The organism is Carnobacterium inhibens subsp. inhibens DSM 13024, from assembly GCF_000746825.1.
Taxonomy (GTDB): Bacteria; Bacillota; Bacilli; order Lactobacillales; family Carnobacteriaceae; genus Carnobacterium_B; species Carnobacterium_B inhibens.
The window spans coordinates 1-57,420 of the sequence record NZ_JQIV01000005.1 but is presented as its reverse complement, the minus strand read 5'-3'; the positions used below and the strand labels follow the sequence as shown (position 1 = coordinate 57,420).

The 57,420-nt window shown below is 32.0% G+C and carries 65 protein-coding genes and 1 pseudogene; 24 read left to right on the top strand and 42 right to left on the bottom strand.

All coding sequences use genetic code 11. From position 1 onward, the window contains the following. Positions 1–34: 34 nt before the first annotated feature. Both BR65_RS01120 and BR65_RS01115 read left to right on the top strand, forming a co-directional pair. A pseudogene (locus BR65_RS01120) lies at positions 35–1,062 on the top strand (IS256 family transposase); the annotation flags it as partial. Positions 1,063–1,774: 712 nt separating this feature from the next. Next, on the top strand, positions 1,775–2,053 hold the full coding sequence (locus BR65_RS01115) for a hypothetical protein (protein WP_034536349.1): 279 nt from the start codon (positions 1,775–1,777) through the stop codon (positions 2,051–2,053). Between the two features lie 105 nt (positions 2,054–2,158). Here BR65_RS01115 and BR65_RS13770 read toward each other — a convergent pair whose 3' ends face one another. From BR65_RS13770 to BR65_RS13765, 17 genes are all read right to left on the bottom strand, one after another. Further along, the gene (locus tag BR65_RS13770) at positions 2,159–2,302 is read right to left on the bottom strand and encodes a hypothetical protein (protein ID WP_156098830.1); all 144 of its coding nucleotides are present in this window, start codon (positions 2,300–2,302) and stop codon (positions 2,159–2,161) included. A 7-nt stretch (positions 2,303–2,309) separates the two neighbouring features. Beyond that, entirely contained in the window at positions 2,310–3,584 is a 1,275-nt protein-coding gene (locus tag BR65_RS01110; RefSeq protein ID WP_081901339.1) for a Y-family DNA polymerase, read from the bottom strand. A gap of 21 nt (positions 3,585–3,605) precedes the next feature. Then, positions 3,606–4,019 (bottom strand): hypothetical protein, encoded by a 414-nt coding sequence (locus BR65_RS01105; protein ID WP_156098829.1) that lies wholly within the window; start codon positions 4,017–4,019, stop codon positions 3,606–3,608. 117 nt (positions 4,020–4,136) lie between these two features. Further along, positions 4,137–4,607 (bottom strand): JAB domain-containing protein, encoded by a 471-nt coding sequence (locus BR65_RS01100; protein WP_034536346.1) that lies wholly within the window; start codon positions 4,605–4,607, stop codon positions 4,137–4,139. A gap of 255 nt (positions 4,608–4,862) precedes the next feature. Then, positions 4,863–5,720, bottom strand: coding sequence for a conjugal transfer protein TrbL family protein (locus tag BR65_RS01095; protein ID WP_034536345.1), 858 nt, complete (start codon positions 5,718–5,720; stop codon positions 4,863–4,865). Between the two features lie 2 nt (positions 5,721–5,722). Beyond that, the gene (locus tag BR65_RS01090) at positions 5,723–6,223 is read right to left on the bottom strand and encodes a hypothetical protein (protein WP_034536342.1); all 501 of its coding nucleotides are present in this window, start codon (positions 6,221–6,223) and stop codon (positions 5,723–5,725) included. A gap of 16 nt (positions 6,224–6,239) precedes the next feature. Then, positions 6,240–7,757, bottom strand: a complete 1,518-nt coding sequence (locus tag BR65_RS01085) for a VirD4-like conjugal transfer protein, CD1115 family (protein WP_034536340.1) — start codon at positions 7,755–7,757, stop codon at positions 6,240–6,242. Beyond that, positions 7,754–8,215 carry a hypothetical protein gene (locus tag BR65_RS01080; RefSeq protein ID WP_034536339.1) on the bottom strand — a complete coding sequence of 154 codons (462 nt, stop codon included), beginning with the start codon at positions 8,213–8,215 and terminating at the stop codon, positions 7,754–7,756. The genes BR65_RS01085 and BR65_RS01080 overlap by 4 nt, the downstream gene beginning before the upstream one ends. Before the next feature lie 21 nt (positions 8,216–8,236). Then, a complete protein-coding gene (locus tag BR65_RS01075; protein ID WP_034536337.1) occupies positions 8,237–8,782 on the bottom strand; it encodes a hypothetical protein in 546 nt (181 codons plus the stop codon). 31 nt (positions 8,783–8,813) lie between these two features. Further along, entirely contained in the window at positions 8,814–9,869 is a 1,056-nt protein-coding gene (locus tag BR65_RS14055) for a lysozyme family protein (RefSeq protein ID WP_051932597.1), read from the bottom strand. Positions 9,870–9,886: 17 nt separating this feature from the next. After that, positions 9,887–11,251, bottom strand: coding sequence for a hypothetical protein (locus BR65_RS01065; protein WP_034536336.1), 1,365 nt, complete (start codon positions 11,249–11,251; stop codon positions 9,887–9,889). 14 nt (positions 11,252–11,265) lie between these two features. Then, positions 11,266–13,236 carry a VirB4 family type IV secretion system protein gene (locus BR65_RS01060; RefSeq protein WP_034536335.1) on the bottom strand — a complete coding sequence of 657 codons (1,971 nt, stop codon included), beginning with the start codon at positions 13,234–13,236 and terminating at the stop codon, positions 11,266–11,268. Then, on the bottom strand, positions 13,176–13,928 hold the full coding sequence (gene trsD, locus BR65_RS01055; protein ID WP_211251473.1) for a TrsD/TraD family conjugative transfer protein: 753 nt from the start codon (positions 13,926–13,928) through the stop codon (positions 13,176–13,178). Before trsD ends, BR65_RS01060 begins: the two co-directional genes overlap by 61 nt. An 11-nt stretch (positions 13,929–13,939) precedes the next feature. Beyond that, positions 13,940–14,275: a hypothetical protein gene (locus tag BR65_RS01050; protein WP_034536334.1), complete on the bottom strand. Its 336-nt coding sequence runs from the start codon at positions 14,273–14,275 to the stop codon at positions 13,940–13,942. Positions 14,276–14,291: 16 nt separating this feature from the next. Continuing rightward, complete coding sequence (locus BR65_RS01045) at positions 14,292–14,627, bottom strand: CagC family type IV secretion system protein (protein WP_034536333.1); 336 nt, start codon at positions 14,625–14,627, stop codon at positions 14,292–14,294. 18 nt (positions 14,628–14,645) lie between these two features. Then, complete coding sequence (locus tag BR65_RS01040; RefSeq protein ID WP_034536331.1) at positions 14,646–15,239, bottom strand: hypothetical protein; 594 nt, start codon at positions 15,237–15,239, stop codon at positions 14,646–14,648. A 136-nt stretch (positions 15,240–15,375) separates the two neighbouring features. After that, complete coding sequence (locus BR65_RS13765) at positions 15,376–16,014, bottom strand: hypothetical protein (protein ID WP_156098828.1); 639 nt, start codon at positions 16,012–16,014, stop codon at positions 15,376–15,378. A 132-nt stretch (positions 16,015–16,146) separates the two neighbouring features. Between BR65_RS13765 and BR65_RS01030 the strand changes: the two genes are divergently transcribed. Together BR65_RS01030 and BR65_RS01025 are read left to right on the top strand one after the other, a co-directional pair. After that, entirely contained in the window at positions 16,147–16,767 is a 621-nt protein-coding gene (locus tag BR65_RS01030) for a type IV toxin-antitoxin system AbiEi family antitoxin domain-containing protein (RefSeq protein WP_034536322.1), read from the top strand. Positions 16,768–16,781: 14 nt separating this feature from the next. Next, on the top strand, positions 16,782–17,630 hold the full coding sequence (locus BR65_RS01025) for a nucleotidyl transferase AbiEii/AbiGii toxin family protein (protein WP_051932595.1): 849 nt from the start codon (positions 16,782–16,784) through the stop codon (positions 17,628–17,630). A gap of 66 nt (positions 17,631–17,696) precedes the next feature. On the opposite strand, the gene mobQ is transcribed toward BR65_RS01025, so the two are convergent. Next, entirely contained in the window at positions 17,697–19,718 is a 2,022-nt protein-coding gene (gene mobQ / locus BR65_RS01020) for a MobQ family relaxase (protein ID WP_051932594.1), read from the bottom strand. Between the two features lie 265 nt (positions 19,719–19,983). Here mobQ and BR65_RS01015 point away from each other — a divergent pair, with 265 nt between their 5' ends. Continuing rightward, on the top strand, positions 19,984–20,229 hold the full coding sequence (locus BR65_RS01015) for a hypothetical protein (protein ID WP_034536320.1): 246 nt from the start codon (positions 19,984–19,986) through the stop codon (positions 20,227–20,229). A gap of 4 nt (positions 20,230–20,233) precedes the next feature. Further along, positions 20,234–20,473: a hypothetical protein gene (locus BR65_RS01010; RefSeq protein WP_034536313.1), complete on the top strand. Its 240-nt coding sequence runs from the start codon at positions 20,234–20,236 to the stop codon at positions 20,471–20,473. A 91-nt stretch (positions 20,474–20,564) separates the two neighbouring features. On the opposite strand, the gene BR65_RS13420 is transcribed toward BR65_RS01010, so the two are convergent. The 4 genes from BR65_RS13420 to BR65_RS00990 all read right to left on the bottom strand — a co-directional run bounded on the left by BR65_RS13420 (position 20,565) and on the right by BR65_RS00990 (position 23,790). Then, the gene (locus BR65_RS13420; protein WP_051932591.1) at positions 20,565–22,421 is read right to left on the bottom strand and encodes an ArdC-like ssDNA-binding domain-containing protein; all 1,857 of its coding nucleotides are present in this window, start codon (positions 22,419–22,421) and stop codon (positions 20,565–20,567) included. Beyond that, positions 22,405–22,611, bottom strand: a complete 207-nt coding sequence (locus tag BR65_RS01000; protein ID WP_034536311.1) for a hypothetical protein — start codon at positions 22,609–22,611, stop codon at positions 22,405–22,407. The genes BR65_RS13420 and BR65_RS01000 overlap by 17 nt, the downstream gene beginning before the upstream one ends. A gap of 169 nt (positions 22,612–22,780) precedes the next feature. Continuing rightward, positions 22,781–23,275 (bottom strand): NUDIX hydrolase, encoded by a 495-nt coding sequence (locus tag BR65_RS00995; RefSeq protein ID WP_034536308.1) that lies wholly within the window; start codon positions 23,273–23,275, stop codon positions 22,781–22,783. Between the two features lie 62 nt (positions 23,276–23,337). Beyond that, entirely contained in the window at positions 23,338–23,790 is a 453-nt protein-coding gene (locus tag BR65_RS00990; RefSeq protein WP_034536307.1) for an HIT family protein, read from the bottom strand. 176 nt (positions 23,791–23,966) lie between these two features. Between BR65_RS00990 and BR65_RS00985 the strand changes: the two genes are divergently transcribed. Continuing rightward, positions 23,967–24,680 carry an alpha/beta hydrolase family protein gene (locus BR65_RS00985; protein ID WP_211251472.1) on the top strand — a complete coding sequence of 238 codons (714 nt, stop codon included), beginning with the start codon at positions 23,967–23,969 and terminating at the stop codon, positions 24,678–24,680. Between the two features lie 19 nt (positions 24,681–24,699). On the opposite strand, the gene BR65_RS00980 is transcribed toward BR65_RS00985, so the two are convergent. From BR65_RS00980 to BR65_RS00965, 3 genes are all read right to left on the bottom strand, one after another. Then, positions 24,700–25,251: a tyrosine-type recombinase/integrase gene (locus tag BR65_RS00980; RefSeq protein ID WP_034536305.1), complete on the bottom strand. Its 552-nt coding sequence runs from the start codon at positions 25,249–25,251 to the stop codon at positions 24,700–24,702. A 466-nt stretch (positions 25,252–25,717) separates the two neighbouring features. Further along, positions 25,718–26,293 carry a GNAT family N-acetyltransferase gene (locus BR65_RS00970; RefSeq protein WP_211251471.1) on the bottom strand — a complete coding sequence of 192 codons (576 nt, stop codon included), beginning with the start codon at positions 26,291–26,293 and terminating at the stop codon, positions 25,718–25,720. A gap of 189 nt (positions 26,294–26,482) precedes the next feature. After that, positions 26,483–27,142, bottom strand: coding sequence for a Type 1 glutamine amidotransferase-like domain-containing protein (locus BR65_RS00965; RefSeq protein WP_034536300.1), 660 nt, complete (start codon positions 27,140–27,142; stop codon positions 26,483–26,485). 455 nt (positions 27,143–27,597) lie between these two features. On the opposite strand from BR65_RS00965, the gene BR65_RS00960 reads away from it, so the two are divergent. The 6 genes from BR65_RS00960 to BR65_RS00930 all read left to right on the top strand — a co-directional run bounded on the left by BR65_RS00960 (position 27,598) and on the right by BR65_RS00930 (position 31,568). Next, positions 27,598–27,795, top strand: coding sequence for a helix-turn-helix transcriptional regulator (locus BR65_RS00960; protein ID WP_013709681.1), 198 nt, complete (start codon positions 27,598–27,600; stop codon positions 27,793–27,795). Between the two features lie 6 nt (positions 27,796–27,801). Then, positions 27,802–28,218, top strand: coding sequence for a hypothetical protein (locus BR65_RS00955; RefSeq protein WP_034536298.1), 417 nt, complete (start codon positions 27,802–27,804; stop codon positions 28,216–28,218). 188 nt (positions 28,219–28,406) lie between these two features. Further along, on the top strand, positions 28,407–28,826 hold the full coding sequence (locus BR65_RS00950; RefSeq protein ID WP_034536295.1) for a hypothetical protein: 420 nt from the start codon (positions 28,407–28,409) through the stop codon (positions 28,824–28,826). A gap of 133 nt (positions 28,827–28,959) precedes the next feature. Continuing rightward, positions 28,960–29,268, top strand: coding sequence for a hypothetical protein (locus BR65_RS00945; protein WP_034536284.1), 309 nt, complete (start codon positions 28,960–28,962; stop codon positions 29,266–29,268). A 279-nt stretch (positions 29,269–29,547) separates the two neighbouring features. Beyond that, positions 29,548–29,823 carry a hypothetical protein gene (locus tag BR65_RS14005; protein WP_034536282.1) on the top strand — a complete coding sequence of 92 codons (276 nt, stop codon included), beginning with the start codon at positions 29,548–29,550 and terminating at the stop codon, positions 29,821–29,823. A 1,391-nt stretch (positions 29,824–31,214) separates the two neighbouring features. Beyond that, positions 31,215–31,568, top strand: a complete 354-nt coding sequence (locus tag BR65_RS00930; protein WP_034536279.1) for a hypothetical protein — start codon at positions 31,215–31,217, stop codon at positions 31,566–31,568. A gap of 65 nt (positions 31,569–31,633) precedes the next feature. Here the strand turns inward: BR65_RS00930 and BR65_RS00925 are convergent, their stop codons facing one another. The 6 genes from BR65_RS00925 to BR65_RS00900 all read right to left on the bottom strand — a co-directional run bounded on the left by BR65_RS00925 (position 31,634) and on the right by BR65_RS00900 (position 33,849). Next, entirely contained in the window at positions 31,634–31,915 is a 282-nt protein-coding gene (locus tag BR65_RS00925) for a helix-turn-helix transcriptional regulator (RefSeq protein WP_034536278.1), read from the bottom strand. A 3-nt stretch (positions 31,916–31,918) separates the two neighbouring features. Beyond that, positions 31,919–32,179: a type II toxin-antitoxin system RelE/ParE family toxin gene (locus BR65_RS00920; RefSeq protein WP_411155666.1), complete on the bottom strand. Its 261-nt coding sequence runs from the start codon at positions 32,177–32,179 to the stop codon at positions 31,919–31,921. Positions 32,180–32,323: 144 nt separating this feature from the next. Then, entirely contained in the window at positions 32,324–32,767 is a 444-nt protein-coding gene (locus BR65_RS00915) for a hypothetical protein (protein ID WP_034536277.1), read from the bottom strand. A gap of 2 nt (positions 32,768–32,769) precedes the next feature. After that, on the bottom strand, positions 32,770–32,967 hold the full coding sequence (locus BR65_RS00910; protein ID WP_013709769.1) for a helix-turn-helix transcriptional regulator: 198 nt from the start codon (positions 32,965–32,967) through the stop codon (positions 32,770–32,772). Between the two features lie 253 nt (positions 32,968–33,220). Beyond that, entirely contained in the window at positions 33,221–33,643 is a 423-nt protein-coding gene (locus tag BR65_RS00905) for a hypothetical protein (RefSeq protein WP_034536276.1), read from the bottom strand. Further along, positions 33,640–33,849, bottom strand: a complete 210-nt coding sequence (locus BR65_RS00900) for a helix-turn-helix transcriptional regulator (protein WP_034536275.1) — start codon at positions 33,847–33,849, stop codon at positions 33,640–33,642. Before BR65_RS00900 ends, BR65_RS00905 begins: the two co-directional genes overlap by 4 nt. A gap of 237 nt (positions 33,850–34,086) precedes the next feature. On the opposite strand from BR65_RS00900, the gene BR65_RS00895 reads away from it, so the two are divergent. Continuing rightward, positions 34,087–34,395: a DUF6442 family protein gene (locus BR65_RS00895; protein ID WP_010728593.1), complete on the top strand. Its 309-nt coding sequence runs from the start codon at positions 34,087–34,089 to the stop codon at positions 34,393–34,395. Beyond that, positions 34,392–34,628 carry a helix-turn-helix transcriptional regulator gene (locus tag BR65_RS00890; RefSeq protein ID WP_002329962.1) on the top strand — a complete coding sequence of 79 codons (237 nt, stop codon included), beginning with the start codon at positions 34,392–34,394 and terminating at the stop codon, positions 34,626–34,628. Before BR65_RS00895 ends, BR65_RS00890 begins: the two co-directional genes overlap by 4 nt. Before the next feature lie 170 nt (positions 34,629–34,798). Here BR65_RS00890 and BR65_RS13755 read toward each other — a convergent pair whose 3' ends face one another. Next, on the bottom strand, positions 34,799–34,969 hold the full coding sequence (locus BR65_RS13755; protein ID WP_156098827.1) for a hypothetical protein: 171 nt from the start codon (positions 34,967–34,969) through the stop codon (positions 34,799–34,801). A 191-nt stretch (positions 34,970–35,160) separates the two neighbouring features. Next, positions 35,161–35,856 carry a hypothetical protein gene (locus BR65_RS00885; RefSeq protein WP_034536274.1) on the bottom strand — a complete coding sequence of 232 codons (696 nt, stop codon included), beginning with the start codon at positions 35,854–35,856 and terminating at the stop codon, positions 35,161–35,163. Positions 35,857–36,068: 212 nt separating this feature from the next. On the opposite strand from BR65_RS00885, the gene BR65_RS00880 reads away from it, so the two are divergent. Continuing rightward, positions 36,069–36,323 carry a type II toxin-antitoxin system Phd/YefM family antitoxin gene (locus BR65_RS00880; RefSeq protein WP_034536272.1) on the top strand — a complete coding sequence of 85 codons (255 nt, stop codon included), beginning with the start codon at positions 36,069–36,071 and terminating at the stop codon, positions 36,321–36,323. Then, complete coding sequence (locus BR65_RS00875) at positions 36,308–36,574, top strand: Txe/YoeB family addiction module toxin (protein WP_034536269.1); 267 nt, start codon at positions 36,308–36,310, stop codon at positions 36,572–36,574. Before BR65_RS00880 ends, BR65_RS00875 begins: the two co-directional genes overlap by 16 nt. Positions 36,575–36,830: 256 nt before the next feature. Here the strand turns inward: BR65_RS00875 and BR65_RS00870 are convergent, their stop codons facing one another. Next, positions 36,831–37,127 (bottom strand): bacteriocin immunity protein, encoded by a 297-nt coding sequence (locus BR65_RS00870; RefSeq protein WP_029278285.1) that lies wholly within the window; start codon positions 37,125–37,127, stop codon positions 36,831–36,833. A gap of 239 nt (positions 37,128–37,366) precedes the next feature. Further along, positions 37,367–38,104, bottom strand: coding sequence for a DUF975 family protein (locus BR65_RS00865; RefSeq protein ID WP_034536266.1), 738 nt, complete (start codon positions 38,102–38,104; stop codon positions 37,367–37,369). Between the two features lie 430 nt (positions 38,105–38,534). Between BR65_RS00865 and BR65_RS00860 the strand changes: the two genes are divergently transcribed. Next, on the top strand, positions 38,535–39,008 hold the full coding sequence (locus tag BR65_RS00860; protein WP_034536264.1) for a hypothetical protein: 474 nt from the start codon (positions 38,535–38,537) through the stop codon (positions 39,006–39,008). 383 nt (positions 39,009–39,391) lie between these two features. Further along, positions 39,392–39,559 carry a hypothetical protein gene (locus BR65_RS13915; protein ID WP_169741886.1) on the top strand — a complete coding sequence of 56 codons (168 nt, stop codon included), beginning with the start codon at positions 39,392–39,394 and terminating at the stop codon, positions 39,557–39,559. Positions 39,560–39,735: 176 nt separating this feature from the next. Here the strand turns inward: BR65_RS13915 and BR65_RS00855 are convergent, their stop codons facing one another. Next, on the bottom strand, positions 39,736–43,593 hold the full coding sequence (locus tag BR65_RS00855) for a YobI family P-loop NTPase (RefSeq protein WP_034536263.1): 3,858 nt from the start codon (positions 43,591–43,593) through the stop codon (positions 39,736–39,738). Between the two features lie 1,065 nt (positions 43,594–44,658). Here BR65_RS00855 and BR65_RS00850 point away from each other — a divergent pair. The 5 genes from BR65_RS00850 to BR65_RS00830 all read left to right on the top strand — a co-directional run bounded on the left by BR65_RS00850 (position 44,659) and on the right by BR65_RS00830 (position 48,464). Then, positions 44,659–45,483, top strand: a complete 825-nt coding sequence (locus BR65_RS00850; protein ID WP_034536262.1) for a ParA family protein — start codon at positions 44,659–44,661, stop codon at positions 45,481–45,483. Between the two features lie 69 nt (positions 45,484–45,552). Further along, the gene (locus tag BR65_RS00845) at positions 45,553–45,921 is read left to right on the top strand and encodes a hypothetical protein (protein WP_051932590.1); all 369 of its coding nucleotides are present in this window, start codon (positions 45,553–45,555) and stop codon (positions 45,919–45,921) included. Positions 45,922–46,021: 100 nt separating this feature from the next. Further along, the gene (locus tag BR65_RS00840; protein ID WP_034536261.1) at positions 46,022–46,747 is read left to right on the top strand and encodes a Fic family protein; all 726 of its coding nucleotides are present in this window, start codon (positions 46,022–46,024) and stop codon (positions 46,745–46,747) included. 355 nt (positions 46,748–47,102) lie between these two features. After that, a complete protein-coding gene (locus BR65_RS00835) occupies positions 47,103–47,699 on the top strand; it encodes a recombinase family protein (RefSeq protein WP_034536259.1) in 597 nt (198 codons plus the stop codon). A 42-nt stretch (positions 47,700–47,741) separates the two neighbouring features. Continuing rightward, positions 47,742–48,464, top strand: coding sequence for a M48 family metallopeptidase (locus tag BR65_RS00830; RefSeq protein ID WP_034536258.1), 723 nt, complete (start codon positions 47,742–47,744; stop codon positions 48,462–48,464). A gap of 129 nt (positions 48,465–48,593) precedes the next feature. Here BR65_RS00830 and BR65_RS00825 read toward each other — a convergent pair whose 3' ends face one another. From BR65_RS00825 to BR65_RS00800, 6 genes are all read right to left on the bottom strand, one after another. Next, positions 48,594–49,619: a DNA/RNA non-specific endonuclease gene (locus BR65_RS00825; RefSeq protein ID WP_034536256.1), complete on the bottom strand. Its 1,026-nt coding sequence runs from the start codon at positions 49,617–49,619 to the stop codon at positions 48,594–48,596. A 64-nt stretch (positions 49,620–49,683) separates the two neighbouring features. Further along, positions 49,684–52,611 (bottom strand): type I restriction endonuclease subunit R, encoded by a 2,928-nt coding sequence (locus BR65_RS00820; protein WP_034536254.1) that lies wholly within the window; start codon positions 52,609–52,611, stop codon positions 49,684–49,686. A gap of 19 nt (positions 52,612–52,630) precedes the next feature. Then, entirely contained in the window at positions 52,631–53,842 is a 1,212-nt protein-coding gene (locus BR65_RS13415) for a restriction endonuclease subunit S (RefSeq protein WP_156098826.1), read from the bottom strand. Position 53,843: 1 nt separating this feature from the next. Continuing rightward, a complete protein-coding gene (locus BR65_RS00810) occupies positions 53,844–55,331 on the bottom strand; it encodes a type I restriction-modification system subunit M (RefSeq protein ID WP_034536252.1) in 1,488 nt (495 codons plus the stop codon). A gap of 80 nt (positions 55,332–55,411) precedes the next feature. Further along, on the bottom strand, positions 55,412–56,077 hold the full coding sequence (locus BR65_RS00805) for a hypothetical protein (protein WP_034536250.1): 666 nt from the start codon (positions 56,075–56,077) through the stop codon (positions 55,412–55,414). Positions 56,078–56,191: 114 nt separating this feature from the next. Further along, positions 56,192–57,232, bottom strand: a complete 1,041-nt coding sequence (locus tag BR65_RS00800; RefSeq protein ID WP_034536245.1) for an SRA domain-containing endonuclease — start codon at positions 57,230–57,232, stop codon at positions 56,192–56,194. Positions 57,233–57,420 lie beyond the last annotated feature (188 nt).

Genomic DNA, 57,420 nt, shown 5'->3' with positions numbered 1-57,420 from the left:
AGTATATTTTTATTAAACTTTCAATTTATAAACTATAATCACTAAAGGCGTTTAACTGAATTATTCCGTTCCCAATTAGAAAGAGTGATAAACACCCTGCTACGGACAGAATTAACGGCTTTCTTGGATTATGAAAAATATGACCGCACTGGTTTTAATTCAGGTAATTCGAGGAACGGATCTTATTTTCGATCAATCAAAACCGAATATGGTGAATTAACATTGGAGATACCTAGAGATCGAAATGGTGAGTTTAAACAATAAACTTTACCAGCTTACAAAAGAACAAACGACATATTGGAAACCACCATTATCCATTTGTTCAAAAAAGGCGTTACGCTGTCTGAAATCGCTGATTTAATCGAAAAAATGTATGGACATCACTATACTCCACAAACCATGTCAAACATGACTAAAGTGTCGACTGAAGAAGTAAACGCATTTAAAGCAAGAGCCTTAAATGATAAGTATGTCTCTATTTTTATGGACGCTACTTATATTCCATTAAAACGTCAAACCGTGTCCAAAGAAGCCATTTACATTGCCATTGGAATACGAGAAGATGGTACTAAAGAAATACTAAGATATGCAATTGCTCCGACAGAGTCAACACACGTTTGGAATGAGCTGCTACAAGATATTAACTCCAGAGGGGTTCAAGATGTCTTGCTCTTTATTACGGATAGCTTAAAAGGTATGAAAGACACCATTCATAAAATTTATCCAAAAGCAAAATACCAACATTGTTGTATCCATGTGTCTCGTAATATTGCTCATAAATTACGTGTCAAAGAACAAAAAGAAATCTGTGATGACTTTAAGACTGTTTATCAAGCCAATTCAAAGGAAGAAACGAATACCTTCTTGTCCTGTATGGTTGAGAAGTGGCAGAAAACTTATCCTAAAGTGACGCAGTCACTCATAGAGAACCAAGATTTGTTGACTTTTTATGAGTTTCCGCCCAGTATTCTCAGAACCATTTACTCAACCAATCTGATCGAGTCTTTCAATAATCAAATCAAGATATACAGCCGCAGAAAAGAGCAGTTTCAAAATGAAGAATAATTAGGACGATTTATTTACACAAAACTATTGACGCTCTCAAAGAATCTTAACTAAAGGTACAATTTTACAATTGGTGAATACATTAATTAGATAAAGTCATATATATAGTGGTAAGAAACTTTGATTTTATTAGAAACATTATTGTAACTAACTATATCTTCTGATAACATTTGTTAGCTAAAGATAATTGTATGATTTTATTACTAAACGAAGAAAAAGAGATCAGCATATTACTATCTATAACACACCTGACTAACTGTATTCATTACTTTAACCTAGTAACTTTGTTAAATTATATCCCTAGAAAACAAGATGGAACTTTGAAATTCCACAATATTTCTAGTTGTATTACAGCTTAATAGTATTTAAAAAATAGGAGGAATATATTATGTCAAAAAAAGTAACTACCTTCCGGAAGATAAAGAATATTTCATTTTAGTGACCTTTCTTATAGTTGTATCTGTATCAATTGGAGCAAGTTTAATCCACTTTTTTATCCATATAGAAGATAACATTGACATCATTAAATCTATCTATCATGGAGAAAAAATTGTAGTTAATTTAATATCTTTTTTTTAACTAAAGACTGATTAAACTCTTCACTACTTGCTTTTAAAATTATATTGGCAGACCCTATGTTATTATGTAACAAAGTACCTCTAAAGTATCATTTAAGAAGATTATATAAAATCGCGAAAGGATGAATCGAATGGAACTTAATACACAGGAAATAATTAAACAATCTTATAAGAACACAAATTCGATCGCTAAAAGCAATCAATGTGGTTGTTATAACTGCACAAAAATATTTACTCCGGATATGATAGTAGAGTATATAGATAATGGACAAACAGTTGTTTGTCCATTTTGCGGTATTGATTCCGTTCTCGGATCAAACATGGGTTATGATTTCAATTTAAAATTTTTAACAAAGTTAAAAAAAGAAATTTTTGAAGATGACAACACAATTTATATCAATAAAAACTAACTTTTTGAAGTACGTATACACCTTAAGTATAACTATTGTTATGATTAAGGTGTGTACATTTCTATCAAACCATAATTCTAAGCAAAAAGGCGTATTTAAAAATTTCTATAACAATAAATAACGCAGTAGCTCTTTTTGAGAAATACTTTCTAATGAGTTTTCAGACATTCCCCAAATGATTTCTTGTAATTCTTCTAAAGAGATTGTTTTATTTTCATATTCTCTGATAACTTCATATATTTCCATCATATAGAATTTACCCTTTATGACCCCCAACCATTCCACTTCTTGAAATAGCTGTGCCACCTCTCGTTAAACTACTTGCATGAACTAGCGAGCTGAAACCATATTTCTTTCTTATTTTATCTACTACTGTTTCCAATTCTTCTTTATGGATAGTTTTTTCGGGTTCTTCAAATAAATTTAACTGTAGTTCTTTTTTGTAATCAATTTTTCCGCAACGAATAGATATTTGTCTAACTGGCTGATTAGTATAATTATGTCTAAATAGTTGCAGACAAGTTTCAATGATTTTAGTGTTTGAGGACGTTGGAAAAACTTTCATCTGTTGATTAAAACCCTTATCTAATATATCTCTGGAATATCCAATGGATAAATGGATTACTCCTGTTTCTGCTTTATGTTTTCGTAACCTGGCGGATATTTCATCTGCCATTTCTCTAATAACCACTTCAATTTCATATTGATTAACATAGTCTCTTTTTAATATCTGACTTTTTCCATATCCTCTAGATTTTGGAATATACTTTTCTGATAATATAGTCTGATCGATTCCATGAGCATGATAAAAGAGTTGTTCTCCAATGACTCCATGAATTCGTTTTAGTGCTTTAACATCATATTGCGAAAGACTATAAACAGAATCTATTCCTAAGTTGTATAAATTTCTTGCTGTATTTCCTCCAATACCCCACATATCAGTAATAGGGTAGATTTTCCATAACTTCTCTGGCACATCTTCATAATGCCAAACAGCAATTTGAGATTTGTTCTTTTTTGCTTCGTTATCTAGTGCTAATTTTGCAAGTAAAGGATTATCTCCAATCCCAATTGCTGTTACCAATCTCAATTTATGAAAAATTCTTAGTTGTATTTTTCTAGCAATTTCTTCTGTTGAACCATAAAGAGCGTGTGAATGCGTAACGTCTAAAAAACTTTCGTCAATACTGTAAATATGTATGTCTTCCTCAGAAACAAATTCTTTAAATATCTCATTTATCATCATATTAACTTTTATATACAATGACATTCTAGGTTCGACTATTTGTATTTTTGAATTTTTAGGTATTTCAAACCGCCTTGAACCTGTTCTTATGCCATATTCTTTTTTTACTCTAGGCGAGCTTGCTAAAACTAACCCACCCTCTAATTCTGGATTGCTCATTACGACAATATAGGATTCTAAAGGATGTAAATGTCTTTTAACAGATTCTACCGAAGCAAAAAAAGATTTAACGTCAATACAAAGAATATCACGTCTTGATTGGTAGCTATAATCCATTCTTATCATATTTCTACACCTCTTTATATTTTAAACTGTAAACCATTTCTTTACTTTCGATACTTCAACATTGCGTATCAAATCTATCTCACAAACAACAATTTCAGTGTCTACAGTTTGAACATAAATATTATTTTCATAATACCCAAAAACTACCCCTATAATATCGTCTTGATAATTACCATTAAATAAACAATCTAATTGAATAGTTACCATTACTTTTTGACTGAAAGAATGATCAATTAAACCATAAATAGATTCTACAGACTGTTTTTCTTTTTCTATATTTACTTTTCTATTATTTATTTTTTCTTCTTTTAAGATTTCAGTATGCTCTGACAGTATCAATCCTTGCCATTTCGCCATTTTTCTATCTACATAGTCCGATGTATTAGGGTTTATGATCATATTTTTTTCTTCCAGCTCATTGTCCAAGTTAGTCACCTTCTTGTACTCTTTTAACACCATTATACGAACGTTTGTTCTTTTTGTAAAGAATTATAGTCATATACTTGCATTAAATTAACGTTAAAAATAAGGCACAATGTTAGCATTTTCCTTTTACAAAAGGCAAAATTCTTTAAAAGAATACCAACTGCTATCACTCACTATGATATGGTCTAAGAGTTCTACCCCTAATAAGTCTCCTACTTTAGCTATTCTGTTAGTGAATATCCTATCTTCTTCAGAAGGTTCTACATTCCCACTAGGATGGTTATGGTAAATCAATATTTTTGCGCCATTATTCAATAAAGCACTTCTAAATATCTCACTAGGATGTGCAATACTTGATTTTAAACTACCTTGGAAAACGCGATGTATAGCGTTTATTTCATTTTGTGAATTTAAGATAAGTAAAAGCAAGACTTCTTGTGCTTCGTCACCAATTTCTGCTACTCCAATTTGGGCAGCTACTTCAGTTGAACTAATATGTAGTTGATATTCAACAGGTCTTTCTAGTATCACTTGTTTAACTTTAACAATCTCAATAATCATATTTTTTTCTACAATTTTTTTTGTTTTTTCTAACATATTATCGCTCCTTTTTTTATCAAAACGTAAAATTAAACTCTTACTCATTATTTAAATATACGTCAAGAATTTCTATTTCTTTTTTTTACTCACTTTATTTTTTTATTTATCTTTTAGTTTTTTTGTGTCATAACCATTCAGATCTAAGATCTAGATTTTTTTCATTTTGTTGGCTAGTCAATAATCGTAAAATTAAAAACAACTGAAAAAAAATAAGCTACTAATTGCTCCAGCAATTAGTAGCTTTTTACTTTTTTATTTTGTTGCTGAAGCTGCACTTGTTATACTTTTAGCTTTCATCATATACATTCGAGTAGCCATTTTACCACCTTGCATAGTTGCTTTACCAGATCCTGTTCCATACCACATGCTTCTTAAAACACTTGGCCCACGAATAATTAATACACCAAAACCAATTAGCAACATAAAACTGTACCATTCAAAGGTTGTACTAGATAATACTTCTACAATCCCAACCATTAAACCCATTTGGACAATAATACTCACAATTTGGCTCAGAAATTCGCGCCACCATACGGACATATAATTGTACTCTTCATTGATAATAGATATTGCTGCCCAAACACTCAGCAACTCCAACAAGACGAGATCCGCATGATAAATACATATTTTGATTAAGAAGGTCGCAAATACAATAAGTAAGAATAAAAGTAAGATAAGTGTACTGATAACATTAGGTGCTACTTGCGAAACGTCCTCTATTTCAATAAAGGAATTAATTTTATTTGCTGTCATTCCACCAATTGAACTAAACATCCATTCTCCTAATGGATAGACAATCATATCGAGTGAAAAAATTAAAATTAACGGTAATATTAGTACCATTGCACTAGCCTTAAAAGAATCGACAATCAATACCCATACAGAAGCGTCTCGACTACCTTCCGCTTCAGATAATAAAAAAATCAATACTTTAGATAAAGCAATTGTAACCAACATTACACCACCAAAAGCTATAAAAATTCCATACAGTTGAGAAAAAAATCCGCTTAGTGCATTGTGATCAAAAATAAGTTTGCCTAATAAATTGAAAGTCGTTTCTAATAGGTCAGTAATCCATTCTTTAAACATTTCAGCTACTTTAGCACCCATTCTTACCACTCCCAATCAGATGTAGCATTTACTTTCCAATCTCCATTTTCCTTAGTCATCTCTACATTTAATACATCGGAAGATGATACAGAAGTATAATCTGTTGATATAAGGTATGTTACAGTTTCATCTTCAGTATTAACCTCACTTTCGTCAATATCAAATGCTCTCCAAAGTACACCATTATCATATTCTTCACCACTCTCTCTCAAAAAAAACGTATTTCGACTAAATGCAGCATCTGTATTGACCTCATAATTTTCAACCTCTTCAGTAATTGTTTCTTGGTAACTTTCTGTTAAGTAAGGAAAAACATCCTCTTCTAAACGAGCTTGTAAATCATCATTACTTAAATCCGAAAAACGTTCTCGCTCTTCGTGTAGAGTCAAAAAACTTTCTAACTGATCTGTACTCTGTACTAGTGCCTCTTCTTCGTTAAAGCCACATCCGGATAAAAAGAATGAGACACTCAATAGCATTAACCCTTTCGTTCCTTTAATCATTACGTCACTACCTTCCTTAGTTCATTGACTTAAAAAATCCGGCCGCTTCAGTTATTATTCCTTGTTCTTTTTGCTCTTTTGCTTTTTCTCGTTCTTCAGACTGTTCCTTTTCTCGTTCGGTTCGATTCTCAGCGTCTGCTTTCATGTAGGATTGATAGTTTTCTTTATCTTGTTCGAATTTTTCTAGTTGTGCAGATGTAGAATGTGGTGTGTAGTCACTTTGATTCAATAAGAATTTAGGTTGCGGAAATAACTCAAATTGGAAAGCTTTTTTCGCTTGAATGGGGCGTTTATTTTGAAAGATAATCAAACTCGTATCATCTGCCATCTGCATAATTTCACCAGCCGTCATTAAATCTCTTCCCGTGTAACTTTGATTTTCGCTAGAACTACTAGAATTGTTTTCTTTCCCATGTTGTGTGCTCTCAGACTCAGTTTCAACCTTTACAGTAGCCTTATCCAACAACCGTTTAAAGTACTCAGCAGTAGTCGAATTTGCAGCGTTTAAGCACGTTTTCACTGCACAGTTCCCTAAAATACTTTCCGCTTTTTTATCGCCATATTTATCCTGCAATTGCGTCAAGGTTTGAATAATGGTGGCCACTCCAATTCCATACCCTCGACAAGTAGCTAAAAATTCTTCATATCCAGGAAATTTACCTAAGTTCACAAATTCATCTAAAATAAAGTTCACTGATTTTGGCAATTTTGAGTGGTTCTCAGATGCAAAATCATAGAGTTCGTTAAATAACTGGCTAAAAAAGATATTGATTAGCCCTTCCCACGATTGATCCATCACCGGAATAATCACGTAAAGCACCATTTTTTTGCGTCCAATATCGCGTAAATTAAAATCGCTAAATCGTGTGAATTCGGCGACTTCATCATCCACAAAGTCGGAAATCGTTGTTAGAAGGGACATAATGATACTGCCTTGCATGTCTCCTTTGGCTTTTTTATAGCCTAATTCATAGGCTCGTCTAGCTGGGTGTTTGCGTTCAAGTTTTAAAAACTCTTCATCTAAGCCACTTTCGCCATCTTCATCTGATTCTGGGTCAAACTCTTGTAAAAAGTCTAAGATGCCCTCCATATTTCGTCTCTCAGGAGGCAATTCATACTTCACGAACAAAATAAGAGCCTTTAACAGTGCTCTTTGTGAGTAATACCAAACGTCTCTTTTACTGTCTTTGTTAGCACTGTCCACAATTTTAGTTGCCACTGTTGTGGCATGAATGTCTTTTTTGACGTAATCAATAGGATTGTGTCGGTCAGAAGCCATCATATTTGCAAAATTCAAGACCCGGACGTCATATCCTTGCTGCTGTTTAACGGCAGCTGTTTGCTCATAAACTTCTCCTTTTGGATCCGTCACAACGATGCTATTTTCCGTTTCATTGTAGACATTTGTAATCACAAAACTTTGTGTTTTAAAAGACCCTGGTCCTCCCATCACCATTATGTTTCGATTGGGTTTCGATTCAGTGGGTTGAATAATGACTTTACTATTTAAAATACCTAAAATGGTTCCTGTCATCTGGTTTCCTCCCCTTCAGTTGGTTGATCAAGCGAAGCGGTAAAGTTTTTCAGTATCTCTTGTTTAGATTGAGCCAGGTAATTTTTACCGTCAAAAATTTCTTTTTCACGTGCCCAGCGTGCTGAACCATGATATTGGTTTCGTTCATCGGCTTCCCATCCCTCTTTCTTTTCTTTAGACGCTAATTTAATTTGGACAGAAGCACAATAAAGTAAAAGACCGATGGTTCCCATTATAAATAATGGATTTTTTGTTTCAATCAACGTTTGGATCGTTTGAAAAGGATGAAGAAGTGTTTCTTTTACTGTTTCGAGTAAGATAGTAGTCGTTAAAGACAATTTAAATTTGGAAAAGGTCATGATTAATTGAGTCACCACTACCAAGCACCACTCTGAAAGGACAAAACTAACGAGAAACCAAACGAGTTTCTTTTTTATTTTGTTGAAAAATTTTTCCACCGAATACCTCCCTTAACGGCTTTAGTTGGTTACTGTCAAACCTAGATTTATTAATTGGTTAATCTTATACTCCCCATTAGTTTCAATGAGGGTAACTTGATACAGTTGTGGCAAAGTAGAAACCACTTCATGATCCAACGAGTATTCAGTAGTTAATTGAACCAAAAAAGTCAATTCATCCGTCGGATGAAGATAAATAGTCAGTTCCGTTAACTGATTCTTTATATCTAAAAGTGGCGGTTCTTCAGAAGAAAGTTCTTTCAGATATTGGATTGTTTCACGTGTAGCCTTGTTTTGTAAGTGTTCAAAACGAGTAAGATAGGTATCGTTATCGTAGTCTAAATAAGTACGTAAGCCTTCTTCAATCACTGTCAGTTTCTTTTGATTCGCAACAGTGTCATTAAATTGAGTGTCTTGCTTGATTAGTTTTTCCATCGTTTTTAAGTCATTTTCTGTTTTTGAGAGCTTATTTTCTAACGTTTGATTTGTCTGGTTTAAACTAAAGAGCGATACGAACAAAATCAATACCGTTACACTTCCAGTAACGGTTAGCAGCAATTTTTTCATCTTTATACCCTCACTCTTTTTAAATCATTCTTTACAATCCCAACAATGATGCCGGATCGATTCGATTATTGTTTTGATAGACCTCAAAATGCAAATGTACACCCGTGGAAGATCCAGAAGTACCCATATAGCCAATGGGTTCGCCTGTTTCAACTTGTTGACCAGGTAAAACGGTGACTTCTTTTAAATGAGCGTAGAGCGTCTCTATTCCATTCTCATTCGTTAGTTTCACGTAATTCCCCCAACTGCTGGAATAAGCTGCTTGAGTAACTTTCCCCTTCAATGCCGCAAAAACAGGTGGATTTCCACCGTTCGCAGGCGCAAAGTCAATACCTCCATGCAGTTTGTTTTCTCCCGTTATAGGGTGGACGCGAAAACCAAAAGCAGACGTAATGGTTTGATCCTCAACTGGAAAGGCTAGTACCCCATTGCCCGTTACTCCATCGGTTAAAGCCTGTTGTACTAAATCGGCATAATAAAAATTACCGCCATTCGTGTATAAGTAATTGCCCTTTTCATCAGCCACTGAAGCTGAATAAGGATACGTTTGATCGGATGTATTGCCTAAGGAAGGCGCGACGACTTCTTTAGAATACGTTTCTGCCAATTCAATTGTGTGAACACCACCGTTATCTGCAATATACGTTAAATAGCCACTACCAAAGTTGTAGCTTTGAATCGCTGTGTTTAAGTCCACTCCTGTTTGATTCATTTGATCAATCACATTTTTAAAGTGCTTTATCCCTATCTGAATACTATAAACGGGATCTTGAATGGCATTAGGTGCTAAACCAATGGCTTCACTCGACTGCATGACATCTAACTGAGATCCATCTGTTTCAGTAGCTGTAATGGCCAATACAATCTCTATATAGTCTTCCATCCCATATTTGGCTAGTTCCTCTTCCATGATGGGTTTCCATTTTAGAACTGATTCAGGTATAGAAGCCAATTCGTTCTCATCAGTTCCAGTAAAATAACTGGAAAAGGCGGTAACTAATAGGGTAATTAAGAGGACGAGGCCCAATGCAGACCAAGCAAGAACTTTTCCAATTTTACTCTTAACATAAAACGTTAGTGGCTTCATTTACATTCTCACCAACTTTACTCGTTGTTTTGTAGTATCTCAATCTCTTTAGTCAAAGCCGCAATTTTATCATTCTGAATTTTTTGTTTTTCTTCCTTCTTCTCATCATCTTCTTTAATGGCTTTTAAATCTTCTTCTGCTTTTGCCAATTCATTTTCTGCTTGTTTAAGTTTAATTTTGTTTTCTAAAGGAGCTGACGGAAATTTTTCTAGTACTTTTTGTGCACTGGTCACATCATCATTGGTTAGATAAGCCAATCCCATTCTGACTGCTGTTTCTTCATCTTCTAGAAATGGTAGAGCAGAAGACATTGCAGCCGTATCATAAGCCACAATAGCCTTTTCAGTTTCTAATTTAGTGGAGTGCTCTTCTGCAACTTCTGTCAGCGCTAAATCAAGAACCGCTTCACTTTGATCGTTGTCATAGTAATGGGCAATAACCGGCTCCAGAAATGAAACATCTGTATCTATGGCTTGTTGGTATTGGTTATTTTCAAAGTACATAGTGGCAATTGCCTCTTTAGATTCTCCAGCTTTTTTCATAGCGGTAGCTGCTTTTTCATAGTCTTTATTAACAATCTGTTGATTGGCTTCTAGTGAATAGTTTTTTTGTTCCAAGTCTTGTTCCATTGCTTGAACAATTTGTTCTTGCTGAGCATTAGCGTGTTGCTTGGTGAACCCTACTGCCGTCAAAGAAAAGAAAACACTCGCAGCCAAAGCATAAAAGGTTCGTTTCTTTAGTTTTTCTTTATTGGTTGAGTTATGTTGAATGTAATCATAGGTCACAAAATCATAAGCTTCTTCAATAATCAGCAACATTTCTTGTCTAGTACTAGCCTGAATAACGGCATTGACCAATTCATTCCCACGCTTTAAGACTTCTTCTTTTTCTTCTAAGCACGTTTCATAACTAAAATTAGTCAAAATAGCTAAAACTAACGCTTTATACCGATCAAGATTGGAATACTTATGTTCTTGTGGTAACACATCCGTAGCCAAGTACGTATATTTTATCGTTTGCATTGGATAATAAAAAATTGTGGCCGGATGAATACTTACAAAGTCAGCCGTTTGTTGTAATATATTCTCTCTTAATAGCGTTTGGGCAATCGATAACTTAACGGAGTATTCTTCTTTTTTTATCATGGTGAGAGATTTCATGCTTTCCAAGCGTTCATAGTGAAGGTATAGTGTATGGTCATCTTCCTCTACTTGAATTAAGTTAAAAAAATGAACGTCATTTTGTTTTTTTAGACTCTCTATATCTTCGATTTGATTGTATGAACACCGATTTTTTGAAATTTCATACACGATTTTTTCTTTAAACAATTTGATACTTCCAAATTCAAAGTTCATCACCTTAAAATCTTGCCATCCTAGCATCTTATCCCTCCTTGCTAGTCATATAGAAAGTTTTTAGCTTCTACCAACTCACTAGGTGTCATCTGTATGCGTTCTTCATAGTTAGGAACTTCTATTGCGGATTCTCCATAATGTTCTTCATACCGTTCTGAATCCTTTAACCGTAGTTCTTCTTCTGTGAGCTCGACCTTCATAAACGCTCGTTGAGATCCATGTATGATTAACGCTTCTCCTTGTTTTCTACGCGACAACAGCTTTTTTTCTTTCTCACTGAAATTCATATGCAGTTTATCCGTCAAATCTTCCACACCTTTATCATCTAATCCAAAAAAGACCTTTGTGTAGCTGTTTCCGATAATAGCCTCTCCAACATTTTTACTGTCACTCATGGTTCCTTCAAGGACATCTTGAATCTGTTGGGTTCCGGCAATCGCTCCTGCGTTGTACTTCCTGAACCGTTTATACGCTTGATAAAAGAATTGTGCGGCTTCTGAATTTTGAGTTAAAAAATGAAATTCATCGACCACTAATTTAATATTTTCAGTCTTGTTTTTAGTGATTTCATCCCATAAAAAACTAAATGTATTGAGATAAGCAGCTGCTTGGACATCTGCTTCATTTTGTAAAGCTTTCAAATCAAACGACAACAAGTCGGCATTAATATTTATATTTGTATGGCCATTGAAAAGCGTTGTTGAACCATGAACATAACTTTCTAAAATGTAATAAAAATCTTTTAATACCTTGAACCGGTCTGGATCGTTTTGTTTTAATTTTTCAATTTCATTAAAGACATTCTCCAACGTGGGGTATTGTTCCGATTTGATTTCCGAAATACTGGAATACTTAAAAATACCTGCATTCAGATACGTATTGCGTAAAACAGAATCCAACACAGCTTGCTCTACTTGAGTAATATCCGGTTTTAATACTTGAAAAAAGCCTTTTACCCGCTGAATCTTATCTTTCACTAACAACTCTAAATCAATCGTTAAAGTTTCGATATTCTCGCTGATTTCTTCTGAGAAAATTTCTAAAGGATTGATTTTAGTTTGCGCATTTGACGATAAATGAACGACTGTCCCACCTAAGTGTTCCACTATTTGCGAGTATTCATTCTCAGGATCAATAATAAAAACTTTAATGTCTCGAGCAACATACCGTAATATTTTTTGAATCATGTAGGTCGTTTTTCCAACACCACTGGTTCCGATAACCACCATGTTTTGATTCAGCGTATTTTTTCGATCTAAGTAATCGATAGCAATGAGACTGTTTGTGTCCTTGTTAATGCCTTCAACGTCGCTCCTAGGTGATAAATGTAGAATCTCAGCGTCGTCAAAAGGAAACATACTAGACGCTACTTCTGTATTCGATTCTTTATACGTATAATCCCCTAATAAATTTTCGCCGATTGGAAGTGCGCTCCAAAAAGATTGATACATCCCTTTTACGGGTATCATAGACTTCATTTGTAATTTAATAAGTGTTTTAGTAATATTTTCAGTCAAGTCATTCAATGCTTCTAACGTTGAAGCCGTTAAGTAAATGTACGTGTATTGATAAATAAAACTGGAGTTGCTTTGTAAGTATTTATCCAATTGTCGATTTGCAGTTTCAATTTGTTGCTCTAAGCGCTTTCGTTTTAATGGATCGTAAATCTTTAATAATTCTGCTTCTTTATTCTTAATCGTTTCGTTGTAATGGTGAATCATTTTTGTTGAACTCGACGACTGTAAGAATTGAGAAATGGTGATATTCCCTTTTTTTCGTTTGAGTTCGGATAACCAGTTGCCATATTGAACTTTAGGGTAATCCACAATGGCAATGACACGAATAAAATTGTCGCCACTTTCAATATAATCAGGAAATTCCTCCCAAGAAAACGGATAGACCACGTCTAGGCTACTTTTATCCAAAAATGAATCCAATGAACTTTCCGTTTCTACTTTGTTGACCGGTGATTGGTCACGTTCTTCTTTGGTGCGTTTCTTTCCAAAATACACACGTTTCCCTCCCTTTTGGAAGCATTAATGGTTGAAAAATTTATCAGGTGTTTCAGGGTTTTCCGACATTCCATAGAGGATAATTGCCTGGCTTCCATATCGTAGTTTTCTAAACTATTCTCCAATGTTTTAATAAATTGGGTTACTTTTTCATGAAGATTAGTGGCAGCCAATTCAAGGCTCGTGTGTTTTTTATCCTTTATTTTTTGTCGGATCACGATTAAATGCTTCTTTGTGCTCATTTGGTTCGTCAATTGTAAGTTTTGATAGTAATCCACGTAGCTTGCGATTAAAGTAACCTTTGCTTGATTAATAGGTTGTTCTTCTTTTACTTTCAAATAGCGTTTCTTCCAGTACAACACGTATTCGTCAAAAGCTACTGGGGTCGTCATATCTAAATACTGTTGTACTTCTCCTGTATCTCCTTCACCAATAGTTGACATTAAAAAGGCATTGAATTCATCAAAAACGTCCTCTTGTTCAAGTTCATTTAGCAAATCCAAGTTAACCCCGGAACCTTCAATCAAAGCGACGAGATAGCCTGTTTTTGTAATTAAAAAGTCTTGATATTGTGCCTGAATTAACGACATATCTTGTAACGTTTGCTTCCCTGTGTCCAATTCTTTTGGTTCATAGCGAAAGATGTAATCGTCTAATGGTTCTTTACGTAGGTTCATTTTGAAAGGAAACACGTTTCGTCCTCCTAATCTATTGGTTTTCGTTTTTTGATATAAAATCGCTTTTGTCTAAAGCGATAACTTTTTTTATGCGTTAAATAATCCTGCATAGTAATGTTCTGGCGGTGCTTAACCGGTTTTGCACTAATCAGTGCGAATACTAAGGTTAATAGTAATAAGATAATAATCAGCTTCACACCCAATAACCATAAATTATAGGGTGGAATAGCCAGCAACACTAAACCAAAGACACTAATGGGTAAGACATAAGTCGCAAGCTCCTTTAATGACAGTCCTAGAAAAGCCCCATAAGTCGAATTGACGTTATCTGGAAAAATAAATTCCTTCCCTTTTTTAGCCATTTAAATCCCTTCTTTTCTATACAAATAAACTATAAACCCATGGCAATAACCAAATAATGGCTGCAGCTAAAGCAACTAAGCCCGCTACCCGACCAACAGCTTGATAAACTTCGTTTTTTTCATGCGGATTGTCCGCTGCAGGCATCCGTTTGATAATAATGAATAATCCAACGACTGTTCCTACAAGTACCACTAACCCTGTTAATATGCCTTGTACAATGTCCCCCGCATTTTGCAATTTAGCTTCTACTTGTCCAGCCGATGCACCATAAACAATAGCTGGGTGACTCATCACCGTTAATCCTGTTGCCACAATAGCCGAAACAATTGTTAATTTTCTTTTCTTAAACATAAAAACCCTTCTTTCACTTTAGTCTTTGTCGGTTGAATGTTGCTCTAGTTCCAATTGAGTGTAGTCCTTCTGTCGTTTTTGTTTCATAGTTAAAAAAGCGGATAATTTTTCTTGTGCTTGTTCTTCAGAATCTAAACGAGGAGAAACGACAGCAAGACTTCCTTCTGTAAATTTTCCAATATAAAATCCACTTTCATTTTGATCCAATGACTCAAGCTCAATAATATGTAGCCTCTTTTCATATTTTTCAACTACATGACTTAATTGGATACCATAAAAATCTAAAAATCCTTCTGCAAGACTCGCTCCAATAAAAGAAAGTTCACTCATGACTTGATTAGGCTTAGTAGCATACTCTTCTATCTTTACTGTTCTTGCTTCTTCAACAAGTTCTGGCTGTCCATTCTGCTGTAAAAATCGTTCAAATAGATAAGAACGCGTCTCAACATTTGGTGAAAGTTCCTTTTTCATGATTTCTTTTCTAAGTGCTTCAAGTGGCTTTCCTTGTTCTCTCAACAGTTCTTCTTTCTTTGAATGACTAAGAGTTACGGACTGTTTGTCTAGGACCACTCCCTTTTGTCGATTGTGTAAAATAGAAGAATTCTCTTTCATACCAGACCATTTTTCAATATAAATACCTTTTCCTCCCTCCATAAAAAACAAAAAAAGTTATTATATAAAAATAGATTTTTTCATCTATCTTTATATGATAACTTTCATACGTCAATTTTTCTAATCTTCTGCTCATTCATTTAACTATATTCTCTAATAATTTTATTAATTGCTGTTCAAGCACGATATTTCTAGGATAACCTGTTTCTTCTGAGAGTTCTTTAACCCTTTTAGAACTCGATTTAGTCAGTTGTATCCCTTGCTGAACACGATCACTTTCTTTACTAACCCATTCAGCAGAAGGTGCACTATAATCTAAAGTAAAAGCATAATTTAAAAGAGCGGTATTCGGGATTCCCGTTTGATCTTTAAATAAAGCTAACTGATTGACTGTTTCTTGTGACAGACAAGTTGTGGAGACTGCTTTAAAAACTGATTTTTCTTCACTTTTCCAATTAGTATGATTGACAACATAACTTAAATAAGCGGATAAATACTTTCTGACTGTCAAAAGATACATCTTTCTATTCTCATACTTTAAGAGGATAAAGTTACTTATTTCGACTTGTAATTGCTGATGACTTACCTCAATCTTGTCTAATTCATTTTCTAGTTCTTCTTTGGTCACCTCTTTAAATTGAGTTGCATAGAGGACTAAATGCAACAGTACAGTAGAGGTCTTGGATATCCCAGATAATGACCGCGTCTTTCTAACTCTTGATAAATCTCGCGGGTAAGCAACAAACCAATTTTCAATAGTACACCTCTTTTCCAAATGATAGTAGTCGCATCATTATACCATTGAACTCAGGTCTTTTTATTGATAAATTCTATTTAAAACCCTTAATTTGACGATTATACTACAAAAAGTTATAATTGTAGTATAATCGTCAAAAGAGGTGAGCTTATGACGCAAATAAAAGACAAAGAAGAACATTCAAAAACAAAATTATTGTTGCAATTGATAAAAGAGCAAAATGGGACCGTTACTTTTCAAGACGCTAAAAAGGCTGGTATTCATAAAGAATATGTACTCAAATTATTCCATGAAAATATTTTAGAAAAAGTTGGTCCAGGTTCTTACGTTGCGATTGATCAATTTCCTGATGAATACTATATTTTGCAAAAAAGATTTAAAAAAGGCATTTATTCTCATGAAACAGCTCTCTATCTTCATGATTTAACGGATGTGACCCCTTTCGATTACCATATGACCTTTCCAAGGGGATACAATAATCCTTCTTTAAAGGAAAATAATATCTTAGCTAAACATAGTAGAAGAGACAACTATTTAATTGGATTAATGACTATGAAAAGTCCACATGGAAACTCAATTCGTGTCTATGATAGGGAAAGAACCATTTGTGACATCTTTTCAAAAAACAATCGGACGGATAAAGATGTTCAAATTAATGCCCTTAAACGGTATTTAACAACAGCAGAGAAAGATCTTATCAAATTAATGCAATACGCACAACTATTTAAAGTAGATCGTGACTTAAGAAGATATATGGAGGTGTTAGTATAAAAACACCTATTCAATTGAAAACTAAGATTAAAAATAAAGCTCAAAAAGAACAAATAGACGCACAAATGCTTATGAGAAATTATATGTTGGAACGAATGTTAGTCAGAATCAGTAAATCAAAATATAGGCATTCCTTTATTTTAAAAGGTGGATTTTTGATTGGTTCTCTTATTGGCGTAGACAAACGGACCACTATGGACATTGATACGACTATTACCGGTACAACTGTTTCATCCGATGTGCTAAAAACGATATTCTTAGAGCTATGTGAGTTAGATATAGGAGATCACATTCAATTCGAGTTCCAAAATATTCAAGAAATTCGTGAAGAAGATGACTATCCGGGTTATAGAGTAGCTATAGTTGCCAGTTTGCAAACAATGGCTATTCCGATAAAAGTAGACATTACAACCGGTGACATCATTATTCCAAAAGAAATTCACTATAAACATAAATTAATGTTTGAGGAAGAAGAAATTTCTATCCTTTCTTACCCTATAGAAACACTTTTAGCAGAAAAAATTCAAACGATTTACTATCGTGGTGTGTTCAATACCCGAGCTAGGGATTTCTATGATGTCTATATGTTAAGTCAATTAGAACCTAGTCGAATTGACTATGATTTATTAAGAAAAGCCCTAACCGCCACTTGTAACAAGAGAAATACACCTAATATTATGCGAGATTATATAAAAACGTTGGAGTTTATACGAACCAATGATGAAATGAGACAAATCTGGTCTAATTATCAAAATAAGACGGATTATACGAATAACTTAAGTTTTGACGAGGCATGTGACGCCTTACATCATTTGTTAACCCTTGTGTACACTAATCCTCCAATAAATAATTCTATTGAATAGTTCATTTTATATTAAATAGAGTATCTACCTTGTGTAGGTACTCTATTTTCACCTTATTCTTTTATTTCACCGCTTTGGTCCTTTAAAAGAACGTTTAGGTTTCTTTTTCTTCAGTTCTTTTTCTAGCGCTCGTAATTTTTCTCTTTCTTCGTAATCTAATGAAGCCAGAATTTGATCTAACTGTTGAGGTCTAAATAAATAGTTCAACAATTGGCTGGAGGGCATAGATTTTTGTTGAGAAAAAGAAAATTCACTCGTTTTTTGTTCTTTTAATGTATCAGCTTGCTCTACATTCAGTACTCCCGTTTCGATACACTCATTGAGCAACAAATCGTGCAAATCTGGTCTATCTATTAGGATAGTCTTCAATTCCTCACTCATAGTTAAAGAAGAAACGTCTATAGATTCATCGTTGTTGAGATTTCCAGCTTTTCCATAGTCGGTAAAGTACGCGACTGCGATGTGTTGTTCTTCTAGTGTAAACTTAATCAGCGGTCTTTCTTTTAAGTGAATTAAATTGTCAACTGTCAATTGATCTCCATAGTAATCAATGGCTTTAGAAAAGAGCTCCTTAGTCGGAATATCTTGATCATCCAGTTCTAAAGAAGGAAATATTCGAGAAATTTTGTCATCATAATAGTTTTGAATCACTTTCATAGCAATCTTATTTCTTTCTTGCTCTTTGATACTATTTTTTAATGTCGTGTAAACCGTATCCGGAAGACTTTCTACTGTTTTTACATCTTTGAAATCCACCTGGTATTTTTCTACAATGGACACTACCGTTTGATTCAACAGCTTGTTTTTTTCTTCATAGACTGAATAGGAATCATACGGACGTTTAACAACCTTTGATACCTCATGATACAGTTCTTGTTGGTTAGAGTGTTCCAGTATCTTTTCTACTTCTTCTGGTTGGATCACGCGGTCCTCTTTTACCGTTCGATTCGCTAAAGTTTTCACCTGATAATCAGATAAATTCTTTTGATCTATGGTTGGATAATAGTGTTCAAGTAATCGCTCAGATTCTTTTAAAATGAGGCTATCTGCTTTCTCTACTAATTCCATTTGAGACTCAATCAAATTCAACGTCTTCGTGTCTTCTTTAAAGAGATTGTTTACTCTCGCAGAATTTGACCAATTGTTCAGCATTCGCTTCTTATCTTCAATCTGATCAAATGAAATGTATGTCTTCAGTTCTTTTGATAAACGAGTAATTTCCTTCTTTTCTGTTGGACTAAGAGAACGAACAATCGTCTCCGTCTCTTTTATTTCTTCAGCGTCTTTTTTTAACGTATAAACAATGGCTGCTTTTGCATTAGACTCTTTAATTTCTTTATTGATTTGAATACGGTCGCTATTTTTTCCTTTGGCTTCCATCTCTCTCGCAACAAATCCTTCATGAATGGTAGGCTGCTTTTTTTCTCCTAAATCTGCGTAAGATTTTTCTGAGATTGTTTGATTAATCCCATTTTCTTTTAAAGAATGATTAGCCATGGTGGCCCAATTTTCTCTCCATTTTTGCATCCGTTCCTTCGAATCCCAGTCCGTTACATTTGCTTTTCTATTTTGACGGTAGCCACTTTTTGTATAGATCGGATTACCTTCTTCATCATTAATATAAATTTTACGCGATTTTACGTCCCAATTGCCATTTTCATCGAAAGGGCGAGTCGTCAACATTACGTGAAAATGAGGGTTCATTTCATCGTCTCTATGAATAGAAATATCCGCCACCATTCCAAGGTCGACAAAATTTTTCTGACAATAGTCTAACGTTAATTTTTCTTGTTCGAAAACCGATAATTCCACAGGCAATGCAACATTAAATTCTCTAGAAAGTTGCGCATTCTTTGATTTTTCATAATTTTCAACTTCGTTCCATAATCGTTCTCGATTTAAGCACCAGTCAGGAGCATGAGTAGGCTTCAATATAAACGTAACAGGCTGTATATCTCGACGGTAGAGTTTTGTTTCGTTATACCGCTCGCTATACAATTTATCACCTGAACGATAAGCTGCACTTGAAATGGCCGATTGACCTTTACTTCTAGAAATAATTTTTGCAGACAAATGATAAATAGCCATGGTCTCATCTCCTTTCTGGTTTTATTTACTTAACATGAGCGAGAGCGAATTTTATCACACGGAATTTTTTTAAGGGAACGATAAGCGGAAAAAATAAAAATTTATTTCTATGAGCACAACTCCATTATTTACGTAGTAAATAATGGAGTATAAGTGCGCCCTTTACAGGGACTATTTTACCATTTTGCTTTTTCTTTTACAATTATTTATCTTTCTGTCATACTAGTTTGTATAGTAATTTAAACATTAAGGGAGGAAAAATATCATGTCAAACATTTCAAAAAAATTAGAACAAATAGAAAAGTTAAAAAAAGAGCTCTTAGAGGAAAAAGAAAAAATTGAAAATACTTTAGGAAAAGAATTGATTAGCCAATTTGATTTAAACTACGAATCCTTAACAAAAAATGAAATAAAAGAATTTGTAAATAATTTAAAAGATAGCTATGATTTAATGAATGAAGATCAATCTTTAAACTCTAGTAATTCAGTTGATTCACCTACAGTAGGTTAAACCTATGAGTAATCACTTTAAACAACTGCAACAAGAAATCAATCGAGTCGAACGATCCATTCAATTAGACTCTCAAAAGGAACGAAAAGAACGAACGAGAAGACTCATTCAAAAAGGCGCATTACTAGAAAATTATTTTGAATGTGAACATTTATCAGTTGAAGAAACAGAAGAATTATTAAGGGCTTTTTCTCAATACGTAAATGAAAAAAAACAAGAAAAGTTTAAAAAAAAGAATAGCTGACAGCTATTCTTTTTTTTGAGATAAATAGATTGAACGAAAATTAAATTTTTACTTTTCTAATCAAAACAATCAATAGATTCTTATACTCTTTTTATAAAGATGGAGAAGCTAACATGTTTTTATCAATCTTATTCTGATTTGAAAAATCACCCATTGATACTTTCTCATTTTCGGTTAGGTTGACTATATCCATTATTTTTTCTGTATTTAGTTCTTGATTAAGATCCTTATGCAACACGTGATATTTAACGTCTTCTTTTAGCCAATCGTTAGCAGTCTTTTCTCCTAACCAATCGGTTGCAATCTCTTTTTTATTTTTACCCGTAGCCATAACATAATCAAATGTCTGTTCCTTAGAGACAAGTTCAATCGAATAAAGAGTTAACTTATCGCTAGGGTTATTTTTTAATAGTTGAATGGTGTTTATTTTAAGACTTGTATCTTTTAATTGCTTGTATTGATTTTGATTGTTTTTATCTGTCAAAAATCCTAACTTTGTAGCAATTACTTCGACCTTATCGGGGCTCAGTCCTTGTTTTCTTTCGGTTGTTTGTTCAATAATCAAATCCAGTTGATCAATCAATTTCTCAGAAACTTTTTTCACTTCTGATAAAGAGTTTATTTTGTCCTCAACTTTTTCTAAATTATTCGTCCATTTAGATATGTACCGTAAGGAATGATTTTCTGTATCTAATCCGTAATACTTCCCTACTACATACGCTGTCATTTCTGCTTGGTATTCAAGAACAGGTGCTGCCTGCATAGTTAACTCTTTATTTTTTAGTTTGCTACTGTTATGCATCTCAGCATGTGCTAATTCATGAATTAACGTGTGTACATTCTCGGTTTCTGTATTTTTAGTATTGAGGGTAATAGAATGTGTAGACGGCATATAATACCCCTTAGCAGCCGAATCACGAAACGGCTCTTTAATTATTGGAATATTAGTGCTATTTGAATACTCCAGTAGTGATTGATTCAATAAATCTAAGTCTTTCCCTCCAAAATCAAACTGATTCTTTTTATTTGGGAAAATAGCTGGATAATCTTCTGGTTTCGCGTGTGTTTGTGTCACGTCAAAAACCGTCCCTAACTTAAAACGCGTAAATGTTTTGACGTTATCTGTAGACTGATTTTTCTTTATCCATTCCTTTTCTTCTATCGTTGCTTTCGTTTGATTTTTCCATTCACCATCTTTAGTTTTAAACTGGGTAACAGTCATTGGAACCCAAATTTTAATCCCTTTTTCTCCTTTTTGAACTGGAAAGCCTAATTCTTTAAATCGTTGATAGGATGCTACTCCATTTGCTCCTTTATGCTGCGAGCGAATCATGAATTGATTCCGGATAGAGTAATCTCTGAACTGGCTCATAAAATCAAGTAATTCCGTCATCTGTTCAGTTGTTTCTGTATAAGTTTGAACTTGTGTAGTCATTTTTTCGGTTAGTTGATCAATTTCTTTCTTCTTTTCAGCTTCTGAAATTTTTTTATACTGGTTGGCCATTGCTATACTCCCCTCTTGGCTAAAGTAGCTTGACAGGTGTTTATCTAAAGGATAGGCATTTAATTCTTTTAAATACTTCAAACAGCCTTTTAATGAATTCTCCTGATGATCTGATAATGCTCCTGTATGATTAAACGTTGTAACTTGATACCCTTTATTCTTTGTACTTTTTGAAACCGTTAATTCAAGATTTCCTGCTATAAATAACGGAAAATCTTTCTGAAGATGATTTTCCCTTTGTTTGTCTAAATTAATTTCAACTTGATCGGCAATAGAAGTACCCTCTTCGCTACTAAACCAATCATCGACTAAGAAATCGTTCAGAGCTTGCAAACTATTCTGAAGCTCATTTTTTAGCGTTATATTCTTTAAGTCCAACACTAACTCATTCTCGTGTAGCGTTTCCAATAACCATTTATGAAATGTATTAGATGAGTTCGCCATGCTCAACAACTCCATCAGCTTCTGTTTCTAAAAGTAAATAATAGCCTTCTTCATTGTTTATATTTTCTTTGAGATCTGCAAAAATATACCCTTCTACCAGAACTTCTACTTCTTTTTTCTCTTCAGGAAGGTAAAAAAGAACTTTATTCCCTTCTAAAATTCTTAAAGCTAACGCTAAACGATTCGACATAATCATCCCACCTTTCTTGACTATTCTTCTTTAAGCATAAATAAAAGCTAGTTGTAGGGCTAAAAATATGCCTACAACTAGCTTTTATAATTTAGAATGTACTAATTTTAAATTATTCAGGGTTACGAGTACTTTTTTTGGGTTTTATGTAAACTAATGCTTTTATTAATTAATATACTGGTGAATCTAATATATTCCATTTATCAAGAATCCAGCCTTTATCTATAAAGGTTCCTTTTTGGATATATTCTTTTGCTTTTAATACTAAAAGAGAAGAATTGTCCTCAGTTAATTCTTCCAGAGGTAACCATATGGAACCTACAGAGTCTTGACCAAGAAATTGATCTACCTTTTCAAAATTTTCTCCTATAAAAGAATCAATCTCATAAAATGTAGCTATATGATTATTCATATTAGTATTTTCATATCTCCATGGATACAGAAAATTAACTACACCTAACTGTTGAAAAGCTTTCACTGTTAAATTAGTTTCTTCTTTGATTTCTCTAACTAAAGTATCTTCTAATCTTTCTCCAAATTCTTGACTACCTCCAGGTAAATCAAATCTATTAATATAGGGACCACTTGTTTTTTTGATAACTAAAAGTTTATTTTTTCTATAAAGTATTCCATAAACTCCAAATGCCCTATGGTATCTATCCATACTCATATTCCCCTTTTACTTTATGTAATTGTAGTTAGGTATGTTACCTGATTAAATAACTATTAGGAATAATGTTTGTTTAAATAATCTAGAATGCTATTGCGTATTTCATCGTGCTGTTTAGGATTATAAGCCGTTTCCTTTTTTTGCCAGTTAGAACTATCATACAACCACACAGGCATACGTCTTCGTTCTTCTTTTTCCCATTTAAAACGTGGAAAAACATGAGCATGTAAATAGTTATCAGTATTTCCTAAAATGTCATAATTCACTCTGATAGGATTGCAACTATGTATAATAGCATCTCCCAAAATACTCATGTCAGAAAGAAACTGTTCACGTTCCTCTAAAGGTAAGTCATTTAAAGAATTCACTTCTCTTTTTGGTAATAAAACACAATATCCGGGTAAAAACTGTACATCTCCAAAAACAGCATAACCACCTTTTAGTTCTTTTATCAACATTGGATTAGTTCCATTTTTTGCAGATAAAATTCGGTTCTCGTACCATTCCATACAACTACTCCTTTTCTACTTGAATAATGATTATTATAGCAAAATATCCAATAAACTTATTGATTAGATAAATAATTGTTTAGTTATTGTTTTTAAAAATCACTTTAATAACAACAAATGTTATACTTATTTAGTAGAAATCATTTATGTACTTTGCATTTTAAAGGGGGAGCATTTTGAAAGTACTTACTAATAACCAATTCAAATACGCTATTTTTAAACCCAATAATAATAAAAATACTGAAAAAACAATCCTTATTTACCATGGGTGGGGCGGTAGCATTGACCATTATTTTAATTTAGCTGAAAAGTTAGCTCAGGAAGGATACACCGTTGTTATCCCAGAAGTAATTTATCATGATAGTAGAAACCCATTAAATAAACCGTTTGAAACAAAGAATAGGCAAGAATTTTTCTGGAAAGTAATAACTAATAGTATAGACGAGTTTGACGAATTTGTGAGCTTATTACAAATTGACAAAAAAAAGCTTATCCTATTGGGAAATTCTATGGGTGGGTTTATTGTAACGGGAATATATGGTCAGCAGTCAACCTTAGGTGGGGCAGCAAGTATTAATGGATCAGGATCTTTTCTTTTATCAGAAACAATTTTTAGAAAGATGGACAATCGAGGTAATCTTTCAATTAAAGAAGAACAATCGTTAAAAGAATATGACCCAGTTGAACAAACTAACTGTGAATCTCCATTATTGATTATGCATGGAGATTCGGACAATATAATTTCAATTAACGGTCAAAATAACTATTATCACTATTTATTAACTAATAAAAAACGAAAAAATATAAATTTTAAAATTTATGAAGGTATCAACCACGAGTTTAATTTAGAAATGACTAATGATTTCATTGATTGGCTAAATGAAATCTAGGTTATTAGCAATTGTACACTTAAAATCCTAGTCTAAAGTTCAATAACGTCTCACTAATTTCATCTTCATTGATCCCAATATAGCGCTTTGTGATTTTCTCACTGCTATGACCGAATATTTCCATCAGTGTGGCCACGTCTTTGGTTTTCTTGTAATAGTGGTAACCAAACGTCTTCCGCAGCGTGTGCGTGCCGATATCGTCTCTTCCTAAGAGCTTAGCGACCTTTTGAAACATCTGATAGACTGTATTCACTTCTACATGTCCACCTTTGGTGCTAGGAAACAGATAATCCTCGGGTTCTAGTTTTTTTGTATAGTCTTGGATCAAGTCTTGTAAACTACTCAAATATAAAATACGCGTCTTTCCCGTTTTCTTTTCGACAATACGGGGATTTTTTGAGGAAATCAGGTCTTGTTTCTTCAATTTTACGATATCAGACATGCGCAACCCGCTATTAATGCCGATCAAAAACAGAAAAACATCCCGATCTGCGTTTTTATTGCGTCTTAAACAAAATAAAAAGTCGTTTATTTCTTGCTGAGTCCGTAATGGTTGGACGTTGTAACTCATTTAAAAGCCCTCTCCTCTCACAAAAGTAATACATGATTTTGTTTATTATACCACAAAATCATGTATTGGAGGGCGATATAAAAAAAGAACCCTATTGGAATAGGATTCGCGATACACGTTTTTATCCAATTTCATGTATCTAAAAAATTTAGTTAAAAAGAAAGAGGTATAATATGCACTTCTTAAAAAGAATGATTGAAATTAAGTGGCCTTTTTTGTTAATTGAACTTGTATTTTTATTTGTAGGAATTGCACTCATTATTACTGGAATTAAAATATGGAAAAAAAGCAAGTCGGCAGCTATAGTCAACATAGTTATTGGGATTACAATGACGCTAGTATTGTTGTGGGTTTTATTTTGGACTTTAATATTTGGATACAATTCCTAAGAAAAAAGAACCTTATTCGTTTAAGGTTCTAGATACACGACTTTATATCATTTCATGTATTCTAACTCTATGTAGTATTATAAAAATAAGACCATCATGTCTTCATTATAATATTGGTTATCATATTTCATGGCTTTCATTTCAGTTCCAAAAACTTCAAAGCCAAGATCAGAATATATTTTTTTAGCAAATAAATTAGATGAAACCACTGTTAAATTAATCTGTTCCACTCCATTCCATCTCCTTGCAACTTCAATAACTTTATTTAATAAGGATTTGGCTACTCCTTGCCCACGACTATCAGGAGAAACATAAAGCCCCAAAATAGAACCTTTATGCTGCATTTTAATATTACTATCTCGGACAAATAAAACCGTACCCATTAAAGCATTTTTTTTGTCAAAAGCTCCTAAAGTAAATTTTGTTTCTGTTGATAGAATTCGTTGTTTAACCGTTTCGAGAGTAAAGTTTTTTTCTCTTTCAAATGTAGAACCAAATGCTTCAGGGCTTTTTTTTAATGCTATTAGTCTTAATGCTTGATACTTTTCCGTATCATCTTCATTTAGTTTCCGAATATTCATATAAAATCTCCTTTTCTTATTCTTTAAAATATTAGTGTGTTTTCTATAATACATGATTTTATCTAATTTCATGTATTGGTATTATACCTACAATAACTAGACAGATGTAGTCATATGAAAATATGATAAAGCAAAATAATGACAAAAAAATAACCGTCTTTTAACTTTAGTAGGTTAACGGTTATTTTTTAATAAATTTCTTTACAATAACCTGAATCATCCATATTATAAACTGCTCAGACTGCACTTTATAAATTTGTATTACTGATATTTTTTGACATCACCTAACGTTATTATTTTTCCCTGATCAACAAGTACTGCACCTTTGTCTCCAATAGCATAAACAGGCTTTTGTGTTTCTTTTATACAACGATTAATTGAATCTCTCATCACTTTATCATTTTCCTCAAAATGAACTTCTATGTCAAATGAATCAATTAATCCCAAACCTTCATGATAAGTATATTCAGTATAATGTCCGTCTGGAGTTAGATGAAAATCTTTTATTTGAACCATAGCGCCTGCACTAAATCCGATAACTGTCCCCTTAAATTTTTTTATTTTGTCTGTTAAATTGAACTCTTCTATCCGCTTAAACAATTCGTCAGGAGCACCACCAGGAAAAAATAAAATATCAAATGACTGGATTTCATTTTTCAGCTTTTCAGGATTATCTTCAAAATAATTGGCAAAAAAAATATTTTCTACTGGAACACCGTAGCTCGAGAAAGATTCAATCATCGAAACATAGTATTCTCCCGATGGTGCTCCATACTTATCCGACCACTCTTGGGAATTTCTAATGAATTCTTCTGCAAAGGAAAATGCGAGTACAAGTATTTTTTTATTTTCTAAGAGTCTCTCTAGCGATTCACTCCATTTTTCTTTTGGGTAAAACATGCTTAATAAAATGTTTGTCATTTTTTCTCCTTAGTCTAATTAAAAGTTAATTTATGCAGCTCTATCCTACCATTTTTATAAATAGTATAAAAGAGGTTGTATTACTGAATGTTACAGAGAATAACGACAAAAAATATTGTAGAGGTATAATTAATAGGTTACAGAAACAGATACAAAAAAGAGACATCCTGTATAATTAAGTTACCACACGATTTGCCATCCTTTATTTCTTAACCACTAGGATGAGAAAACACCAAATTATCAGTCGGTGAATGCTATCAATGAATAATTATCAAAAAAGAATAAATTATAAACCTTTTATATTTTAGATGCATGAAACTATCTAAATTCATGTGTTAATTTATATTTTTAAATAAACAAATAGAATTGTAAGTTGTGTAATATATATATTGAATAATGTTTTTTATATGTTACACTCTCCCTATAAGGGATAATAAAGGAGGTCAATAGTATTCGTGGATAATAGAATAAAAGTTGCGCGTATTCAGGTTGATTTAACACAACAACAATTAGCTGAAAAAGTAGACGTCACTCGTCAAACGATTAGTCTAATTGAAAAAGGCAAATATAATCCCTCTTTAAAACTATGTCTTAATATCTGCCACGCAGTCAATAAAACACTAGATGAACTATTTTGGAAAGAAAGGGACTAATATAAATTGAAAAAAATTACAGATGAACGTTTAATATTAAAGAATCTAAAAAATATCAGAAACGCATATGCGATTCAAACTCTAGGTATCTTAAGTATATTAGGATATGACTGGATTACTAGAGGATCAGAAGTAATGTACAAAAGCCCATTATGGTTTGTTTTTATCGTTTCAACTACTGCATTAACATTATTCTCCATGAATATTAGTGTAGATCATGAAGTTCGTAAAAAAGCTCCTAAAAGAAGCCTTATTATCTCCATCGTTATTATTGCACTTATTTCTATGGCAATTGGAATTTTTGTCCCCTTCACGGGTAAATCTGGTCCAATAAATGGATTAATCGTAGGAGGAATAAGTTTTATTTGCATTCTTATACCCTATATTTACATTTATTACCTACGTACCAAACAGCAAGATTAGGTTATAATTACTTAAAAAAACCTTGATTTAACAAGGTTCTAAATACATATTTTTATATCATTTCATGTATTTAATATTATATTACCCAATGTATATGCTTCTGCATAGAAACACTTTTTTAAAATGTGCGTATTTAAAATAGTATGATAAAATTAATAGTGTTTTGGTAAAGAAAAGAGGCGGTATTATTGTTTTTATATCAACCATTTTACGCGGTTTTATTAGGAATTTTTTATGTTGGAAGTATTTATTTATTAGTTAGAAAAGAAAAAAAGTATATTAATTATAATCTTACTATGTTGGCATGTATTCTTCAGTTATCCTTTCTGTTTCTCTGGTTCAAAAAATCTATCTTTTTAATGACTAGCCAAAATGTAGGATTTCAGGCGTATGCAAATTTTTCTACATTTGTTACTATTTCATATTTTGTGTTATTTGTACCCTTATTACTCATTTTTGCTTGGTATGGAAGTAAAAAAATATTAGTCCAAGATCAGTTCTTTTCATTAAAAATAATATTCGTAATTTTTTATATAGGTGCGTTAATTGGAATTTTAATACTAGGACAACCTATTTTTGAAATTTCATATTATGGATTTGCTCCTTGAAATAGAGTGATAAGTAAATAGAGTAAAAACTAGATAAGTCTATCTAGTTAAGAATTATATCCAAATATATTACATTAAAAAAGGAGCAATAATAATATTTAAATATTATTTATAAAAAAAAGGGGGAATTCGAATGGAACGGAATAAAAAGATAGAAATAAGAATTGTCACTTTTAAATCCTTATTAGTTCAAATGATCCTATTTAGTCTTGGAATCAATCTGGTCAGCAGCTTTTTTTCTCCTTATGAATTTGATCTATTGTTAACTATAAGTCCTGTAATAGGAATTGTGATAGCGATGCCGATAATCTATTATTTTTTGAATAACAAAAATTTTAAACCTATGCTTCTACCAAAGGTGTCTTTAGTAGTGCTGTTATCTATTCCGTTCATAGGAATAGTTGCACTTGCTGTTTATTTTGGCATAGAATATGTTTGCTAAGCTATTATGAGGGACTCAGTGGCAAATAAAAAAGGTCGTTTTATGTTTAAAAAACTAAATTATATTTCAGCAGCACTTATTATTATATTAGGGTGTTTTGTAGTTTAGAATATTGTCTAAACTAACTTTGATTTAACTAGATTCTAGATACACTATTATGACATTTACTCAATAACGAAATTTAATCAAACATGGTCTCTTGAATAAAGTAAAAAAATTAGCGACAATATCAATATCTATAAAGTTACATAAAAATAATAATTATAAGGAGTTTAAAAAATGAATAATATAGTTATTTTTTTACTTATTGCAATAATAATATCCCTTACTTCAAGCATTAGACAGTTAAAGACAGAAGTTGATCTTATAAAAACGAAATTGACTACTATCAGTAAGCATGTTGATTTACCCGATCCAACAAATAATGAACTAAAAATAATTGTTTTAGAGCTTATCTCAAAGGGAGAAAAAATTAAGGCTATTAAAGAATATAGATTGGCTACTGGAGCTGGGTTACTTGAAGCTAAACAGTATATTGATCATTTGAGCAAATAAGAATCCCTATTTTATAAAGGTCTTAGATACACGTTTTTAAGCAATTTCATGTATTACAATTTTTTTGTTTTAAGCAAAATATAACATAAGGAGTGCACTTTATATGGCTTTAACTTTAGTATGTTTCTTGTTTATAATTATGGTTATTTCCAAGAATAAGGACAAATATCAAAAATAAACAGAAACTTGGTAAATTAAGGTTCTGTTTACATGATTTTATGTAGAATCTTGGATTTAATGTAATAAGGACTCTATTGCTTTTTAAACAATAGAGTCCTTATTTGATAAATGTAAACCAATGGTTGCTAGTTGTAAACCAAGGAGTGCGTTACTTTTCAATTAAGATAAGAGATAATACTGGAGACAAAGTAAGTTTTTCTATAGTTGAGAGGATGGTTACATATGAAGTAAAATTACTTTAATGTTATACAACTTTTTTTTGAAAAAACGTCGAGCCTTATGGCAAATTTTTTTCTTCTTTTAATTTTATATAACTATTTCTTTGTAAAAAACAACTCAATCATTAGTATTACTTACAAAGAATTATATATTATTGTATTCGTAAGTATTATATTAGGTATTTTTTCACTACTATCTAAAAGAAATAAGATCAGTAAATAAAACTATTTTTTAGAATATGTGTGTTAAATATAATGAGATAAAATTAATAGTGTTTAGCTAAAGAAAAGAGGCGGTATTATTGTTCATCTTTAAACCATTTTACGCGATTCTATTAAGTATCATTTATATTGGAATTATTTATTTATTAGTCAGAAAAGAAAAGAAGCCCATTAATTATAGTATTACTATTTTTGCTTGTCTTCTGCAGCTGTCATTTCTCTTCCTTTGGATAAGAAAATTTATTGATTTACAAACTATCCATAATAAAGGATTTGAAAGGTTTGAAAGATTTGCTACATTTGTTAATATTTCATATTTTTTGTTATTCATACCCTTATTACTCGTTTTTGCATGGTATGGACTAAAAAAAATAGGCGCACAAGATCAATTCCCCTTATTGAAAAGAATCTTCCAGTTTTTTTATGTAGGTGCAATAGTTGGAATTTTAATACTGGGACAACCTATCTTTGAAATTTTATATTATGGATTTGCTCCTTGAAGCATACTAATATAAAAAAAAATTAGTAAAACAGGTTCTAAGTACATTAATTCAAGCAAATTTATACGTGTATTAAAATTAGTGATAATATAATTAAGATTTTATCGTTCTACTAATTACTTTTTTAATTGTGATAGCCTTATTTATGGGAGGTTTTAAAATGAAAAATAGAAGGAATCTAATTATTTTTTTCCTAGGATGTGTAGTAGGAGGTATTATTTATCTACTAGTATCATTATTACCTATTTTAAATTGAAAAGGAGGCTTTATTTTGATAGATTACATAGTTTATCTTCTTGTTATACTAATGATAAGTTGGGATTTAGTTAGTATTTTCAAAGTTTTGTCAGGAAAATACACTTCAATTTTTGTACGTTATTTCACTGTGGCTTCTATCTTTCCAGATCAACTCAAAAATTTATCAGAAAATAAAGAAAAAGAGAAAAAATTTAAATCGTTAGTCATTTCAAACGAAATGTTACATATTTTAATTACTTTATTTTTGCTAGGTGGCTCTTTATCAAATCGTATTCCCAACATAGTATGGATTTGTCTTTTCTCTTATTATGCTAGCTCTATGTTCTTTCGTTATCGTACCCGTAAGTTATTGGAAAGTGATTCTTAAATAACTAGAAAAAGTTCCTCACAATCAGTCTCTTTAGTCTGATTGTGAGGAACTTTTTCTATTAGCTATACAAATTTAACTTCGATAACTTTATCAAATGCTTTAGCGATGTCATTCATCGTCTTAAACGTCACATTCATATTTCCGTTTTCAATACGTGCAATCGTAGATTGGGGTTTTTCAACTTTTTCGGCCAATTGTCGTTGCGTCAATCCTTCGGTTTCTCTCAACGTTTTTAAAGCAACAGCGACTTCTAAGCGTTCACTTTCACCCACAAAGGCTTCTTCAAAACTCTTGTCTTTTGCACGTCGACGAGAAATATAGCTACTTACTGTACTTGTCTCCATTAGTTATTCCTCCATAAATTTTTTTCGGATCTCTCGTGCACGTTTCTTCTCATTTTCGGGTGTTTTATCGGTTTTTTTCGTAAAAACATGCGTAATAACATACCGGTTATCAACCACATGAAAATAAAATACCCGTTGGATATTTGAACTTACTTTTGAGCGAAGCTCATAAAGATTCGTTTCTAGTTTTTTGACCCATTGATTTCTTGCTGCTTCGGACATGCCATATTTTTCCGACATCAACGACGAAAAAAACGCCTTGATCTTGCCCCAAGCCCTTTAAAACCATCGTGTTAGTAACCATCGAAAATCTTTTAAAGATAATTAGAACAATATAAAACTATAATTCTATAAGTTTAATGATACACGAGTATGTCTAATTTCATGTATTATTTACTTTCTGAATATTTACCCTTCTTTTCTCTCTCTTTTTTCATCTATTTTATTTTTTATAAAGTAAGTAATGGGGATAGATACAAACAGAATTCCTGAAAAAAATTGAGTAGCGCCTTCATTTATTTTTCCATTTATCATTATTTCTTCAGGTCTAACTAAAAAAGTTTGATAAGTTGTATATAGGCCTAACAATCCTACAATTAAAAGTAGCCAAGAGTAGCCTTTTTTATCATCTTTTTTACGAAAATAGGCATTATGATAGACACTTATATTCGCAAAAAAGATGGCGACTACAAACATTATAATCAACATCTCTGTCTCTTTGGTTGCTCCCCATTGAAAATTAAAAAATAAGCCAAGGATATAATTTAGTGCTAATAGACTGATTAAATAAATAAACGAATAATAGCCATATTTATATCTCATTAATTTCTGGTATTCATCGTATTGTTTCATGTTTATTCCTCCCAAAATAAATCGTTTAAAGTTAAATCCAATTTTTTACAAATCTCTCTACACAAATTGATTGTCGGATTGTAATCTCCTCTTTCAATAGCGCTGATGGTCTGTCGAGTAACATTGACAGCATCTGCCAATTGCTGTTGAGATAGATCATTCTTTGCTCGTGCTGCCTTTAATCTTAAATTCTTAGCCATATTATTCCTCCTGATATGACAAATATATATTACAACAAGTAAATTATATCATTCATTAGAGTAGATACAATAGTTTAAATGAATTAGCAGATTTTTTTATCGTTTTACTGTGGTCATAACCATTAAAAATTTTGAAATGGTAGAATTATCGTATAATTCTATAAAAAAAGAACCCTGATAGAACAAGGTTCTGAACACATAACTTTATCCAATTTCATGTATTAATAAAAATTAACTATTATCTTAAACGCGACTACTTTCTTTTAATGATAAGAGCTCCTATTCCTACAATCCAGATGTAAGAGAAGAAAAGAATCCATAAATAAAAAATTGAAATAGATTCCTTACCTAAAAGTGTAAAAACTCCTAGAGAAATAAATAAAATACTTGTAAGAATATGTGACGTATATGCAAAAAATCGAGAAATATTTTTAATAACTCGTTCGTCTGCGTCAGGGATATTATTTTTCTTTTTCTTTTGCTTTATTACTTCAATGACTGTCAAAAAGAGAGTTGCTACTAGGCCAGCAGTAAGAACTTCATATGGAAACTCACCTTGAAAGTAGTAAATAAGAAATGAACCCAAAACTGCACCTAGAAACGTACAGGTAATAAGATAATATGGTACCCATTTTGTTAATTGTTGCACACTTACTTCTCTGTCTTTTATGCTCATTTATTATCCTCCTCTAAAATAAATATTTCATCGATTGGCATATCAAAATATGCTATTAATTTTAGTGCTAACTCTAAACTAGGATTATACTTATTCTTTTCAATTGCATTTATAGTTTGCCGAGTAACTTGTAGATCCTCAGCCATTTTCATTTGAGTTATTCCTTTCTTTTGACGGATATCTCGTATATGGTTAATCACATTCATTAATTGAACCTCCTAATTTAAGTAAAGATATCTTTACATATATAATGACAAAACACCAAACGAGTGTAAAGATATCTTTACACTCGTTTGGTGTTTTTTACTATTCTCGATATATGAATCTATCTAATTTCATGTATCAAAAGATTGTTCAAATAAAGAGCAGCATTGACAAGCGTACTTGTCTGAGTTATTCTTTATTCAGACAAATAAACTTGTCATTATAAAAGGAGGATAATTATGAAAAAAGAAAAGATATTAAACAGTTACCGAAATGAAAAAAAAGATGAAGGCAACGACCATATCAATAATATGAGTGATGAGAAAGGTTTCTTTGCTATGGCTATGTTAATCATGCTTATAACTATCTATAAAATATATATGAATTTGCCGTTTGGAGATACTGGTGCAATCCCATTATCTTTTTTATCTTTTCATAGCTTTAATCGTTATAAGCAAACGAAAGAAAAAGATACCTTGGTATATGGTATTGTTACTGGTTTTATTGGAATTGCGTTCTTAGTTTGGTATGTGATCGAAACAATATGAGTAAACAAGATAAAAATTATTCAGAAGAGACAGATTTAGTACTGAAAAATCATTTAAAGGACACCCGTAGAGAATTAGGGCTTTCTCAACAACAACTCGCAGATATGATCGGTGTTTCTAGAAATACGATTGGTTCAATAGAGAGATGTGTGTTTGTTCCTACAGCAAAATTAGCATTGATATTATGTATCGCTTTAGATAAAAAATTTGAAGAGTTGTTCTACTTTGATTAAATATAAAAAAATTAAAGAACCTTGTTAATACAAATTTCTAGATACACGATTCTATACATTTCGTGTATCTAATCGTATTACTAACGTTCATTCTACTAAAAGCAATCGATATATAAGTAAAAAAACTACAAAATATTAGTTATACCTTTTTTATAACGCCGATTGTAAAATTATTTATTATTTTTTTTATTTATTTGAGCTGAATTTGAAACCAATGCTATAATTGTTAACACGTAAAAAGCTATAAATCTTATTTTTATTTTTTCAATATCGTCCCCTAATAGGGTAGGTATAAATACGGTTGTAAGTATACATCCCCATATAAAAATATTTTTTTTCACTATACTCACCTCTGCTTATAATCTGAATGATTTGTTACTTTTGATAACTTATTAAAATAATTAAAGAGTCCAAGAAACCATCCGCATCTCCTATACCTCTGCCTTAATTTTCTTGGACATAAGTATACATCGTTTTTTGTAATAGGATTTTTATTATAAAGAATATAAACTGTTCTTTTACTTTTTGGAATCTATTGTACTTCTTCAATCTCTATCCCTATTAAAGATTTTATATCCTCAGGGTTACCTGTATCCACCTCAACCTGATAAGTATCTTCAAGAAGTTGTTTCGTACCTAAACTTACACCATCCACAATTTCTGGCGTTACCGGACTATAGTCCCATCGCTGCGGAACTTTGTAAACAACAATCGTTCCATTTCCATTACTTTTATAGGTTATTGATCCATCTACTAATCTTGAACCTGTTAATTGTATGACGTTTTCGGGATATATTGCACTATATTCGTCATCTGGATTCAACTTTGAGCCTTTGGAGATTTTTTTTATGTATAGTCCATCTATATCCTGATTAGGTCCAAGTTGTAACCAAATACGAGCATACTCAATCTGTTCGTCAGTATATTCTGATAAGGGATTTATAGCTTCTTTTATAGGAGAATCCTTCTCATCACTTTCAATTGAAGAATCTTTAGATGAGGATACAACAGATTGATCTGTTTCATTTTGTGATGATGAGTCATTTGTTACCGAATCTTCTGAAATAGAAGGTTTTTCTGAATCCTTTTCTTTCTCTATCGTTGACTCTATGGTTGAAGTTTTATCTGAAGAAACAATTGTGGCTTCTTCTTCGTTTGTATTACTTGAACAACCGCCAATTGAAAGTAGAAGAACACTTAGAGAAATAAAAAAAACTTTTTTTTTCATAAATAGATATACTCCTTTTACAAATATATTTTATTATTTTTATACTATTATATCTTAGCATAAAAATATTAGTATAAAATAATTCAAGAAAAAGAATACAGTTTTGATAAGGATATTAATACACTATTATAAGCAATTTCGTGTATTCACAACAAATTGACGTACTCGTTTGAGTACGTTATAATAAAAGAAACCAAAAGGAGGAATAACTTATGTCAATCGTAAACCCTAGCCAAGCTAGAAAAGTCTTTTACCAACTACTAAAAGACGTCAACAAAACCAACGAACCCGTTTATATCTCTGGTAAAAATGAAGAAAGTGCAGCGGTTATGGTCAGTAAAAAAGACTGGGACGCGATTCAAGAAACCTTATACCTTAAATCTTCTGGCGTAGCGGATGTAATTCAACAGCGTGAAAAAGAAAATGAATTTGTTGCACTGGAGGATATCGATTGGGATACTCTATAAAGTTAGCAAAATCAACGATGAAAGACCTTAAAAATTTAAAATCGGCTCATTTAAATCAAAAGTTTAAAGATATAATGGAAATTTTAAAAGAAAACCCGTTTCAAAATCCACCGCCTTATGAGAAGTTAGTCGGAAATTTAAAAGATAAGTATTCAGGTCGATTAAATATACAGCATAGGGTGGTCTACTCGGTTGATAATGACACAAAAGAAGTCATTATTTGGTCGGCTTGGACGCACTACGAAAGATAGCAACATACTTAAAAAAAGTATGTCGCTATCTTTTTTTGTCTAAAATGATGAGACAAGAAACTCTTAGCAAAAAAGGATCCTCAATACATGATTTTATCTAATTTCATGTAGTTAATATTTATAAAAAACATTAGATAAATTAAAGGAACGACTGGCTATATAATTTAATTGATATTTAATAAGGTCACTATAACTACTGTGACCTTATACATTAATTTAATTAGGAATAATTGAATTTATCTATTTTTGTACACTGTTAATATCCATATCTAATATTGGATATGGAAGTCAATTCTTTTAGTTTTTTAGATTGATAGTCTGATAGAGTAACTCCATCATTTCTGATTGCTTTAGAAATATCTAAGTTCATACGACTTAAAATCATAGGAATAGAAGCGCCCTTTTGTTCTAATTCTTCAAAATAATTCTCTAATACATTTTGTAGCGACTCGTTTTCTAAGTTTGTTTTTAAATCATCTAATAGATCAGTAATAATATTTGCTGCTTGTTTTGCTCGTTCATTTCCTCCGGAATACCATTTTGTTTTGCCCATAAAATATCGCTCCTTAATTATAGTCACACGTGAGTTTAGTTGCTATTGTACTTTCTTTATAGTCTATTGAAGTTAAACTATTTTTGCTAATATAGCGCAATTGTCGACACCTTAAATGGTAAGCATACTCTATTATAGTTCTGTATTAATTGTCCCTTCAATAAACTTATTTATTGATAATAAACAATTTAGAACTACTCTTTTTTTTAGTCTAGCTATTTATACATAACTTAAGTAGATTAAAAGTCATCTAATGACTCGTCAAAATGACTATTTTCAGTCAGATTGTTATAAAATGCTGCATATATACAATATACATATGGTTTTAACCATAGAAATCCGATTCCTAGAGATAGAATGCTTAAAATGCCCCAGCCAATAAAGCTTAACTGTAATACAAAGTATTCCCACTTATGGCCATCCATCATTTTTCTACTTTCTGTTATGCAATCGAGAGCAGATACTTTTCCATTTTCAGTTAGTATTTTTTGATCTTTATAAATGAAATAGGCTTGAGAATAAGATATTGTTTTTATAATTCCTGGTACGATAAAAAGAAATGCCCATAATAAGGTAAAAAATCCGGTGAAAATATAAATTAAAAACGTACCTAAAAAGTATTTTTTAGTGAATATTTGAAAAGCTTGTTTAACTGGTTCAATACGCATAGTTGGGTTTCTTAACCAATCTAAAAAAGTATATGAAATACCAATAGCAATAAACGTAGATAAGGCTCCAAAGATGGTAGACCAAAAGTCTTCAGTATATGATGACTCATACCTGTTAATATTCGTCCCTATATCAGAAAATAAACCGATTCTTTGCTGAATAAAGGAATAGGATAATAAAGTAATCGCTACCCCTATTATTGTTAAAATTATTGGTATAGCACTTAATAAAATGGCTTCTTTCCATCTGCCACGTAATACCTCTTTCACCTCCGCTTTTAATTCTTTTCGACTCTTATATCTTTCCAAAAAACCATTCCTCTCGCTACTTGTTTTTACCTATCTGTTTAGATTGAAATAATAGTAGGTATAAAATATTATTTCGAAGAAAATAAGTTATCTATTATGTGTACCATTCAAGAATAACCTTTCTAACCCCCTTCTAATCGACACCTTATTATCTACCAAATAGTCCTAATTTAATAGAACTTATTGGTTTCCATAGTAGCAACCAGTGGTTGCTACTGCTATTTTAGTTATTATTTCTTTCTATAAGAAAAATAATGATTGTAAAAAAGTAACCCTGTATTAACAAGGTTCTAGATACATATTTCTATGTAATTTCATGTACTACTCTTTTTTTAAGTATACTTTATCAGGGGTTTAAAAAAATTAAATTTAATATATAGTAAATTTAAGTATATTGGCGCTGAAAAGATATAAACTAGGAGGATGTAAAATGGATTATAATGACTATTTAAATAGCATTTCAGAGCGATTTTCTAATATGGAAGAAATTAAAATTGGCGAATCTCTAGTAACAGTATCCTACGAAGAAAAATTTAAAATTCAATGGGTAGCAACAAAACTAAAGATATTTTCATTTATTCATTATATTGATAAAATTGATATAGATACTATTGAAAATTATTCATCTGTTTGTACAAAATATGCTTCAAAAAAACACAAAGGTTTACCACGTGGTCTCCAAAATGGAGTAGTTTCTTTTAATGTATTGGTATCTGAGTTTGTGACAGATGAAGCAATAGAATTTGTTACTTCTAGACCTAAAAAACATTTTTCTTTATTTGAAACGCCGATTATTTATGATGTAAGTCGCAGTAAATTATATTATTACGAAGGTACTCCAATTTGGGGTTCGATGTATAATAATTATTTAAGGAGTTACATTGAAGATCACTTTAATCTGTAAATTATTGTGACACCCCCTACCATCAATCTGAAAGCTTGAGTGGAATGGGATATGCATACATGAATTTAAGCAATTTAATGTATCGAAGTCTTTAGTAATATAAGATATAGAATTCACTAACATATGAAGAATCTCGTCTACAAAAATTGAGACAGGATTCTTTTTTAAACTTTTATTTATCAGGGTTCAAAATAAATATATATATCCAGTTAAATTTTATTTCGGCTAAAAAAACAACTACGCGCTATAAACTATTTTATATTTTTATTAATATTAGACCAGAGACAATCAATTTAGACCTTGTATTAGACTAGCGATAAGTATACGCTTACATATATATAAGTTAATAATAAAATTTTACAGTTATCTAAGGAGGAATTTTAATGGCAAAAATTAAATATGTCGGTAATGATACTAAAAAGTCTGAAAATGGTAAGGTCCATGTTAAAGAAGGTAATTATACAGGATGTGGCGCACAAATTAATGATAATCCTCAAGATTGGGAATCAACATCACAACCAGTTACTTGTGAAAAAAGAGGTTGTAAATAAATTCGTATAGTAAGTTTTTCTTACTACACATAAAATATTATTACTGATACAAAAATCACATAAACTATAAAACTTATTTTTAACTTATATTTTTAGAACTAAAAAAGACCTATCGAAAAAATAAAATAGACCCCATAGAATGGACACTAAAAAAGGTGTCCTCTATAGGGTCTATTTTATTTTTTTCTCCCTCTAGCAATAATAAGTCCATCTTCTAAGCTCTGTGACGATATTACTCCTGTTTTTTCAAGATGATCTATGATAACAACGTTTATTTCTGTTTTTTTAAATTTCGGCCATCTTCCTTCTCCTAATTCTCTATAACTTTCTGAAAGATTGATTACCGAAATCAATAATAGTATATCGTCATAGTTCATCATGGAAATTTTTGTTTTAAATAGCTGTTGTTTAATTATTACGTCTAAATCTGATTTCAAAACTTCCATAACTAATTTTTTATCACAATCATTGGATTTCATTAATTCTATATTTATTTTAGAAATTTCGATTATTTTTTTTTGTATCTTTAGGCTATATTCAGAATATTTTTGTAATAAAACTGAAATTTCAGTTCCTTTTAAATGCTTATCTACTATATTAAAAAGAATATCAGAAGTAGGCTCAAAGTTTTCAATACTTATCTTTTTAGTGGTATCTATTTTAGACAAAAGTTCTTCTTTTTTGCTTGTTCCAATTTTTGAGATCAATAAATCTATTACTTCTTTTTCACTAAAGTTATTATTGATTAAATTTACATACTCTTCGAAATATTGAATTGCAAAATAAACAGACAGATCAGGATAATGTGTTCTAAGATAGTTTAAATTAGCATTACTCATTTGAATTACCAAGTTATCAATGAGTATCTGTATTTTATTGTTACCGAGTGTAGTGGGCACTAGTTTGAGATCTTCCAACTTATAACCACTCTTACCTATTATCTCTTCGTACTGATCATCATTTAGCCCATTCAATTTAACTGTATTACCAAAAAAATTCATTGGTTCAAACATTTCCATAACTTCATCAAAACTGACTTTGATTCTTTGCTGAGAACGATTTACAAAATCCATTAACTCTGGTTCCCAATTTTTGCTGGAATGAATATAATATCTTAGGATATTCCAAATATTTACTTGTATGCTGTCACTTTCCAATAAACTAATCCATAGACTTCGATCAATAATATCGTCGATATTATCTATTTTATGGTTAGTTGCTTCTAGATAGGATACTTTATCTTCGACATTATCATCATTTAAGACTTGAAGCATAATTTTACTGGAATCATAAATAATCCCATTGGAAAATTTCAAGTATAGTTCTAGATAAATATTAATGTTTTCAGATATCCTACTTTTTAAAGCCTCAACATCCGACTTCATAATATAAGTTAAGTTTTTTTCTTTAAAACTTTTAAGATCAGAATTTTCGCTAATTATATCTTTATATATCGCAATTTCTTCAATATTTTGATAATTTAATTTATAAAAATTTTTATCTATAATTGTGTCAACTATTCCGTAATATAAGTCAAGTCTATCAAAGCTCAAAAATTCAGTTTGTAACCTTTCGATATTTTGAGTGAGTTTTATTTTTATATTATTCCAGTTATCTTTATTTACGTATCTTAATATTTTACTATTCTCTGCAAGATAAAGAGTTAATTGCTTATCCCGATTTTGAACATGTAATTGTTCTGTATCCAAATAACATAAAGCATCAAATATCAATAATTGTTGAGAAGTTATATTCTCTGGCTCAGTATCTTTTAAATGTTGAATCATTTTTGAAAAAAAGTCGGTCCACGCCATACATAAAGCTTCAATCCACAATTTAATTGTACTTTGTTCTTCAAATTTATTGCTATTTTTCAAATTAGCATATAAATCTAAGATGAAATTGATATTATTCTCTTGAGAAGCTACGAATATCATACTCTTCAACTCTTCTATCGATTTATTATCCAATAAATATTCAAAAAGATTGTTATTCAAAATACCCTTTCGAGCATAATCTTTTTGTTCAAGAATATCTATTATGGATAGTATGTTACTTAGCTTATAGCTAGGTAACATACTATTTCCTACATATAATTCTCTCAAGAAAATAGTATCTTCTTTCCTTAAATCATTGTTATAGAAATAATTCATATAATTATTGTAAGTTTCGTCAATAAAACTTTCTCTCAAAAGAAAACTTAAAAGCTGATAATACTCGTTATTTTTGATATCCTTATATTCTTTAGAATTTAGTTTTTCTTGAAATATACTTTCATTAAATAACTCTGAAATTGGAGTTATCATAACTTGATTTTGTTCTAAATTTAGTTTTTTTATAGAGTTACATAAATTATCCAGTTCTCCATTATTTTTTTCTTCGAATTTCTCTTTTCTATTTAAATATTCCTCATCCTTATCTAATTCCTCTAAAATTTTATCCAACGTAATAGAATTTATATTTTCATTAAATCTATTATAAGAATGATCTTTAACATAAATCTTTTTCGAAAGATTCTTTCCTTTTAAAACTTCTTTTATATACTCTGATCTCGAATTAAACTCTGATTCTGGTTTGTTATCAGTTAAAATATTATCAGTTTTCAGATAAATCATTTGTAAGTCTTCTATCGAAGTGACCTTTTCCTTTTCTAACTCTGTCACTCTTTCTTTTAAGATCTCAATTTTCGAATTAATTTCATTTTTTTTTAGAGACAGTAAAGCATCTTTTTTATTAATTAACATATACAAAAAACCTTTTCCATATTGAAGATGAGAGAAATCACGAGGAAATACATTTTTATAGGTTATTATAGCTAATAGTTTGTCCGCACTTAAATCCGCAGTATTAATAGTATCATTATATATTTTATATTCATTATAGATATTCATTATCAATCGCATATCATCTATATAAAGCGAGATTTTTCTTAAAAAGCTTTTACTAAGTTTATCATTCTTACTAATCGTATTATTATTATCATTTTCTTCTAGTATCTCATATTTAAAGATATCTAATATTTTATTGTAAGAATTAGTAGAAGTAACTACAGGCACAATTGGTATGATTAAATCAAAAAATTTTGCTCTATCTTTAGATACAAAGATATCGTCTTTTATTAAGTATAGAAAGACTAATTTCTTTTTTGATTCTTGTTTTGCTAAATTCTCTGAGAATCTTCTATTGATTAAATGGTTCAGTTCCCTCAGTTTTCTAAAGACATCCGGATTGTTATATCTGTCTAAATCCTCGAAAACAATAACATCAGCCCCACTATTCTCAAATAGATAAACCACTTCATTTAAATGTTCATCAAAAAACGAATTTTTATCATTTTTGAATAATTCAATTTCATTCCCACGAAAGGAAATTTTTCTAACTATAGTTCTATTGATTTGTGCTTCTCCAAATTTGTAGGTTAAGAAACCAACAAATACTAAAAGTATCATAGCTGCTAATACTCTAGTCATAGGATTTATAATAATAGGTTGATTAAGAAACAATGCATTGGTAGTTACAAAATCAACCCACGAATTATACATTGTTATATACGCTATTAAAATGAGAATAATTGGTATTAAAAAACTCCACTTTAATATTGTTCCGTTAGAATTATTCTTTTTAACTTTTGCAAATGCCTGAGGTACTCGCTTTGATTCAACTTGGTGTAATAATTGATTTATAATTTTTCCTTCGATTTCTTTCGTACTTCTTATTATCTCTTGTTTACTGAGTTCATCTTCCAAATTATTGTAATCAGAATCATATTTTCCTAAAGAAATATGAATAAATCTTTTATCCGGATTCTTCTTTTTATAACTTTCAATAGTACTACTTTTACCTGAACCATATGGACCAGTCACTCCAACATTAAAAACGTCCTCAAGTTTAAATATATCATCTAAGAATTTTTTGTAGTATTTTATATCCATATTATTTTTAGGAGATAATGATTTTAAAGTTGGATTTTGATCATTTTCTTTCTGACTATGTAAATCTACTTCAGCATCATTCAATTTATTTTCATTTACCATTTACCTACCCACCTTCATATTTTTTTCAACCACTAGTATCTTATTAATTCAGAAAGTTTCTAATTTTTGATATCTTAATATTAAAATATTTACTCTAAAGGTTGTTATTACAGTCAACTATAAAAATAAAGAGTTGACCTAAGGTTTCTCATTTGCTAGCCGAGGTGAGAGAAATTGGTGAGATGAGCATAGTTGTACCCTAGCAAAGCCCAAAATAGATTTAAGCTTAACTAGAGTACGAATGTGTCTATTATGTATGTTCTAGCCTCGGATCGAGTCGGAGCCTGTTTCACATGCTATATCGTCGGTGTTGTTGTCTCAACACGCTTAAAACACTCTTAAAATCCACCCTAAGAGTATTGTTTTAAGCTACCAGTCTAAATCAGACCTGGATTACCGCCCCCACCAGTTCAAATCGGTCGTGGTCACCATTCAGAACAATAGAGGATATAGCGACCCTATTTGATTGTTCCTAGCATTCCTTATTGCAGCGGCGTATGCTTAACCTGTCTACTTAAATGCTGTCACGCACACAGCTTGGCTCCTGTGTTGGTAAAAAAGCCAATACTAATTGCCAACAGTTTAAATAGTTGGTATAATAGCAATACAAAATAATGAATTTAGTTGTCTCGTAGATTGCCGTCTACGGGGCTTTTTTTCTATTTAATTTTAGTGTTATTTTTGAATTAACCTAAATTTACTACACTATTTTTTTTTTGTAAAACCTTATTTTTCAAGCAAAACCTACATTACAAGTAGACACGTCTACTTGTAGATTTGTAGATTTGTAGACACGTCTACTTGTAGATTTGTAGATTTGTAGATACGTCTACTTGTCTCTTCAAATCATTAATATATCGCCATTTATCAGTGTAGATACGTCTACTTGTAGATTTGTAGATTTGTAGACACGTCTACTTGTAGATTTGTAGATTTGTAGATGTGTCTACATGTAGATTTGTAGACGTGTTTTTTTGATAACGTTTGACATCTTGATATAGCATGGTATATTAACAGTATAATACATTATGTAGATTTGTAGACAACACAGAAAAGAGGGATAATATGGCTAAGGTAATAACATATGGGAATTTTAAAGGTGGTACAGGAAAGACCACTAATAGTGCAATGATGGCTTACATGTTATCTAAATTAGGGTACAAGACATTGTTAGCTGATTTAGATCCTCAAGCAAATGCAACTTCCTTGTATTTACATACTAAACAAAGAATAACGAATGATATTGTTACTTTCGATAAGACATTAATGTCTGCTATAGCAGATGAGGATTTAGCTGACATTATAATAGAAATAAAAGACAATCTATATTTGCTTCCTAGCTTTGCTGATTTTACATCTTTTCCTTTATTTTTAGAAAAGAAATTTCCAAATAGCCAGTTAAAGAGGGTAACTTTTCTAAAAGGGTTGATAGAAAAGATTAAAGATGATTATGATTTTATTTTGATAGACGTTCCACCTACTTTAAGCACTTATACAGATTCAGCACTATTAGCATCAGACTATACAATTATTGTGTTACAAACTCAAGAACGTTCTTTAGTAGGGGCTGAAGCTTATGTTGGTTATTTACAAGAATTAGTCGATAACTACGATGCAAATTTTGATATTCTAGGTGTTCTACCAGTATTATTAAAAAATAATTCTAAGGTAGATGAAGCCACTCTTGCTACAGCAAAAGAAAAATTTGGAGAAGAAAATCTCTTTAAAAACTTAGTGAAAAATATGGAACGATTGAAACGTTATGATATTGTAGGTATAGTTGATTCCGATTTAGACAGTAAATATGATATACATGATAAAAGAGTAATGGCACTTTATAAAAAAGTTACAGAAGAAATGCTCAATCGCTTAAAAGAGTTTGATTCTTAAAGAAATATTAAATCATCTTAGGTGTTAAAAAAATAATACTCATATTTACAAGAAAGGACGAGGACTATTATGGCTGACAGTCTATTAAATAAAGATAAGAATAAAGGTAAACGTAACCTTCTTGAGCGAAAAGAAGAAGTAAAACCAAAAGAAGCTTTTAACCGATCTAGCTTATTTACAGTCGATGAATCTCAGCAAGATAAATTTGACCAAAGAAAAGAACCTATTCAAAAAAGTGTAAAAGGAAAGACGACTACTATTAGATGTGCAGCAGATACCTCACATCGATTAAATGCAATTATTACTTCATTTAGTTTAAATAGTGTAAATGAATTATTAGAAATATTGTTAGACAATTACGAAGCTTCTTTAACTCAAGATGAGAGAAGAGAAATTAAGACTTTGCAAGAGGTTTACCAAAGAAAATCTATAAAGTAGATTTGTAGACGCGTCTACATGTAGACGTATTAAATCGTTTAAAAATTGGATAAAGTTAACATATTCTAACAAATATTTTTAGAGGTTAGGAGGTCTTAAAATGAATAAATTTTTCAAATCCATAACTAGTGATTACTTTGAAGATATTTTAGTACGATTAGCTCATCATTCGGCAGGAATTGAAGGGAATACTATTTCTTTACCTGCTACCGTTTCTATCATTGTAAATGGTACTTTACCAATTAGTTCCGGCGCTACAGTTAGAGAATTTTATGAAATTGAGAATCACAAGCAAGCTTTTGATCATATGATAAATCATTTAATAAATGAAGAGACCCTTTCTATCACAATTATTAAAGAGATACACGCTGATTTAACAGATCGCTTGCAATACGATAAAGGTCAATTTAAAAAGAATGAAAATATGATTTTAGGTGCTGAATTTCAAACAGCTTCACCAGCAGAAACGCCCTTGTTAGACTCTCAATTAATTGATAATTTAAATTATCGTTTAAGCATATCTAAAAATAGTGAAGCTAAATTAACGGCTATTTTGGATACTCATATTCGGTTTGAACGGATTCATCCATTCTCAGATGGGAATGGCCGAACTGGTCGAATGATGATGAACTATTCTTTATTACAGGAGGGGTTTCCTCCTGTAATTATTGAAAAGGATACAAAAGCACAGTATGTTGAAATTTTAGCAACTCAAGACGTAAATTCTTTCTTATCTTTTGCTACAAATATTTTAGAAAAAGAAAGTAAAAGAATGACTGCATTTAAAAATATGGATCAAGAAAAAATCAAAGAAATTGAAGAATAAGCTTTTTAGGCTTTTATTCTTCAATTTCTTTGATTTTTAATGCCTCTCAGAAGCATTTTAAGAACGTTTCAATTTTTTTAGTGTGTAGTTGTATTTAAAGGAGACTAACTAAGTGATTAATCCGATTACCAAATACAAGTGTTTTTGGGAATGATTTTTGCACAAAAATAAAAACACCAAAAATCCTTATAAAATCTACTTTTTCAACATTACCAAAATACGTTCCCATAATCATTACCAAATACCATTACACTTAATTCCATTCATGCTATAATATAAAAGGGAACAGTATTAAAAGAATTCAATAAATGTATTTACATATATAATAGAAGGAATTTTTTAAAGAGGTGGAATTATGCGGATTGCTTATGCCAGAGTATCAACAGACAAACAAGAACTCTATCGTCAATTAGACGCATTAGAAAAAGTTGGATATGACAAACTCATTCAAGAGAAATTCACAGGTACACAGAAAAAACGCGCTGGACTAGATAGCTTATTTAATACCGTTCGATCAGGTGATACAGTTATTATTGAATCGATCAGTCGTTTAGGTAGAAAAACGCTGGATATTTTGTCTACGGTTGAAGAACTTAAAGAGCAAGGAGTAGAAGTTATTTCGTTAAAAGAGAATTTAGATACCTCTACTCCAACAGGTCAAGCTATGTTTCAGATGATGGCCGTAATTGCTCAATTGGAACGTGATTTGACGGTACAGCGAGTGAATGAAGGTTTAGCATCAGCTAAAGCACGTGGCGTGAAGCTTGGTAGACCGACAATGGATAAACAAAAAGTAACAGATGCTTTACGCTTATATGATTCAGGGCATTATTCGGTTAAAGATATCATCCGAATCACTGGTATCTCTCAAGGATCATTATACCGAAAGATAAAAGAGAGAGACTCAAAACAAATTTTAACTAAACTAATAGAAACGACTGAATCAAAATAAATCGACATAAGTTTTTTATTCTAGTTGATTTGGAGGATTGTTATGTATATACAGTTTGGAAATGAAAAAATACCCTATGAGTTATGCTGGAGCAGCAAACGTAAAACTTTAGGGATATCCGTACAGTCAGATAAGGTATCGGTAACCGCTCCTGAAGGGACGCCTGAAGAAAAAATTAATGATCTTTTAACGAAAAAAGCTCCGTGGATCCGAAAACAACTTCAAGAATACGAAGAGATTCATCCATTTATTCAAGAACGAGAATTTTTCTCTGGAGAAAAATTACCTTATCTTGGTAGGCTTTACCGTTTAAAGGTAGTTAAAGAAGATCATATACAAAAAAGTAGCTTTAAATTTCAACAAGGAAAGTTCATCGCTACTGTCCCCATTTCTTTAAATGAAACAGAATACAGACGAGTGATTTATCCTTTATATAAAGAATGGGTCATTGCCAAAGCGACTAAGTTTACTCAAAATAGATTGAATCGTTTTACTACAAAACTAAGAGAAAATCCGACACACATTCAAATCAAAGAACAAAGACAACGCTGGGGTAGCTGTACTCCTGATGGAAAAATATTGCTTAATTGGCGTATATTTTTAGCTCCAACATCAGTAATCGACTATATTCTAGTTCATGAACTAGCTCATTTAAAAAACATGAATCATTCAACTGATTTTTGGGCTACCATCAAGATGATTCTCCCAAACTATGAAGACAAAAAAGAATGGCTTCGGATCAATGGAAGAAAACTTTATATATAAAAACAGGCATGACTGTTATCCCATAATAATTGGATAACAGTCATACCTTTAAACTCCCTAGCTGTTTTATTCAACATAAAAATAGTTTCTTTCTAAAAAAATACAAGAAAGAAATAAATCTATACTCTTTTATTCTCCAACCATTCCATCGCCGTCGTTATCACGCATATATTCATAGAGCCAATGACCTTTCATGATTGGCATAGAGAACCCAGCTGCTTTTGCTTCTGTGATGGTTACTATTCCATTGTTGTTCGTATCAATAGTGGACAGATCACCATTAGATGTTCCTCCACTGGTTGGTTCAGAAGATGAAACTGTTTCTTTTGAATCAGAAGAGCTAGTTGGCTCGCTAGATGTCAATCCTTGCTCTTCATTGTACTCATCAGGGTTAACATTCTCAAATTCGTCAACAACACGATTTCCACGAACGATATAAGTATATTTGTATTTGCTTGGAATATGCGTTTCTGTGTCAGGATAAGTAATGATGGCTTCAAAGTCCGTTGCACCACCTGCATCACGAATGGTCCGTTCCATGTACGCTTGATCACCATGTCGGTTCATTACACTGTCCTGCGGAGTGATATTATAGGCATTGGAAACTCCACCTAATGAGTCCGCAATAACGTGCCCTTCGTCCAAAGTAGAACTTTCAACTCCGGGGACTTTCGCTTCATCAGAATAATATCTTCCATCAGATGTAACAGGTTCAGTAGTGTCATTTTGAAGAATAATTTCATCTGCTATTACACGCACAAGTTGACCATACTCATTGGTAAATCCCCAATACTCACGGTCTTCAAAACCGATATCTACACGCACATTCGGTTGTCTGTATCCAGACATATCGCCTCCGTCAACAGTGATCGTCTTGTAACCATCTACCGAATCAGCTGTTTGTATTTCTTCAGCCTGGATGACTGTATCTGTTGATTCTTTTTCGGAATAATCAGAGGCAGTAGAAGATATCGCTTCTTCTGAGCTATCTTTTTCTTCAAGTTCCTTCTTTGGTTCTGTCTGAGTACTTTCCGAAATTGTTTCTGTACGTGAAGAAGTTTCCGTTGCTTCACTTACATCTGTCGGGGCACTGCAGGCTCCTAATAATAGGGAACTAGAAACCAATAAGAAAAGCCATTGCTTCTTACTTTCCACGTCATCACTCCTTCAATCTATAAATCCTTTAACTCTGGTTAATTAATACTGCACGGCTTTTTATTTACTGATTTCCATATTGAATTTCTGCTAAACTCATGAAGTAACCTGCTAACATGGCTGCATCTTCCATACCAATATTATTCTGTAGCAGTTTAATCTTGATTTCTGCCGTTAATTGGCGCTTAAAGTCAACTTTTTTGGTCCAGTCACCGATAGGAGCAACAAATTCTTCAATGAATGTTTGTAAGCTAATCGCTAAGGTTTTTAGTTTACCCTCATCTACTTCTTCTATGACTTCACTAAGCTTATTGTAATAAGGTTCTTGTAAAGAAGTCAGTCCGGAATCTGTTTTTCCCGCAGCTTTCTTCACTAACTCTTCTCGTACTTTTTCCAATTCTTCTAACAATTCTTCAATCGTTAACTGTCGATTTTTGTATTCTTCTACTAGTGCTTCAACTTTGTCTTTCAGCGAAGTATAAAAGACTTCATCTTCCCTCAATTTAACAGAAATTTCTTTTTTTATCGCGTGTTCCATTTGAGCAGCTTTTGTTTCTGGTTTTGTATTCGCTTCTACGTCTGCTTTAAATGAAGCGTCTAAGATAGAAATAGGTTCATGTGCAATAATTCCATTCGAATGAATATAGTCTTGTACAATTTGGCGTACTTTTTCCCCACATTCTGAAATATCCATTGCATCATCTAGGGCATACTTTGAACGCGCTAATTGACGGATGGTTCCGGTCCATTTTAGAGTGGGTAAGAATCTTTCTGCTTTCGGATTTGGTAAGACACGGTCCATACTTTCAGCGAATCGTTTATAAGATTGATCAAAATCCGTCCGAGTATTCTCGTCACTTAAACGCAAGATAGCTTCTTCTCTCTGTTGGGGTTGCAATCCATCAAAGTACCGCATGACTTGACGCTGACGCTGTTCTAATCGTGGAATTTCCTCATCTATCGAGTGTAAAGCTCCTTTAATATCGTTGGAACTGAATACGGATAAAGCTTCATCTAAGAAGCGAGAAACACCAAAGTAATCCACAATCAATCCGTAAGATTTATTGTCATCATACCGACGATTCGTACGTGCTACAGCTTGTAAGAGGTTATGTTCTTTTAACGGTTTATCTAAGTACATGACTTGTTCTACTGGTGCATCGAACCCAGTCAATAATTTATCACAAACAATCAGCATCGCTAATTTGTCCTCTTTAAAAGGCTTCTTGAAACGTTCAATTAGCTCTCGTTCTTCTTGTTTTGTCTTGTGGTGTTTAGCTAAATCTTCTTCATCATTATGTCCATTTGAAACAATTAGAGCCGTTTCAAATGCACCATTTGTAAATGAATCAATTAATTCTTTGTAGGCTGCAGCAGCTTTACGAGAAACGGCTACTAATTGTGCTTTATAACCATTAACAAGTACTTTCTCTTCAAAGTGCTTAACAATATCTAAAGCCACGTCACGCATTCGCTCAGGAGACGTTAAGACCAAATCATTGGTCACATACTTCTGTTTGATTTTTTCTTTTGCGTCTTCATCGTATTCGCTGAATGAACGGTTGAATAATTCATCTAAAGAATCCCCACGTACTTGTAAATCAGGCAAACGAGATTCATAAAAAATTGGAACGGTTGCGCCATCCGCTACTGCTTGTTCAATCGTATATTTGTCAATATATGCTCCAAAGGTTCCTGTGGTAGAGCGTTCTTTTTTGTCGATCGGTGTTCCAGTAAAACCGATAAACGTCGCATTTGGTAAAGCTTTACGCATATTCATAGCAAATGTTTTGTATTGCGAACGGTGGGATTCATCCGTCATCACAATAATGTTCTCATCTTCTGAAATAAGCGGAAACGAATCCGTTCCATTTGTTTGGAATTTTTCAATTAACGTCATAACGGTTGTGCCTTGGCCTTTTATCAATTGCAACTTCAAATCCTCAACGGATTGAGCTTGTTGCGGAGCAGAAAAACCACAGTCTCTGAATGTACCTGTTATTTGATTGTCTAAGTCCGTACGGTCCGTCACAATCACGATCATCGGGTTTTTCAATTGTTGGATACGGCGTAATTTTTTAGATAGAAAGACCATGGTTAATGATTTACCTGAACCTTGTGTATGCCAAACCACACCGCCACGTTGAGAAGCTTTTTTATTTTGTTCAATTCGTTCAATGGCTTTGTTTACGGCTCTATATTGTTGGTAACGAGCTAATTTCTTTACTTTCCCATCATACACAATAAAATTCCTCATTAAATCTAGTAGTACTTCTTTTTTCAACATTCCTGCAATTAAAATATCTTGTGGGTAATCAGATTCCACTTCTTCTAAAGAAAGAGGATATGGATCTTTCCAGACACTGTAATGCTTAGCAGGTGTGAACAGCGTCGCTGTTTTTGCACGATCACGGCTCGTTAAAATAACGATTTGATTGTACCAAAATAGTTTTTCACTTTCTCGGACATAGCGATCAATTTGACGATGCGCTTCTGGGAGTTGCTTTTCAGGCGCAAGCTTAGGACTTTTACATTCAATAATCACCAATGGTAAACCATTTACAAAAATAAGAATATCTGGAATAACGGTTCCTAGTGCATTGGTTACAGAAAATTGATTGGTCACCATAAAGTCATTATTTTCAATCGTTTCATAATCAAAGAGCTTCACAGATTGATTCTTATTCCCTGATCCTAAATCTTGGACTACCGTAATGCCTTCACCAAATAACCAGTCAAAAATTTGCTTGTTCATATGCCACAGGTCTTCTGCTTGTGGAGTTGCAAATCGGCGAACGACTTTTTCTAAGTTTGTTTCATTTATCCAAGGGTTTAAACATTGCACACTCATTCGAAAACGATTTTCTAATAAGACAGCAGCTTGTGAAGAGCGCTCTTGATCTAACTCAGCTGAGGTTAAATAAGTGTAACCGTAGGTCTTTAATTGTTCGATAAAAGGAATCTCTACTTGCGTTTCTTCATATCTCTCCAATGAACCTTCACCTCCTTAATTAATCTACTTTCACACGCGTTTTTCCTGTTAAGAGTTGTTGCATTAACCCTTTTTTTAATTCTTCGTATTTTCCTTTTTCTTCTTCGTATCCTTCGATGTTTTTATCTACGGAAGATAGAATAGAAGTAATTTGTTTCTGTTCTGAAATAGTTGGAACAAGAATATCCATTTTAGTTATCATATCTCTACGAACGGAATCTACAGAAGTTTTAGCGTTATATTTCATTGCTTGATTATAAAAATTGTTTGAAAAATAATAATATAAATATTTTCCTTCCATATTTTTAAAATCAGATATTTTGTAAACTCTTTGGTGAAAATCGAATTTACCTTTAATATAGTGGAAAACTTTACCAACTCCAACACCATCTCCAGCAGTTAAAATAGCTTCTCCATCATAGGAATAACTATTAATATTTTCAATAGTTTGAGATCTAACAAAGAATGGATATATTCCATCATCATTCTTGTCTTTAGTGTCTTTATTACCAGTAGATACTGTGGCTATATCTTCAACTTTAAAAATCTTCCACTCAGTTGGTATTTCTCCTAGCTCGGACTTCTTAAATTCTGTATGTCCAATACCTTTTGTTAGCAATTGCTGCATAAGTCCTTTTTTCAGTTCTTTTGTTTTTTTAATCAATTGATCGGTTTGTTCAATTTGTTCGTCTACTATAGAAAGTATTTCGGCAATTTTTTGCTGTTCTTTTAGTGGAGGGATAGGTATAGTTGCTTTTTCAACAATTGCCGTATTTAAATTTACCTGTGTTCCTGGCTGCCCTTGTGCTTTAAAGTAATTAGTTAATCTTGTTAATATATATCGTAAATACTCAGTATCAATGTCTTTTTTTAAATTTTCAAATGCGACGAAACCATCATGGATACATGCGTCCATTTCCATGATTATAGGCCGACCAATCGTCCCACAGATACTCATTATTAAATCTCCAGGTTTGACAGTTCTACTCTTTAAAATACCTTCATTCGAAAGATATTGTTTAGTTTCAAATAAATATTTACTAGATTTTGTCACATCAGCTATTCTAACCCATCCGTGAGAAGAGTGTTCTGAAAACCAAATTGGATCTTTAATAGGTCTAGGGGATGCGCCTCTGTGGATGTCTGCAAGTTCCCCTAAGCGGCTAACTTTCCAATCATTTGGTATTTCTCCTAATTCAGTCATTTTATATTCATTTTTTACTTCCATCATTCTAATCACCAAACCCTAACTCTTGCAAGTAACCATTTAATTTATTCTTTGTTTCTTGACGCTTGTTTTCCAAGTTTTGAATATCTGAAATCACTGAATTAATAACAATTTGTTTTTCTTCAACTGATTTATCAATATAACGGCTAATATTTAAATTATAATTGTTTTCTTTAATTTCTTCTAAGGTAACAACGCGAGCATATTTTTCAATGTCTTCATATGTTTCAAATGCCGATACAATTTTAGCTACATCTTCTTCACGTAAGTTGTTTTGATTCTTGCCTTCTTGATATTCTTCTTCAGCTGCAATAATCAAGACTTTCCCTTTGCTGTCTTCTTTTTTATCACGGTTAAAAATCAAAATACTTGCTGGAATTCCTGTACCGTAGAAAAGATTCGATGGCAATCCGATCACTGCTTCTAGTAAGTCATTTTCAAGCAAACCCTCTCTAATTTTACCTTCAGCTCCGCCACGGAATAACACACCATGCGGCATAACCACACCAGCCATCCCTTTACTGTTTAAAGAAGCGACCATGTGTTGAACAAAAGCATAGTCCCCAGCATTTTTTGGTGGAACACCGTATTGGAAACGACCAAATACATCAGCTTCTGCTTCTTCACGTCCCCAATTTTTTAATGAAAATGGCGGATTCGCAATCACACGATCAAAGAGCATGATATCTCCTTCTTCAGTCAATTTAGGATTACGGATGGTATCCCCTTTTTCAATCCGGTGATCCGGAAGGTCATGTAGCAACATATTCATTTTTGAAATAGCCCACGTGCTTAAGTTCTTTTCTTGTCCAAATAAAGAAATCGACTGTGGATTCCCACCATGTTTCTTCACATAATCGACGGATTGGATTAACATTCCACCTGATCCACAAGTAGGATCATAGACACGCATACCTTCTTCAGGTTTTAATAATCGTACCAGTAACTCTACCACTTTTGTAGGAGTGTAGAACTCTCCCCCTTTTTTACCCGCGTCATCAGCAAACATTTTAATTAAGTACTCATATGCACGTCCTAAAATATCCGGTTCAGATAAGTTGCTGTTTCGTAAATTAAGTAAAGAAAAGTGTTGCAACAGTTGTTGTAGGATATCATCGGTTAACACTTCACGGTTGAAGTCAATTGTTGTCAATACGCCTTCTAATGTAGCATTATCATTTTCCAAGGCTTCAAAAGCTACGTTTATTGCGGTTCCAATATCTTGTCCTTTACTACGCACTTCGTCCCAACGTGCTTTTCCAGGAATATAGAATTGGTATTGGTCTGGATCATCTTTTAATTGTGAACCAATTTTTTCTCCATATTTTTTAAACAGCACTTCTTGTTGTTCTTCAAATACATCGTTAATCCGTTTTAAAAATAATAAACCGAAAATATAGCTTTTATAATCACTTGAATCGATAGAACCACGTAAGATATTAGCTGATTCCCATAAGTGAGATTCTAATTGTTGTTGGGTAAGTTTTGACATGCTTTTTATTCCTCCACTTATCTTTTTATGTAGAACTGTTTCTAATGCTAGTTTAACACTGTTATATCCCTTAGATATACCTATTTATGCTTTTGTTGAAACTTGTTCTTTTTTAGACTTAAATTAAATAATTCTTCTTTTTGATACAGTTTTAAGAACTTATTACAACAGGCCTTAGTAGAATTGGTTAGTGTATTTTGAAATTCATTATCATATCTGTACAATTTTTTTATGAAACGGAATAGAAGTAATTCATTGTTTGTTTTTTTAAAATGTTTCAATAAAAAAATAATTTCATATTCTGACCCAATTAATGTCATTTTTCTTTTATTGACAATGGCATTATACATACTGGCAAAGTTTTTAAAATTTTGACTAGGATGACCAGGGTATTTATCTAAAAACTTTTTTCGATATATCTTTTGACTATCTATATCGTTAGCTACTTTATCACTATAAAAGATTAAATCATTCATCTTTTTTGCTTGTTGCTCTTTTTGTTGATTTCTCTTTTTCTTCTCAATTTTATTTTTCTCAAGCCTTTGCTTCTCTTGCTTTCTTTGATTCGCTAACTTTTTACGCTGTTGATCCCGTTTTAATTCCAGCGGCGTCATTTCACGTCTTCGTCTTGTTTCTAAATCTGTAAGCTTTTCACCTTTCTTTTTTCGTTTATAACTTGAGACTAATAGATTGCGATCAATAAAATTATTACTTGAATTCTTTACACGTATAATACTATCAGACATATAAATTATCCCCTTTTACTTACACTATACTTTCACAAAAATATAAACGATGAAACTTTGATAACAATAATTCATCGTACTATCAGTACTCATTTTAAACCATTTGGCTTTATCTTATATAACGTACTGTAAAACCCTGTTTTTTAGTTTTTCTACATCAGAATGTGCTGCAATAACATGCATTTTCCGGTGACAGTTTGCACACAATGCAATACTGTTTTCAATAATGTCTAATCCCCCATTAGATAGCCAGTGAATATGATGCGATTCCAAATATGGTTTTCCGTTTTCATCTTTAAATGGAGCATTTTCCTCACATAATTGACATTTACCATTAGCCATTTGCTTTACATAAGCAGCAATATTTGGGTCACGATCAAATACTTTCGTAGTCACCGACCTTGAAGATGGCTCTGCTTTGTATTCTTTGGTACCTTCGGATGATGTCTTACTGGTTTTCTCTTCTTTATTAATTTTAGAAGCCTTTTTTGCACGTTCCGCTATTTCTTCTGGACTTAATTTTAATAATTTATGTTGTTTTTTTTGTTGAATAAGATCCAAATGTTTTTTTTCTATTGCTTTACTTTCATTCTTTATTTTTAAAGGGAATTTCCATACCCGACGCTTATTTTCGTCTTGGTCTTTTTCTTCAACTTGATAAGGATCAGAAATTAATACAACTTCTCCAGAAAAAGTGTGTTCAGTCGATATAAAAGTTTCAAATAAATACACACGAATACTAGTACTGTTAGAGTCTGCTAAAGTCTGATTTTGAGTTCCTTCTAATTTTTGATCTCCAGTTAATCCCATTCCTGTATAGTGCAAGATATTATTTCTCCACTTGTCCTCATATACATTCTCTACGTTTGAGTGGTCTGTGAATAAAACTAATGTGTTACTAGCATGTGATCTTCGCATTCCACCTTGCGTAGAACATTTAAATGCTTCAGCAACTTTAGCATTTGAATAAACTTCTCCTACATGTAGTTCTCCAATACTAGAATTATTTCTTTCTTCCATCCACTCAGTTACTACTTTAATATCAAATAATTTCTTTTTTCCATTTACTATAAAGGGCATTCCTTCTTTAATAAAACGGTAATAAGTTGCTTGAGATATTTTTAGATTTTCTTGTAATTCTTTTTGTGTTAGCATATTCCTTAAATCCCTTCAGGTTAAGTTACTAAAGCTAATTTAACATGAAAAAACATAAGTTACTACAAGATCTCGAATATTTATCAGTGTTTTATCAAAAATTATCAGTGGAAATTCACACCTCGTTATATTTTATATATTGCTCAATAATGATCTTCTTTATTTCCTACAATTTATTCTTGTATAAC

What these genes read in the sequence shown, in the direction of transcription:
- BR65_RS01115 (WP_034536349.1), top strand. Translation starts at nt 1,775, where the DNA reads ATGGAACTTAATACACAGGAAATAATTAAACAATCTTATAAGAACACA.
- BR65_RS13770 (WP_156098830.1), bottom strand. Translation starts at nt 2,302, where the DNA reads ATGATGGAAATATATGAAGTTATCAGAGAATATGAAAATAAAACAATC.
- BR65_RS01110 (WP_081901339.1), bottom strand. Translation starts at nt 3,584, where the DNA reads ATGATAAGAATGGATTATAGCTACCAATCAAGACGTGATATTCTTTGT.
- BR65_RS01100 (WP_034536346.1), bottom strand. Translation starts at nt 4,607, where the DNA reads ATGTTAGAAAAAACAAAAAAAATTGTAGAAAAAAATATGATTATTGAG.
- BR65_RS01095 (WP_034536345.1), bottom strand. Translation starts at nt 5,720, where the DNA reads ATGGGTGCTAAAGTAGCTGAAATGTTTAAAGAATGGATTACTGACCTA.
- BR65_RS01090 (WP_034536342.1), bottom strand. Translation starts at nt 6,223, where the DNA reads ATGATTAAAGGAACGAAAGGGTTAATGCTATTGAGTGTCTCATTCTTT.
- BR65_RS01085 (WP_034536340.1), bottom strand. Translation starts at nt 7,757, where the DNA reads ATGACAGGAACCATTTTAGGTATTTTAAATAGTAAAGTCATTATTCAA.
- BR65_RS01075 (WP_034536337.1), bottom strand. Translation starts at nt 8,782, where the DNA reads ATGAAAAAATTGCTGCTAACCGTTACTGGAAGTGTAACGGTATTGATT.
- BR65_RS14055 (WP_051932597.1), bottom strand. Translation starts at nt 9,869, where the DNA reads ATGAAGCCACTAACGTTTTATGTTAAGAGTAAAATTGGAAAAGTTCTT.
- BR65_RS01065 (WP_034536336.1), bottom strand. Translation starts at nt 11,251, where the DNA reads ATGCTAGGATGGCAAGATTTTAAGGTGATGAACTTTGAATTTGGAAGT.
- BR65_RS01050 (WP_034536334.1), bottom strand. Translation starts at nt 14,275, where the DNA reads ATGGCTAAAAAAGGGAAGGAATTTATTTTTCCAGATAACGTCAATTCG.
- BR65_RS01045 (WP_034536333.1), bottom strand. Translation starts at nt 14,627, where the DNA reads ATGTTTAAGAAAAGAAAATTAACAATTGTTTCGGCTATTGTGGCAACA.
- BR65_RS01040 (WP_034536331.1), bottom strand. Translation starts at nt 15,239, where the DNA reads ATGAAAGAGAATTCTTCTATTTTACACAATCGACAAAAGGGAGTGGTC.
- BR65_RS01030 (WP_034536322.1), top strand. Translation starts at nt 16,147, where the DNA reads ATGACGCAAATAAAAGACAAAGAAGAACATTCAAAAACAAAATTATTG.
- mobQ (WP_051932594.1), bottom strand. Translation starts at nt 19,718, where the DNA reads ATGGCTATTTATCATTTGTCTGCAAAAATTATTTCTAGAAGTAAAGGT.
- BR65_RS01015 (WP_034536320.1), top strand. Translation starts at nt 19,984, where the DNA reads ATGTCAAACATTTCAAAAAAATTAGAACAAATAGAAAAGTTAAAAAAA.
- BR65_RS01010 (WP_034536313.1), top strand. Translation starts at nt 20,234, where the DNA reads ATGAGTAATCACTTTAAACAACTGCAACAAGAAATCAATCGAGTCGAA.
- BR65_RS13420 (WP_051932591.1), bottom strand. Translation starts at nt 22,421, where the DNA reads ATGGCGAACTCATCTAATACATTTCATAAATGGTTATTGGAAACGCTA.
- BR65_RS01000 (WP_034536311.1), bottom strand. Translation starts at nt 22,611, where the DNA reads ATGTCGAATCGTTTAGCGTTAGCTTTAAGAATTTTAGAAGGGAATAAA.
- BR65_RS00995 (WP_034536308.1), bottom strand. Translation starts at nt 23,275, where the DNA reads ATGGATAGATACCATAGGGCATTTGGAGTTTATGGAATACTTTATAGA.
- BR65_RS00990 (WP_034536307.1), bottom strand. Translation starts at nt 23,790, where the DNA reads ATGGAATGGTACGAGAACCGAATTTTATCTGCAAAAAATGGAACTAAT.
- BR65_RS00980 (WP_034536305.1), bottom strand. Translation starts at nt 25,251, where the DNA reads ATGAGTTACAACGTCCAACCATTACGGACTCAGCAAGAAATAAACGAC.
- BR65_RS00970 (WP_211251471.1), bottom strand. Translation starts at nt 26,293, where the DNA reads ATGAAATTAGATAAAATCATGTATTATAGAAAACACACTAATATTTTA.
- BR65_RS00965 (WP_034536300.1), bottom strand. Translation starts at nt 27,142, where the DNA reads ATGACAAACATTTTATTAAGCATGTTTTACCCAAAAGAAAAATGGAGT.
- BR65_RS00945 (WP_034536284.1), top strand. Translation starts at nt 28,960, where the DNA reads ATGGAACGGAATAAAAAGATAGAAATAAGAATTGTCACTTTTAAATCC.
- BR65_RS14005 (WP_034536282.1), top strand. Translation starts at nt 29,548, where the DNA reads ATGAATAATATAGTTATTTTTTTACTTATTGCAATAATAATATCCCTT.
- BR65_RS00925 (WP_034536278.1), bottom strand. Translation starts at nt 31,915, where the DNA reads ATGGAGACAAGTACAGTAAGTAGCTATATTTCTCGTCGACGTGCAAAA.
- BR65_RS00915 (WP_034536277.1), bottom strand. Translation starts at nt 32,767, where the DNA reads ATGAAACAATACGATGAATACCAGAAATTAATGAGATATAAATATGGC.
- BR65_RS00910 (WP_013709769.1), bottom strand. Translation starts at nt 32,967, where the DNA reads ATGGCTAAGAATTTAAGATTAAAGGCAGCACGAGCAAAGAATGATCTA.
- BR65_RS00905 (WP_034536276.1), bottom strand. Translation starts at nt 33,643, where the DNA reads ATGAGCATAAAAGACAGAGAAGTAAGTGTGCAACAATTAACAAAATGG.
- BR65_RS00900 (WP_034536275.1), bottom strand. Translation starts at nt 33,849, where the DNA reads ATGAATGTGATTAACCATATACGAGATATCCGTCAAAAGAAAGGAATA.
- BR65_RS00895 (WP_010728593.1), top strand. Translation starts at nt 34,087, where the DNA reads ATGAAAAAAGAAAAGATATTAAACAGTTACCGAAATGAAAAAAAAGAT.
- BR65_RS00890 (WP_002329962.1), top strand. Translation starts at nt 34,392, where the DNA reads ATGAGTAAACAAGATAAAAATTATTCAGAAGAGACAGATTTAGTACTG.
- BR65_RS00885 (WP_034536274.1), bottom strand. Translation starts at nt 35,856, where the DNA reads ATGAAAAAAAAAGTTTTTTTTATTTCTCTAAGTGTTCTTCTACTTTCA.
- BR65_RS00880 (WP_034536272.1), top strand. Translation starts at nt 36,069, where the DNA reads ATGTCAATCGTAAACCCTAGCCAAGCTAGAAAAGTCTTTTACCAACTA.
- BR65_RS00870 (WP_029278285.1), bottom strand. Translation starts at nt 37,127, where the DNA reads ATGGGCAAAACAAAATGGTATTCCGGAGGAAATGAACGAGCAAAACAA.
- BR65_RS00860 (WP_034536264.1), top strand. Translation starts at nt 38,535, where the DNA reads ATGGATTATAATGACTATTTAAATAGCATTTCAGAGCGATTTTCTAAT.
- BR65_RS13915 (WP_169741886.1), top strand. Translation starts at nt 39,392, where the DNA reads ATGGCAAAAATTAAATATGTCGGTAATGATACTAAAAAGTCTGAAAAT.
- BR65_RS00855 (WP_034536263.1), bottom strand. Translation starts at nt 43,593, where the DNA reads ATGGTAAATGAAAATAAATTGAATGATGCTGAAGTAGATTTACATAGT.
- BR65_RS00850 (WP_034536262.1), top strand. Translation starts at nt 44,659, where the DNA reads ATGGCTAAGGTAATAACATATGGGAATTTTAAAGGTGGTACAGGAAAG.
- BR65_RS00845 (WP_051932590.1), top strand. Translation starts at nt 45,553, where the DNA reads ATGGCTGACAGTCTATTAAATAAAGATAAGAATAAAGGTAAACGTAAC.
- BR65_RS00840 (WP_034536261.1), top strand. Translation starts at nt 46,022, where the DNA reads ATGAATAAATTTTTCAAATCCATAACTAGTGATTACTTTGAAGATATT.
- BR65_RS00835 (WP_034536259.1), top strand. Translation starts at nt 47,103, where the DNA reads ATGCGGATTGCTTATGCCAGAGTATCAACAGACAAACAAGAACTCTAT.
- BR65_RS00830 (WP_034536258.1), top strand. Translation starts at nt 47,742, where the DNA reads ATGTATATACAGTTTGGAAATGAAAAAATACCCTATGAGTTATGCTGG.
- BR65_RS13415 (WP_156098826.1), bottom strand. Translation starts at nt 53,842, where the DNA reads ATGATGGAAGTAAAAAATGAATATAAAATGACTGAATTAGGAGAAATA.
- BR65_RS00810 (WP_034536252.1), bottom strand. Translation starts at nt 55,331, where the DNA reads ATGTCAAAACTTACCCAACAACAATTAGAATCTCACTTATGGGAATCA.
- BR65_RS00805 (WP_034536250.1), bottom strand. Translation starts at nt 56,077, where the DNA reads ATGTCTGATAGTATTATACGTGTAAAGAATTCAAGTAATAATTTTATT.
- BR65_RS00800 (WP_034536245.1), bottom strand. Translation starts at nt 57,232, where the DNA reads ATGCTAACACAAAAAGAATTACAAGAAAATCTAAAAATATCTCAAGCA.